Origin of the sequence: Ralstonia sp. GX3-BWBA, from assembly GCF_003290055.1 — a bacterium.
Lineage (GTDB): Bacteria > Pseudomonadota > Gammaproteobacteria > Burkholderiales > Burkholderiaceae > Ralstonia > Ralstonia holmesii.
The window spans coordinates 287,873-345,068 of record NZ_QMKS01000019.1; the positions used below are offsets into that span (position 1 = coordinate 287,873).

General features: G+C 56.6%; 46 protein-coding genes and 1 pseudogene (1 of these 47 only partly in view). 21 read left to right on the forward strand and 26 right to left on the reverse strand.

Annotated elements, in window-relative coordinates; translation table 11 throughout:
• Together DOD19_RS18555 and DOD19_RS27535 are read right to left on the reverse strand one after the other, a co-directional pair.
• On the reverse strand, window positions 1-1,514 hold the 5' portion of the coding sequence (locus DOD19_RS18555) for a DEAD/DEAH box helicase family protein (protein ID WP_112187134.1). It extends 1,762 nt beyond the left edge of the window; 1,514 of the gene's 3,276 nt are visible here — the first part of the coding sequence; the start codon lies at window positions 1,512-1,514; its stop codon lies beyond the left edge, outside the window.
• A 112-nt stretch (window positions 1,515-1,626) separates the two neighbouring features.
• Window positions 1,627-3,099, reverse strand: a complete 1,473-nt coding sequence (locus tag DOD19_RS27535; protein ID WP_162634390.1) for a hypothetical protein — start codon at window positions 3,097-3,099, stop codon at window positions 1,627-1,629.
• Between the two features lie 528 nt (window positions 3,100-3,627).
• Between DOD19_RS27535 and DOD19_RS18560 the strand changes: the two genes are divergently transcribed.
• Window positions 3,628-4,323, forward strand: coding sequence for a hypothetical protein (locus DOD19_RS18560; RefSeq protein ID WP_112187136.1), 696 nt, complete (start codon window positions 3,628-3,630; stop codon window positions 4,321-4,323).
• Window positions 4,324-4,885: 562 nt separating this feature from the next.
• On the opposite strand, the gene DOD19_RS18565 is transcribed toward DOD19_RS18560, so the two are convergent.
• From DOD19_RS18565 to DOD19_RS18610, 10 genes are all read right to left on the reverse strand, one after another.
• Window positions 4,886-5,137: a hypothetical protein gene (locus tag DOD19_RS18565; RefSeq protein WP_112187138.1), complete on the reverse strand. Its 252-nt coding sequence runs from the start codon at window positions 5,135-5,137 to the stop codon at window positions 4,886-4,888.
• Window positions 5,138-5,437: 300 nt separating this feature from the next.
• Window positions 5,438-5,782 carry a hypothetical protein gene (locus DOD19_RS18570; protein ID WP_112187140.1) on the reverse strand — a complete coding sequence of 115 codons (345 nt, stop codon included), beginning with the start codon at window positions 5,780-5,782 and terminating at the stop codon, window positions 5,438-5,440.
• Between the two features lie 26 nt (window positions 5,783-5,808).
• The gene (locus DOD19_RS18575; protein ID WP_162634391.1) at window positions 5,809-8,109 is read right to left on the reverse strand and encodes a hypothetical protein; all 2,301 of its coding nucleotides are present in this window, start codon (window positions 8,107-8,109) and stop codon (window positions 5,809-5,811) included.
• A 13-nt stretch (window positions 8,110-8,122) separates the two neighbouring features.
• Window positions 8,123-8,911: a TnsA endonuclease N-terminal domain-containing protein gene (locus DOD19_RS18580; protein ID WP_112187144.1), complete on the reverse strand. Its 789-nt coding sequence runs from the start codon at window positions 8,909-8,911 to the stop codon at window positions 8,123-8,125.
• On the reverse strand, window positions 8,899-10,020 hold the full coding sequence (locus DOD19_RS27540; protein ID WP_162634392.1) for a hypothetical protein: 1,122 nt from the start codon (window positions 10,018-10,020) through the stop codon (window positions 8,899-8,901). Before DOD19_RS27540 ends, DOD19_RS18580 begins: the two co-directional genes overlap by 13 nt.
• A gap of 1,622 nt (window positions 10,021-11,642) precedes the next feature.
• Window positions 11,643-12,539 carry a hypothetical protein gene (locus DOD19_RS18590; protein WP_112187149.1) on the reverse strand — a complete coding sequence of 299 codons (897 nt, stop codon included), beginning with the start codon at window positions 12,537-12,539 and terminating at the stop codon, window positions 11,643-11,645.
• Between the two features lie 1,480 nt (window positions 12,540-14,019).
• Complete coding sequence (locus tag DOD19_RS18595; protein WP_112187151.1) at window positions 14,020-14,307, reverse strand: H-NS histone family protein; 288 nt, start codon at window positions 14,305-14,307, stop codon at window positions 14,020-14,022.
• 672 nt (window positions 14,308-14,979) lie between these two features.
• On the reverse strand, window positions 14,980-16,368 hold the full coding sequence (locus DOD19_RS18600; RefSeq protein ID WP_112187153.1) for a class II fumarate hydratase: 1,389 nt from the start codon (window positions 16,366-16,368) through the stop codon (window positions 14,980-14,982).
• A gap of 27 nt (window positions 16,369-16,395) precedes the next feature.
• A complete protein-coding gene (locus DOD19_RS18605) occupies window positions 16,396-17,808 on the reverse strand; it encodes a cation:dicarboxylase symporter family transporter (RefSeq protein ID WP_112187155.1) in 1,413 nt (470 codons plus the stop codon).
• Window positions 17,809-17,834: 26 nt separating this feature from the next.
• Window positions 17,835-19,208 carry an adenylosuccinate lyase family protein gene (locus DOD19_RS18610; protein WP_112187157.1) on the reverse strand — a complete coding sequence of 458 codons (1,374 nt, stop codon included), beginning with the start codon at window positions 19,206-19,208 and terminating at the stop codon, window positions 17,835-17,837.
• A 127-nt stretch (window positions 19,209-19,335) separates the two neighbouring features.
• Between DOD19_RS18610 and DOD19_RS18615 the strand changes: the two genes are divergently transcribed.
• Complete coding sequence (locus DOD19_RS18615; protein WP_112187248.1) at window positions 19,336-20,067, forward strand: GntR family transcriptional regulator; 732 nt, start codon at window positions 19,336-19,338, stop codon at window positions 20,065-20,067.
• Between the two features lie 298 nt (window positions 20,068-20,365).
• On the opposite strand, the pseudogene DOD19_RS27975 reads toward DOD19_RS18615, so the two are convergent.
• Window positions 20,366-20,928 (reverse strand): annotated as a pseudogene (locus DOD19_RS27975) (transposase); the annotation flags it as partial.
• Between DOD19_RS27975 and DOD19_RS28175 the strand changes: the two are divergent.
• The 4 genes from DOD19_RS28175 (at window position 20,839) to dsdC (ending at window position 25,489) form a co-directional block, all read left to right on the forward strand.
• A complete protein-coding gene (locus DOD19_RS28175; protein WP_275426889.1) occupies window positions 20,839-21,231 on the forward strand; it encodes a LysR substrate-binding domain-containing protein in 393 nt (130 codons plus the stop codon). The pseudogene DOD19_RS27975 and the gene DOD19_RS28175 overlap by 90 nt on opposite strands.
• A 485-nt stretch (window positions 21,232-21,716) precedes the next feature.
• Window positions 21,717-23,063 carry a gluconate:H+ symporter gene (locus DOD19_RS18640; RefSeq protein ID WP_204360081.1) on the forward strand — a complete coding sequence of 449 codons (1,347 nt, stop codon included), beginning with the start codon at window positions 21,717-21,719 and terminating at the stop codon, window positions 23,061-23,063.
• 34 nt (window positions 23,064-23,097) lie between these two features.
• The gene (gene dsdA, locus DOD19_RS18645; RefSeq protein WP_112187252.1) at window positions 23,098-24,468 is read left to right on the forward strand and encodes a D-serine ammonia-lyase; all 1,371 of its coding nucleotides are present in this window, start codon (window positions 23,098-23,100) and stop codon (window positions 24,466-24,468) included.
• Window positions 24,469-24,547: 79 nt separating this feature from the next.
• Entirely contained in the window at window positions 24,548-25,489 is a 942-nt protein-coding gene (gene dsdC, locus DOD19_RS18650) for a DNA-binding transcriptional regulator DsdC (RefSeq protein ID WP_112187165.1), read from the forward strand.
• 929 nt (window positions 25,490-26,418) lie between these two features.
• Here the strand turns inward: dsdC and DOD19_RS18655 are convergent.
• The 4 genes from DOD19_RS18655 to DOD19_RS18670 are packed head-to-tail and all read right to left on the reverse strand — an operon-like array spanning window position 26,419 to window position 29,880.
• Window positions 26,419-27,162, reverse strand: a complete 744-nt coding sequence (locus DOD19_RS18655) for an amino acid ABC transporter ATP-binding protein (RefSeq protein WP_112187254.1) — start codon at window positions 27,160-27,162, stop codon at window positions 26,419-26,421.
• A 3-nt stretch (window positions 27,163-27,165) separates the two neighbouring features.
• Window positions 27,166-28,272, reverse strand: coding sequence for an amino acid ABC transporter permease (locus DOD19_RS18660; RefSeq protein WP_204360082.1), 1,107 nt, complete (start codon window positions 28,270-28,272; stop codon window positions 27,166-27,168).
• On the reverse strand, window positions 28,269-29,138 hold the full coding sequence (locus tag DOD19_RS18665; protein WP_162634394.1) for an ABC transporter substrate-binding protein: 870 nt from the start codon (window positions 29,136-29,138) through the stop codon (window positions 28,269-28,271). The genes DOD19_RS18660 and DOD19_RS18665 overlap by 4 nt, the downstream gene beginning before the upstream one ends.
• A gap of 19 nt (window positions 29,139-29,157) precedes the next feature.
• Window positions 29,158-29,880 carry a gamma-glutamyl-gamma-aminobutyrate hydrolase family protein gene (locus DOD19_RS18670; RefSeq protein ID WP_162634395.1) on the reverse strand — a complete coding sequence of 241 codons (723 nt, stop codon included), beginning with the start codon at window positions 29,878-29,880 and terminating at the stop codon, window positions 29,158-29,160.
• A 405-nt stretch (window positions 29,881-30,285) separates the two neighbouring features.
• On the opposite strand from DOD19_RS18670, the gene DOD19_RS27985 reads away from it, so the two are divergent.
• A complete protein-coding gene (locus DOD19_RS27985) occupies window positions 30,286-30,750 on the forward strand; it encodes an FCD domain-containing protein (protein WP_239498040.1) in 465 nt (154 codons plus the stop codon).
• Between the two features lie 273 nt (window positions 30,751-31,023).
• Here DOD19_RS27985 and DOD19_RS18680 read toward each other — a convergent pair whose 3' ends face one another.
• The 3 genes from DOD19_RS18680 to DOD19_RS18685 form a co-directional block, all read right to left on the reverse strand.
• Complete coding sequence (locus tag DOD19_RS18680) at window positions 31,024-32,088, reverse strand: porin (RefSeq protein ID WP_112187173.1); 1,065 nt, start codon at window positions 32,086-32,088, stop codon at window positions 31,024-31,026.
• A 683-nt stretch (window positions 32,089-32,771) separates the two neighbouring features.
• Complete coding sequence (locus tag DOD19_RS27545; RefSeq protein WP_162634396.1) at window positions 32,772-32,936, reverse strand: hypothetical protein; 165 nt, start codon at window positions 32,934-32,936, stop codon at window positions 32,772-32,774.
• Window positions 32,937-33,140: 204 nt separating this feature from the next.
• Window positions 33,141-34,496 (reverse strand): FAD-dependent oxidoreductase, encoded by a 1,356-nt coding sequence (locus tag DOD19_RS18685; RefSeq protein ID WP_112187175.1) that lies wholly within the window; start codon window positions 34,494-34,496, stop codon window positions 33,141-33,143.
• 109 nt (window positions 34,497-34,605) lie between these two features.
• Here DOD19_RS18685 and DOD19_RS18690 point away from each other — a divergent pair, with 109 nt between their 5' ends.
• Window positions 34,606-35,556, forward strand: a complete 951-nt coding sequence (locus DOD19_RS18690) for a LysR family transcriptional regulator (protein ID WP_112187177.1) — start codon at window positions 34,606-34,608, stop codon at window positions 35,554-35,556.
• A gap of 73 nt (window positions 35,557-35,629) precedes the next feature.
• On the opposite strand, the gene DOD19_RS27550 is transcribed toward DOD19_RS18690, so the two are convergent.
• The 5 genes from DOD19_RS27550 to DOD19_RS18715 all read right to left on the reverse strand — a co-directional run bounded on the left by DOD19_RS27550 (window position 35,630) and on the right by DOD19_RS18715 (window position 39,523).
• Window positions 35,630-36,157, reverse strand: coding sequence for a hypothetical protein (locus DOD19_RS27550; RefSeq protein WP_162634397.1), 528 nt, complete (start codon window positions 36,155-36,157; stop codon window positions 35,630-35,632).
• A gap of 218 nt (window positions 36,158-36,375) precedes the next feature.
• On the reverse strand, window positions 36,376-36,795 hold the full coding sequence (locus DOD19_RS18700; protein WP_112187181.1) for a nuclear transport factor 2 family protein: 420 nt from the start codon (window positions 36,793-36,795) through the stop codon (window positions 36,376-36,378).
• Between the two features lie 104 nt (window positions 36,796-36,899).
• On the reverse strand, window positions 36,900-37,946 hold the full coding sequence (locus DOD19_RS18705) for a DUF3445 domain-containing protein (protein WP_112187183.1): 1,047 nt from the start codon (window positions 37,944-37,946) through the stop codon (window positions 36,900-36,902).
• Window positions 37,947-37,958: 12 nt separating this feature from the next.
• The gene (locus tag DOD19_RS18710; protein ID WP_112187185.1) at window positions 37,959-38,924 is read right to left on the reverse strand and encodes a PDR/VanB family oxidoreductase; all 966 of its coding nucleotides are present in this window, start codon (window positions 38,922-38,924) and stop codon (window positions 37,959-37,961) included.
• A complete protein-coding gene (locus DOD19_RS18715; protein ID WP_112187187.1) occupies window positions 38,921-39,523 on the reverse strand; it encodes a dimethylamine monooxygenase subunit DmmA family protein in 603 nt (200 codons plus the stop codon). The genes DOD19_RS18710 and DOD19_RS18715 overlap by 4 nt, the downstream gene beginning before the upstream one ends.
• A gap of 269 nt (window positions 39,524-39,792) precedes the next feature.
• Here DOD19_RS18715 and DOD19_RS18720 point away from each other — a divergent pair, with 269 nt between their 5' ends.
• The 11 genes from DOD19_RS18720 to lhgO all read left to right on the forward strand — a co-directional run bounded on the left by DOD19_RS18720 (window position 39,793) and on the right by lhgO (window position 54,069).
• Window positions 39,793-40,962: a PAS domain-containing protein gene (locus DOD19_RS18720; protein WP_112187189.1), complete on the forward strand. Its 1,170-nt coding sequence runs from the start codon at window positions 39,793-39,795 to the stop codon at window positions 40,960-40,962.
• Window positions 40,949-42,406 carry a sigma 54-interacting transcriptional regulator gene (locus DOD19_RS18725; protein ID WP_162634398.1) on the forward strand — a complete coding sequence of 486 codons (1,458 nt, stop codon included), beginning with the start codon at window positions 40,949-40,951 and terminating at the stop codon, window positions 42,404-42,406. The genes DOD19_RS18720 and DOD19_RS18725 overlap by 14 nt, the downstream gene beginning before the upstream one ends.
• A 192-nt stretch (window positions 42,407-42,598) precedes the next feature.
• Window positions 42,599-44,101, forward strand: coding sequence for an aldehyde dehydrogenase (locus tag DOD19_RS18730; protein ID WP_112187193.1), 1,503 nt, complete (start codon window positions 42,599-42,601; stop codon window positions 44,099-44,101).
• A 132-nt stretch (window positions 44,102-44,233) separates the two neighbouring features.
• Window positions 44,234-45,772 (forward strand): APC family permease, encoded by a 1,539-nt coding sequence (locus tag DOD19_RS18735; protein WP_112187195.1) that lies wholly within the window; start codon window positions 44,234-44,236, stop codon window positions 45,770-45,772.
• A gap of 192 nt (window positions 45,773-45,964) precedes the next feature.
• Window positions 45,965-46,504, forward strand: coding sequence for a hypothetical protein (locus DOD19_RS18740; RefSeq protein WP_112187197.1), 540 nt, complete (start codon window positions 45,965-45,967; stop codon window positions 46,502-46,504).
• A 77-nt stretch (window positions 46,505-46,581) separates the two neighbouring features.
• Complete coding sequence (gabT, locus tag DOD19_RS18745) at window positions 46,582-47,898, forward strand: 4-aminobutyrate--2-oxoglutarate transaminase (protein WP_204360083.1); 1,317 nt, start codon at window positions 46,582-46,584, stop codon at window positions 47,896-47,898.
• 99 nt (window positions 47,899-47,997) lie between these two features.
• On the forward strand, window positions 47,998-49,233 hold the full coding sequence (locus DOD19_RS18750) for a CaiB/BaiF CoA-transferase family protein (protein WP_112187199.1): 1,236 nt from the start codon (window positions 47,998-48,000) through the stop codon (window positions 49,231-49,233).
• The gene (locus tag DOD19_RS18755) at window positions 49,230-50,657 is read left to right on the forward strand and encodes an aldehyde dehydrogenase family protein (protein WP_112187201.1); all 1,428 of its coding nucleotides are present in this window, start codon (window positions 49,230-49,232) and stop codon (window positions 50,655-50,657) included. The genes DOD19_RS18750 and DOD19_RS18755 overlap by 4 nt, the downstream gene beginning before the upstream one ends.
• A 324-nt stretch (window positions 50,658-50,981) precedes the next feature.
• Window positions 50,982-51,785, forward strand: coding sequence for an HAD hydrolase-like protein (locus DOD19_RS18760; RefSeq protein ID WP_112187203.1), 804 nt, complete (start codon window positions 50,982-50,984; stop codon window positions 51,783-51,785).
• Between the two features lie 128 nt (window positions 51,786-51,913).
• The gene (gene glaH, locus DOD19_RS18765; RefSeq protein WP_112187205.1) at window positions 51,914-52,852 is read left to right on the forward strand and encodes a glutarate dioxygenase GlaH; all 939 of its coding nucleotides are present in this window, start codon (window positions 51,914-51,916) and stop codon (window positions 52,850-52,852) included.
• A gap of 14 nt (window positions 52,853-52,866) precedes the next feature.
• Complete coding sequence (lhgO, locus tag DOD19_RS18770; protein WP_112187207.1) at window positions 52,867-54,069, forward strand: L-2-hydroxyglutarate oxidase; 1,203 nt, start codon at window positions 52,867-52,869, stop codon at window positions 54,067-54,069.
• 63 nt (window positions 54,070-54,132) lie between these two features.
• Here lhgO and DOD19_RS18775 read toward each other — a convergent pair whose 3' ends face one another.
• On the reverse strand, window positions 54,133-55,032 hold the full coding sequence (locus tag DOD19_RS18775) for a LysR substrate-binding domain-containing protein (RefSeq protein ID WP_112187209.1): 900 nt from the start codon (window positions 55,030-55,032) through the stop codon (window positions 54,133-54,135).
• Window positions 55,033-55,559: 527 nt separating this feature from the next.
• Between DOD19_RS18775 and DOD19_RS18780 the strand changes: the two genes are divergently transcribed.
• Together DOD19_RS18780 and DOD19_RS18785 are read left to right on the forward strand one after the other, a co-directional pair.
• The gene (locus tag DOD19_RS18780) at window positions 55,560-56,630 is read left to right on the forward strand and encodes a DUF1329 domain-containing protein (protein WP_239498041.1); all 1,071 of its coding nucleotides are present in this window, start codon (window positions 55,560-55,562) and stop codon (window positions 56,628-56,630) included.
• 189 nt (window positions 56,631-56,819) lie between these two features.
• On the forward strand, window positions 56,820-57,196 hold a 377-nt coding region (locus DOD19_RS18785), incomplete at its 3' end, for a transposase (protein ID WP_162634354.1).

Consider the following 57,196-nt stretch of genomic DNA (forward strand, 5'->3'; position numbering starts at 1 on the left):
TCTTCCCCGATTGCCCCATCGCTCAACGTTGGAAGGAGCACGTTCCAATCAGGGTCTTGCGAATAGAGCGTCCGCAGCTCTTCCCGTAAATTGACGTCGGCGGTGTTCGCAATGAATACGGGTGCTCCAAGATCAGATCTCGCGCGAGTGAAGCGTCCGGCAAGCTGCAGCGTAACGGCTAGGCTCTTCCGTAAGTCGTGGAAGGCCGCAATCTTCAGCTCGGGCATGTCAAAGCCTTCGCCAAGCATGTCCACACACACGACTATTCGGGAATTCCCGTTCAGCAACTGTTCTCGAGCGAGCTTGAGTTCCTCCTTCTTTAGCCGGCTGTGCAGCATTACAGGGTTGTAACGCCCAAGGCGTTGGTAGATTGCCAGCACCGTTTCAGCGCGTGCCGTCGTTGAGACTCGAGCCATCGCCACGTGTTTCCCTGTCGTGTCCGATGAAAGCTCCTCAATCACCTTTGCGGCAATAGCTGCGTCTGCGCGAGCAGAGTCAAACGCATAGACAGCACTAAACCGGATCTGCTTGAAGTATCCCTCGGCCTGCGCCTGTCTCAAGGGATAGACATAGATGATCTTGCCGTCTAGCGGTTGCCCATCTTCCCGGAACGGCGTAGCTGTAAATTGGAGAACTTTCTTGTTTTTGAAGAATGACTTGAAGTGCTTCCATGTCGGGGCCTCCACGTGGTGCGCCTCATCGATAAAGAGATGCGAGCATGAGTTGGCCATCTCTTCTTGCACCTCGTCTGAGCATCCTCCTGCTAGCGCGCTCGTCGTAACGATAACGTTGCATATGCTGAACAGCTCGCGAACCTCCTCTGGAGACTGAGGCTGCTTGGTGAGCATGCCAACGATAGGTGTTGCCGCATCCTCAGCGAGCACGGTCGCTCGATCGTGCTTAAGGATGCCAAGCGACCGAAACTTCTCTGTTATCTGGATACGAAGCGCATCCGTTGGAACTAAGACCAGGACCCGTTCGCACGCCGCCGAAATCAACGTTGCCAGCATTGTCTCAGTCTTGCCAGTGCCGGTTGGCATGACGACCGTGGCGACGCCGGCTGAAACCGACCAATGAGCGTGAATTGCATGCAGCGCGCCGAGTTGGGGCCGCCGCATTGCAATTACCCCTGCAGTTACCGAATCTTCATCGACATATCGGAACGCACTTTGCCAACTGCGCCGGATGCTTGCAGTGGCATCTGCCCGAGGGGCTACAGTCAGTGGATGTTGCTGCCACAGGCCGCTCGACAAGTCAAGTGTGCTTGGTAGGTCGGTGGGCAATGAGCTGACAAGAACCGCGGCCCCTTGGGGAAGCTGAGAGATGTTTGGCTTCTTCGAGAAAACGTAAAGATCCTCTCGATGCTCAGTCGTAAATTTCACCCCACGCGCCGATTGAATGGTGTAACGAACCGCGTCGCAGGAAACTGTGCGTTCTGGGGCAATAATCTGCTGAACGTGCCCCGCCTTGAACCTTATATCTATGCCCATGACAGGCGGAAGCTTCAAATCCATATCCCCTCGTGCTCACACTTTTTACTTATCGTGGCAACGCTCCAATAATTCGCATGAACGTTGGCAACGCCGAAAAATGCGCCTTGCGTTGTTACATTTCAATAATCTTGGACTAGTGGGCTACTCCTCGCCCTTGTACATCTTTGTCGCTCTGGCTCGAAGAGACAAACGTCAAACTGGAGAATGGTCCAGTGTATCTACGCCGTCCATCAAGAACATAACTCAGTACCTGTGCCTTCGGCACGACAATGCGGATGCATCGCAAGGAATCCGCCTTTGCCCTATCTATCCGAACAAGCCGCGATAGCAGGACGCTGTCACATGACATACTTGCCGCCTTTTCCAACTGTTGTCGCGATATATACAAGGGCTTGTCGTGCTGTTTCACCAGCAGAGCTTTTTGAGCTTTTTCATCGGAAGGCAATGCTACTTGTAGTTCCAGAATGATAGGTGACCCGATCCGGCTCAAGAGATTGACATTTGATAGTCCCAGGGAGTTGTCGTGACCCGCGCTGCAGGTGGCGCCGTATGATTTTAAGGTGGCACAATTCTCGCCTGACAGCGTTATAGAAGACAAGCGTAGGTCACCAAGCCCCATGCTTCGTACTGTGAAGTTCACGAGAAGGAGCGGGCGTCCAGTCATCATTGGAACAAAATAGACAAGAATCAGGAGGACAAATATTACTCCGATGGCGACTTGTTTTAAATTTTCTCCTATGTAGACTAGCCAGTTTGCTACGGAGAATACTAAAATGCATGCTAGAAATATTAATATCTCTTGATCGGCGCTGGCATTCTCGGCGTACGATATTGCGAGAAAAATAGGAAGGAATGAAGAGATGCAAAAAATCGCAGCTGCTCCAATTTTTGTTCTTTCAAATCTTGAGTTTAATACGGGGATTTTGAAAAAGGTTTTGGATAGATTTATCTTCGTTCGACGTCTTTTCCCAATTGCGTCCGGTCTCAGGAGCAAGTAAGAAAGTACAGCGATGAGAAGGCATAGGACAATTACAAGCGTGGAGCTGTGATCACTTGCAAGCTTTAGAGTCTCGTTGGATAAGGGAAAACTGACAGCAGTGGCATCGGAAACGCTGCTCGCAACCGATTTTTTAGTCGCAGGGCCGTCTGCTATTACGATATTCTGTAGCACAACAAGGCCAACGAAAGATCCAAGCCAAACGCTCAACGCGGATCTAGAAAGAGTTGCTCGTTGTCGATGCCCGTGACCCAGCAAGATGACCATGGCTGCTCCCGTTAGGATCAGATAAAAGGCTTGACACAGGCTATCTTGGGGTGCTGGGTCCGAAAATTGAAAGAAAAACCAACCCCAACCCGACGCGGCTAACATGGTCGCTATTAGGATAAATGGTCCGCGGATGAGGGATCGATGTGGTTCTTCACGCAAAACGACGTCGACGTCCTTGACACTTACAACCGCATCGGAAGGTTGCTTTGAATTGACGTAGTGCCTCGTTACCACCGTAGGCATGAGGCATGAAATTATCAACACAAATAGAATAACTGCCCCTTGCGTGAAGGCAGCCGTAAACAAGCCAAACATTTCTGTAAAAGAGAAATCAGGCATAAAACCGATTTCCATCTGATAAGCGAAGAGTAATGCACCCCCTAGTCCCGTGCACAACAAACCTAGCTTGGGAAGTTTGCTGAAGGCGAGGGTAACCCAACTCGACAGCGAGACTATTGCTTGGTGCGGGAGCCTATTCCCCGCCCTTTCGGTAGATGATTCTGTGATTAGGGATTCAATATTGTCTGACATCGGTTAATCTAATTCGGAATCTAAAGAAAATAATCGAAATTGATCGCCGGAGCCGTGATTGCTCACCACCGACCTCTTGCTTCGGTCATACCCGTTCGTGGCGCGTAAACGAACACGGGCAGTTGGGTAGTTCTGATCTGGTTTCCGAAAGGCTGGTTTCAGTGGACTGCCAACCAAGGCAGGATTTCGGTTAGGCTAAGGCTATCATCGAAATTTCATACCCCACCTAGGATGGGTGGCGACAGGCATTTTGGGCGATTTCTTTTGTTGATGCCAAGTCTGGCAAAATTTGGGTCACATATAATCTCCTCACCAAATTTTGCTCTGTGGTGACGCGTGAAAGAGATACTTCAGTACATTCAACTCGAGTGGTCTACCGTCTCGGCGGCTCCTGCTACGTTTGCATTGATTTTTGTCTTGGCTTGCGGCATTGCGTATAGGGCTTCCAAGTGGAAGCACAGTGCGACGATCGACCTACTGCATGCGAGGCTTGCGGCGAAAGATCAAGAGTTGGATGGGTATCGGAAGCAGGCGTCAGGCAACGAAATTGGCAAGGGCGTACTACCAAATATTGCACCACCTAAGATCGAGTTGTGCATCGCGCAAGCTGCGCCGTATCACATGGTCACGGCGCGCAATGGGCACTGGCGAAGCACTGTTGCAATCGGGATTAGGAACTCTGGCGGTCAGACGTTCTCAAATTGCCGGGTTTACATTGAGCAGATAGCACCACCGTTGTGCGCACAAGGGGCTAACACACTTCTTCTCGATGACACAGGTTTTCAGCTGCGCAGTGAAGATCCGGAAAGGCTCGTGGAGGTCGCTCATCGTTGGGGTCATCACAATCAGTCCAAGTTTAGTACCCCGCAACAGGGCGGGTTCTTTGATACTGGGATGTGGATGGACGACGGTACCCGACGAAAATTTGCGATCAGAGTCGCTGCAAAGGAGTGCGAGCGTTCCGCCATGGTCGAGATGTGGACGGATGAGTCAAAGCAGTTGCATCTGCGGCTTTTGAACTACCTCAACTAGAGGGCATTGGGGCGGCGCTATCGCGCGGTGAGATCAATTTCTATTGCTGGTCGACGGCATCGCGGCGCCGAACGATCTAGGCCTGAGCGATGTGGCGCCGGCGGGTGTAACGATCTACTCGGACAGCCGAGGACGTACGCTTCAAGACGGGAAATTGGCAATCCAGTTCAAGGTGGCGCCGCCGAGCAGAATGTATTGGGCGGACCGACCCGCAATGCGCGTCATCCAAGCTTTGCGTTGGCTCAAGGGCTTGCTGCCAACAGAATGCCATCGAGTCCGGATGCAACTCGCTAGGTTGCTCGCCGACCCGACCCAGGCATGTCGATTCGTCGGGGTCTCTGCGAAGGACTTGGGATGCTCCCGATCTGGATGCAAGCCTCTCTGTGCACGGTACCGACTTTTGAGTTGGCTGGGGATGCGTTACGAGCTGCAAACGCGAATCACTCGTCGCGCATTCGGGGTGTGCGCGTTGCAGAGAGAGCCTGTCTCGCCGTAACGTTACCTGTGCAGCCTACGCCGGGTCACTACACAGCGGACTTACAGCAAGAGCGAATGCGCAAAATTATTTCTCACTGTCGCAAGCCCGCTCCCATCGCTCGGGGGACGTAACCATATGCAACCCAAGTTGTTTTGCGGTTTCGATCGGCAGGCGCAAAACCACATCGGCGCCATCTTGCTCGCGTGTACTTAATACCGTGCTAACCCCGCAAAGCTCCAAGTACACGACACCTGATTCGAGTACTTCCTCATAGAAATGCCACGCCGGTTCATCACCCTCGGAAGGGTGATAGGCGAGGGTCGCTTTGGTGCTCATGGAGTGCCTCTCATGCTATCTGGATAAGACCTGATGGAGCAGGCCCGCTAAATGGTGTGGTACGCGCTGATCAGCAGGTCTGTCCTTGGTATGAGGCCACATGACACTCTTCTGCGCCTGTGTTAGGTCTCTTACCTTGTAAAGGTGTACGCCGCCGAGTCGACGATGAAGTGGCACGCCGGCACGCCAACAGAAGAGGAGTTCACGACTCTTTAGCGAAATAGGGTAGTTTTGCTGTACAGCAAAACTACCCTATTTCGCTAAAGCAAAAACACGATAGGTGTAGCCCAACGCACTCATCTACCAGCCAAGAATCTGCCGAGCCCGTTTCATTACCCAATCTTGTTCAGCTTCTGAGAAGTCCCACTCACCTCGCCGGACCTTCAGCGCGAACCCTTTGCGCGCGCGCTCCAGGCAGAGTTCTTGGGTCAAGGCTGGATTCCCATCAACCTTACGCGTGCAGTAAGCAGCGAACTGTTTTGCCAGGTCCTCGCAACCTTCGTATCGCTCCAGCCATTCGTCGTCGGTGAGCCCGTTGACGTACTGGCCATTAACCAGCCGTACGGCGAGTTTCGATTGCGCACCGGACAAGGAGGCTTGAGGCATATCCCGCGGAAAATCAGTTGGAATCGTACGATTCGACATAGCATTCTCCTCACGGTCCATTGGGGTCAAGCCGACTGACGTGTCTCTCGGTATGTGTCTTCCGCTTGCCTGGCTGCTGCGGCAAGTTGGTCTTCGCTAGAGTCTTCTGCTGGCACGTTGTCAGCGTCGGGTTGGTTCTGTGACGACGATGGAGGCAATTCGTAGGCGGCGCGTTGTCGCTCATCTAACTCAGTCTCGCGCAAAGCCTTCGCATTCTGTTTGGCGTTGGTCACGCTGTTGCCGATGGCTCCGGCATAGGGGTTTCCTCGCCCTTGCTCGATAGCGTTGATGTTCTCCTGCTTGGTGGTCGTCAGCTTGCCGGAGGATTTTGTGCGTTTCTTCTTGAGAACCTCTTCGCTAACCGATTCGTCGAAGCGTACAAACTCATGTGCCTTCCATGAAATCTGTCCGAAGCGACGCTTGTCCGCGTCCACCATTTCAATGTCGAACACGTTTTCATCGCTGTCTTTGCACGACAGCGAATCCGAGAAGGGTCGGGTTCGTTTGATGCCGACCATCAACGGTGGATTTTTTCCCGGCAACTTCGAGTATTCATCCCAAAGAGCGGTTAACCTGTCGGCACTGTATTCGGCATCTTTGTGTTTGATGAGGCCCTTCCGGCAGGGTACGTATTTCCATTCAATGAGTGCATCAAACAGTTCTCTCTCTGACCAAACTCGGGCAGCTTGCCCACGCCGCAAAGATTGGCAGTACTGATGTATCGAGTTCGGCGTGATGCCCGTCCTTGCCGTTCGCATGGCGGCGGAGCGAAGCTTGCGCTTGCTATACGTTGTATTAATATGGTTGATCGCTTTCAAGAGAAGGCGTTCGAAGTCGTCGAGTGCCATCGGTTTAACGTTCCGTCGAAGCTTCCGCTTTATTTTCTCCAGTAAGCTTTTGTCCCGGGTGTACCCTCCCTGGGTCTCCTGAGCCATTAGGTGAATCATGGTTCTGTTCAGTCGTTCTCCCATACCTTTCAGATCGCCTCGCGCACCAGGCGGATTGAACATGATTCCCCCAAGTCGCTCTACTGCCGCACGGACGACTTTCGATTTGCCGGGGCCATTGTCTACGAAGACGCCGTCTATGTTTCCCGTCAAGATCCCGGGCAGTGGCTTCAAGCCAAGCGACGCGGCGCGGTCATTCGCTATCGGAAGAATGGAAGCGATGATGCATCTCAGATACGCCTCCTTTACTTCACCCTTCAGGGATATCTCATAGCTTCGTACGCCCCCAGACAACCTCGAAACTCCGAAGATGATCCAGATATCCATCGGCTCCATTTTTCCGTTGACTAAGGCTCCGACGGGAATCTTAGGTCGAAACCCATCGAAGTCCAGTATCTCTAGCGCACCCTGAGTGAGGTCGCTGGAACTGCCTGTCCTCGAGTCAAAGTACTGCGCTGTTGCGACGTGTCCGAAGCGCTTTTCCAAGAGATCGTGCTCTTGCACGATCCTCTTATAGTGATATTGAAACTGACCGTAACTTAGTGCTTGCTTTGCGCTAACCGTACTGTTCATTCGCTTAACAGTAGTGGCCAGCGAAACCTTGTCTTCGGCCCATTCCGTCAACAGCGCCTTTTTCATTCGTTTGATGTCTCTTGGGTCGACACGTTTTCCACGCTTGAATTCGACACCCTTCACACGCGCCCTCGCACGGTTCAACTCTTCCTTAGTCGACAAGGCACCAGGCTTCATTGCGGGCGCAAGCCGAATCTTTCCGGGGCCTCCTTGCAACGGCGTCAACGAAAGCATGGAGTGTTCGCCGCCGCCATACCACATATATCTGGTGAACAGCTTCAGTAGGTGTGGACGGAAGCTCGCGTTTTCTCCTAGCTTTTCGACCATCTGTCTGATTCGCTCAGCGCGAATCTGCGAGTCCCAGAATATGTAGTCGTTGACAATGTAGTCCGCCTCTTGCCCAAGCCCAGTCGTATCCACCATCAGAAGGGCGTTGACTAGCGCCACGCGTTCACTGGTGCCAACGAGCATGCTATCTTGGACCTCGCTAAGTGGTGGTTGCATACATCGAGGCCTGATGGGTTGCGAAACGGGCACGATCCGCGCAAGCCAATCCTCCGTTGCCGTGAACGAGGTTGGCATTCGGCATTTTGGTGGTCTCTTGTCGAGGGTGATGGCTTGAGCGTGCAGTGTCCTTGAGTTTGGTTGCCACGCCACCGCTACATATGCCTTGCCTGGCGTGTCGCCCGCCAGTGCGAATGCAGAGAACCGCTCCAAGTTTGCCGGCCATGTTTCTCTGTGGAGTTCGCGCAGATGCGCAATCAAATGCTCATCGCCGACGGGAGGCAATATTCGAGCGACAGTCATTGATTGCTCCTCGCTACTCGTGTAGCAAATAGACGGGCAGATCGACCCGCAGTGGGTGATTCGGATCCAGGCGTAGGAATCCAAAGCAGTTGGCGACGGCAAACAGCTCGAATACGCGATCGGCCGGCATTCCAAGATATCGGGCATGCCGCGTCAGAACTGAATCGAGCGTTCTACTCTGCGAGCAGGTCATGAGACGTGCTGCGAAGGTGCGCGCTTCGTCGTATCTGGTCCATACGTCAATGTTGGTGATCCATGTTCGCATCAGCGCGTGGTTTCCCCACATCAGTTTGCTGAACTGGTCTCCTCGTAAGAGCTCCCATGTCCACCCGCGTTCGGCAAATTTGGCAAGCTCCCGCTCCTGTCTCTTCCAGTCTTGGTCAGAAAGCTGATGTCCAGCGTCCTTTATTGAGACACCGTGGTAGTGCAGACGATTGTCAGGAGGGAGCACCAAAGTCAGGACAATGTCGTAGGTCATGACTGCGGAGACTGGCATACGCGAGCCGCGTAACCTTGCGCGGTTGTAGGCCTCTTGATCGTAGACGGGATACTGATCGCGAATGTCCACCACATAGGGATTGAACCCGAACGCGAACAGGGGCCGCATCTCATTGAGAGACAGGGCCTGGTGGGAACGTCGGAATTTCACCGCACTGAAGCTGGCCCGCGTTGCCCAACTTATATCGGCCGCGCTATGTAGTGGGACATAGGCGTGGCCGTGCGGTACTCCAAAGGCATCGCGATTGGGCAACGCGACGTTTCGAGGCGTCACAAACGGCACGTTCAGGTTCAGGATTTGCATGACCGACGAAGAAACAACGTGTGGCGTTGCCAGAGAGCGTGCACCTCTTCATCCGTGAGCTGGTCAATTTCGTCGGCTCTTTGAGGTTGCCAACCAGGGACGAGTCCCGCCCGAATTTTTTCGGGCAGCTGGCGCCTATAGAACATCACCCACGTCTCGAGGTGTGTTTCAAGCGCCGCCGCTGTTTTGGGGGAGTGGTTACGCACGCCGGCATGCTGCCAGGAATTGCGAAGAGGGTGATCTGTCATCAAGCGCTGCCTCGAGAGGCGATAGGGCGCACCAGCCTCTATCAATTGTTGCGCTTGCCTTTCGATGTGAGTGGCTGCAGACGCGTCTAATGCGTGCGAAATATCTCTCTCGTCAAATCGCACGCCATGCGCACGAAGTCGTTCCTGCGTCGCAGCCAGCGCATTCATGGATGGCAACTGTGCGCGGAGGCTCGAATGAGAAAGATATGGGTGTTTGTTACGCAAAGATTCGTAGAGCAGGCACGTCTGAGGAAGGCGCTGGATTGACTGGGCCAACCAACGAGCCCTTGCTTCGGCACTGTTTCTATGCTTTGTTGGCTTGCCCGCTGCTAGAGAGAGGTCTGGAGCAGTAGTGGTCGAGCCGAGCGCAGACTCGATCTCCTCCCAGTTTCCAAACATCGCAAGTAGTACGAATAGCGCGTGAAACGGATTGCGAAGAGTAGTTTGACCAAGAAGGAAACCATTGACCCTCCTGCTTTTGAAAGGAAACCGAAGGCTGTCACCCAACTTACCAAAGACTGGGTTCAAGAACGTCTGGATATATCGTTCCCACTTTACTTGCCGTCCTTTCACAATCCCCAGTTCGCGCGCTTTCTGGCATGCCACGGCTGCAATGAGCTGCCCATCAGCATGCGGTGCGAAGGTCGCATCGAGTAAACGGTGCCAGCCGATTGCGAGTGCCAGTTCGAGTCGCTCAAGTGCTTTGCCGCGAAGGTGTTCGCGTCGCCTTAACGGCCCACCACATACGCATCGGCTACGAGGTCCTCCTATGGCCATTGAATTTCCGAAGCCGTGATAGCAGGAGCCGCAAAAATCGTAGACGGCTGTGCTGTGCCTTGGGCACAGATGGACGTGTCGCATGAGTAGGTCTCGACGCCAGATCCGATCTCCCGTTGGGGCAATGTCTTCGTCGAGGCAATCGAAGCAGACGCCGGGGCTCCAGGCAGAGCGGGCTAAGTCTCGATGCCTACTCGACATCAGGCCAAGTGTCGCCGTGATGCCGATAATCTCGGTGCCTGTGTGGTGCCGAAATTGAAGATCCTTGTCTGTTGGCGATAGGAACCGGTTGAAGCCAGGGACAAGTGTGTTGTTGGCTAGGACCGAATCCAGAGAGCCAACGCAATCGCCCCATAGCGGAACGAGCTCTTTCAGCCGTGTGGGTAAGAACCACGGCACGCGTCTATTGTTAGAGCCCAATAGTTGCCGCATCGGTGCTCGTAGCGCTCGGCAGCGTTGCCTTGAAATAAATCCAGCAAAAACCTCATCCTTACAGATCGACGAAGCAGCCAACATGCCGCTCAGAGCATGGCCGTGAGTTTGCATATGGATGTGACTCCAAAGATATTGGGACGCTACGCGCGGGATCGGGGCATGATCGAGTTTTGCTTTCGGTCACTTCTCAAGCGGGGTTGATTGTTGTCAAGCCATTGGCGGTCGTTCCGGTAGAGCCACATCCATAGCGCCGATGCGCTCGTGCGGACCGCCTTGCGAGTTCGTCCGGCCTGATTCGCTTGATGTGCGAGCCACAAACTTCGCATCTCCATGGTCCGCTGAACCCTTTTTTCTGGCGAGGTGACGCGTGAGTTTCGTCTTGTGGTCGCAGTTACCGTTATGGGCGCTACGTATTCGATTCGCGAGAGGGCCGCGCCTAGAAGCGCCGCTCCCGTCGGGTGAAGAAGATTTCTTGGATGTTCAAGGTGCCGCAGCACTTGCGGTAGCAAGTTCCCTGAAGATAGCCAGGTGTTGAGTCTCATATCCTCGAATCCTGCCGAGAAAGTCGCGGTGACATCCTTGGTGAGGGCACTCAGTCTCAGTTTTCCATCTTCTGCGACATAGCCGCGGTCGCGTAACGCGCGGCCTATAGCTTCCAGCGCACCGTAACTCCTTGCACTCTCGAGCAGCTCTGCAGAGGCACTTCCCAGGATCACGCTATTGCTTCGTCGTGCCCTGTTGGACTGTGCGAGGAAAAGCAATTCATTCCTGCTGCAAGATGCGACGACTTGCAATGGACACCGATGAATGGGGCACCTTGTTAAGTACGGAAGGCAGTGCAGCGTCAACGAGCAGCGTCTACCCGTCAGTTCTAGATTGATTCTCGAGCATTCCGGGCAGTCCATCCCATAGCGATTGGCGGCCTGAAGGTGGATGGGTGGTGCGGGGCAACACAGCCGCCCTGGATTTCCATCGCAGGCTTGCATTGTGAGCTTTGCTGCCGCACAGGGGCGCATGCACCCGAGATAGAAGGGAAAAAGCGTTCTCTCGCCCAAGAGCTTGAGCACGTCTCCATAGAAATCATCGGTCAGTGCACAGAACAACCGCAACGAACATGGCAGAGTCTGCAAAAGAGGCGCGCTGCTTCGAAGTGCAGCAACTCGAAGTTGCTGGATCTTTGGGTCGAGCGTGGTCGTCGCGAGCGCTGCCAGAAGGCTGACAGCGGTCTCGAACGGCGCCGGAGCGTACAAGATTTTGAACATCATCTGTTCCTATGGAGCGAGCTCTGGAACAAGATGCGTCGATGACAGCTGGCTCAGGGACAGCCAATCGCTGTGTCGAATCAAACTAGCCTTCGTGTATTTACCCCCTCTGTCGATCTGGCGTACTGCGGAGACTTCGCCTTCGTGCAAGGTAAGTGCCTGAGCGCCGTATGTCTGGAGCATCTCGGCGCTGAACTTACGTACACCTAGGGACAGCAGATGCAGCGCAATGTTGGTGAGGGCGGATGCCAGCAGCCCCGGATATCCCAGTGTCAAGTCATATGCTAAGGGGGGAAACCATAGTGGCATCTCTGTAACTCCCGCTTCGCGCAGCGTTGCGTCGAATTGCGCTTTGCAAATGTCAATCCAGTGTTTCTCTGATGCCTTCCGACAGCGGGTTATCTCGATTAGCCCGTTTGGGGCGAGAGTTCCCGTTGCGCTGGAGAGTTTGGACAACCCGAACACTGCGGCTCCTGGCGTCGCAAGACATAGCACCGGGATGCCAGTGGCACGTGTGAACTGAGCAAGCGCTTGCCACGTCGAGTCCGATGCTCGTGCCATCGAGCGATCGACGCCAATGCCTTCCACAATGAGTAGGCCGAGGTTCGAGGCAACGCCAAGCGCAGCTACGGCAGAGGTGACACGGTTCTCTCGGAAGACTGGATTGCCAAAATGCCTCGCATAGTTGGTGTTGAAGGCTGCATCGAATGCTCCGACGAACGCGTGTGCAAAACCGGATATCTTGCCTTCGACTGGCCACTGAACGCGCAACGATCGGAGTTGGACATACTGGGCAAAGCCGGTACTGGTTCGCACTCGAGTCATCACAGGGCCGCGTCCGACAGCAGACTCGATCGCATCGGCGAGGCAGCGTCGTCCCATGCGCACCGGCGCGGCGACCACCATGCCACTAGGCCGTGCTCGCGGAGCTATCCCAAATCGAGATGGTGGTGTTGCAGTATGTGGAGTTGATCTCGGATGGAGGAAGTCTGCCGCGGCGATGGCGTAGTCGCGGTAAACGGCAGTTGATAGGTCCCTATCAAGATACGAGCTACGTATTTGCGCCACGACAGCGATGAGAACACGTGCGTGTGTTGCTGTGGGGACGTAGACGCTGGCGGCCCGCCGCAAGATCCTTTCCTCGCGCGACGAGACGGAAGCTTCGTCTAATCTCCGCTGATCCATTAGCCGCATAGCTTGAGAAAGACTTGGTAGGGGGGGAGCGTTTGCCAGGAGGGGATTGTCATGAACCACCAAGCCTTCTGAAGTGGTGGTAGTGAGATTCGGGTCCTTGCTGGAGGAATTGCTATCCACGGGCCTTGTAGGAATTGGGATTAATACAACCAGAGGGGCGAGTAAGGCTCGTTCAAACTGACATCAATTCATTTGCAACTGTGCCGCAATGTGTGCCAAAGAACGAGAGGCCGGCAGAGCTGCTGCAATGTAGAGATACGCGCCGCCGGGTTGTTTGAATGAGGAGTGCTTCTTTTATCTAAATTCCAATAGATAAATGGAAAAGATTTGTTCTGATTTCAATCGATGTTCGCTGGGTTGTCGAGGCTTGGGAAAAGTATAGGTCTCTGGTCGAATTGATTGGCGTGAAAATCGAATTTATTTTGTAACAGAATGGCTTTAATTTGAATATTTAATATTTATGAGATGAGCAAAGATATTCGTTAGTGTTCGCGTTCCCAGTGTTGAGAACGTAGGCCTGCATGCAGTGAGGCTTACCGTGCACTAAGTTGGCTCGAACCAACCCCAGCTATGTGCGCCGAAAATTCAGTTTCAACGTTGAAACTATATGGCCCATGGATCACTATTTAGGTGGGGTTATGAATAATCCACTGAGGTGACGCAGAGGCGGACAAAATCGTTGAGTCAGATCTTGTTTGGTAGGAGGGCGGGGGATTGTGGTGGGTGTTTGCTAATGATTAAATTGCGCTAATTTTTAGGCGCGAAATTATAATATCGTTGTGCTAATTAAAATTAAATAATAATTAAGAGCGAATTTGCGGAGCCTGTGAGGCTTCGTTTTATGTCTGGAATCATCAATTTCATTGGGGCGTCCCCAGCTATTCTCGCGAAGCGTGGACGCAGGTAATTGCGCATCCCACTTAATGAGGTTGCTAGGATTCTTGGCGCCCTCCCGTACCGATCGCCGGAACGGCTATTCGGATCTTTGAGAGGCCTCATCCGGCCGTACTCAGATGGACCGGTGCGAGTAAAACGCTCGTTGCATTCAGTGGCCGCTCCTTCGTTTTGTGAGCAAGGGGCGGCTCTCTAGGAGCTTAACTACACAATCCGCCGGCAGGGATCGATAGGCGTTTGTCGAACGAAAATGAAAGCATGGCCCATCTATATTGGGCCATGCTGGGTCGCTGCGATATTAGGCGATCAAGAACTTGTCGCGGTTTTTGCCGATCCATGCCGGAGCACGGCCACGGCCAGACCATGTAGCACCGGTCTTTGGATCCTGGTACTTCGCGGCAACGGGTCTCTTCTTGGCAGTGCGGCCACGCTTGGACGTGAGCCCGATGTCTTCTGCCGTCAGTCCATATTCGTCAACGATCTGGCGCACCTGTTGGATCACCGCTTCAAGTTCCTTGAGTCGAGCGCCTTCAAGCTGTTCCTCCAGCTTGGCTTTTTGAGCCAGCAGTTCCTTGTATGTCGCCATGCCTGTTCCTTATCAGGTTTTTTGGAAATACGATCATAGCGGGACACGAGCAATCAAGCTATCAAGAGGCTTTCGGGTGCTCGCCGGCGGATCTTAAGAGGATGCAAGCGCGAGGAGCTGGGCACCTTCAGGCACTTGGTCGCCGACGCCATACAGGATTTCGCTCACCACGCCGCCTGGTTATCACCCACCATGCGCCATTGAGGCAAACGGTGGCCCCCAATACCGAGATGATCCACTCACGCCGGCATACGCCAGTAGTATGGAGAGCGTTGTTCAGCTAGCGAGCCTATGGATCTATGGCCATATGCATGACAGCTTTGACTATACCGTGGGCGAATGTCGGGTTGTCTGAAACCCACGGGGCTACGTCCCTAAGGGGCGGGGTTCAGAGAACGAGTCCTTCGAACCCAGATTCTTCGTGGCGATTTAGTACTACCTTGCAGATCGCTGAAGTGACTCACCTGTACGCGAGATCCCGATGGCGCAAGTGACGAAGACGTATAAGCGAGCGATGACTGCTTTGCAGCGTCAGCCGTCCGTCTCATGATCGAAGTGGTGCCCGAGCCCTCCCGTCTAACGTCAACGATCAGTGGGTACATCACCCTTAAGGACCATGCGCAGGCACTACTGGATGGTGTCAGCACGGAGGTCGGTCGCATCGGCTCGCCATCATCTGCCCGCCATGCGCCGAAGATCCACTAGCTTGTCGAACGTCTCTCCATCCAGCAATTCAAGCTCGATCGCCGCTTCGCGGGGCGGGATACCCCGATGTGCGGCATGACGCGTGATGGCAGCCGCCTTGTCGTATCCGAGCACCGGGCTCAAAGCCGTCACAGCGAGCAGTGGACTTTGCAAGTCGCGCGCCAGCCGCTCTTCAGCTGGCCGGAGGCCGGGGATGAGACGGACGGCCACCACGTTGGCGCTGTCCGCCAGCAGCCGGATCGACTGCAGGACGTTATAGATCAGCACCGGCTTTGCTACGTTCAGTTCGAAGTTGCCCGATGCGGCCGCCATCGTCGCTGTCACATGGTTGCCCATCACCTGCATAGCAGCTTGGACCATGACCTCGGCGATGGTCGGATTACGCTTGCCGGGCATGATCGACGACGTCAGGCCGTCTTCTGGCAGCAGCAGTTCGCCAACGCCGGAGTTAGGACCGGAGCCCATCCAGCGCACATCATTCGCGATCTTGGTGAACGACGCGGCAATCACGTTGAGCATGCCGGAGAGTTCGAGCAACGCATCGTGCGCGGCCATACCCTCGACCTTGCACATGTTCGGCCGGAACGCCAGGCCGCTTAGGCGGCTCACCTGCTCGCAGAAGGCACGGTCGAAGCCGTGGGGAGCGTTTAGGCCGGTCCCGGCCGCCGTGCCGCCCTGTGGAAGCACGAGGAGCCGGGGCATCGTATCGTGCAAACGCGCCAGCGCGTTGTCGACCTGAGCCGTGAAGCCGTCGAAGGCACGGCCCAGCGTAGTGGGAACCGCATCCATCAGATGCGTCCGGGCGATCTTCAACACGTCGGCGAAGGCCCGGGCGCGTTCGTGCAGGCTGTCGCGCAAGCGGCCGAGCGCCGGCACCAATCTGTCCTCCAGCTCGATGGCCGCCGTGATGTGCATCACCGACGGAAAGCTGTCATTGGACGATTGTGATGCATTCACATGTTCGTTCGGATGAACTGGCGACTTCGTGCCCAGCGGCTGCCCGAGCAGTTCGTTGGCCCGGTTCGCGATCACCTCGTTGGCGTTCATGTTCGTCTGCGTGCCCGACCCCGTCTGCCAGATGGTCAGCGGGAAGTGCGAGTCGAACCGGCCGCAGCGCAGTTCTTCTGCTGCTGCGATGATGGCTTCGCCGAGCCCGGTATCAAGCCCACCGCAGTGCATGTTCGCATGAGCGGCGGCCATCTTGTGCAAGCCAAAGGCGTGGACGAGGCTGTCGGGGAAGTGTTCTTCGCCGACCTCGAACACGGCCAGCGCACGCTGCGTCTGTGCGCCCCAGTAGCGGTCGGCGGGGATGTCCACCGGGCCGAAAGCATCACACTCCGTGCGGTATGTGGCCATAGTCAATTTAGCGAGAGTCGCTTCTAGTCAGGCACTCGTCGTCGTGCGCTGAACTGGAATGCCAGAAGAATGGGGATTGGCCGCGTTCGCGTCGTCACCCAGCAGGGTGCCATCGTCGAGCGCGGCGTCGGCCGCTGCCATGTCGGGATAGCGCTCGGGATACAGGTGACGTTGCGCGGTGTCGGCGTCGAAGGTGCCGGACCACTTCGCCACAACCACCGTCGCTACGCTGTTGCCAATGGTGTTACAGGTCGCAATGGCCATAGACAGGAAGCGGTAGACGCCGAAGATCACAGCCAGACCTTCTACCGGCAGCACGCCGGTCGATGTCACCGTCGCAGCAAACACGACGAAGGAGCCGCCGGACACCGTTGCCGCGCCCTTCGACGTCAGCAGCATCAGCACGAGGATGCCGAGCTGATGATCCAGCGTCAGCGGCACACCGTAGGCGTGGGAGATGAACATCACGCCCATCGCCATGAAGATCGATGTGCCGTCGAGGTTGAAGGCGTAGCCGGTAGGCAGCACCAGCCCAACCGTCTGCTTGGCGCACCCCAGGCGCTGGAGCTTGATCAGCAGGCGCGGCAGCGCACTTTCCGACGAAGCCGTGCCAAGCACGATCAGGATCTCGTCCTTGATGTAGCGCAGGAAGCGCCACAAGCTGAAGCCCGCCACCTTCGCCACGATGCCAAGCACGACAGCGATGAAGAGCACCACCACCGCGTAGAAGCTCAACACGAATTGCGCCAGCGCGACCAGCACGGCAGCGCCGTTACTGCCCACCGAGTAGGCCACCGCGCCAAAGGTGCCGATCGGCGCCAGCTTCATCACGAGATTGATGAAGGAGAACAGCACTTCGGAGAGGGTGTCGAGGCCCTCGTTGATCTTCGCGCGGCGCGTCTCCGGAATGGCCAGGATCCCGATGCCGACCATCACCGCCAGCACCACGACCTGCAGCAGTTCGCCCTTGGCAAATGCGCCGACGAAGTTGTCGGGCACGATGTGCATCATGAACTCGAGGAAGCCTTGCGGGGCTACCGCTTTTGTCGCCGGCGCGGCGGCGCTGGCCGTGACGTGGGCCATCCCCTTGCCGGTCTCCAGCAGGTTGCCCGCGAGCATACCGACCACCAGCGCGATGGTTGAAATCACCTCGAAGTAGAGGATCGACCGCCAGCCCACGCGCCCGGCGCTCTTCACGTCGCCCGCCGATGCGATGCCGTGCACGATGGTCAGAAACACGAGGGGCGCCACACCGGCCTTGATGAGCGACAGGAACATGTCGCCCAGCAGCTTCAGCTTCGCGGCAAACGCCGGAAACGCAAAGCCGACGGCGATGCCGAGGATCAGCGAGACAAGCACCTGCGTGCCGAGCTTGCGGTACCAGGGAAGCCGCGGCGCAGTAGGCGGCACCGCAGGGGTCGGGTTCGATGAGTCTTGCATGATGTCTTCCTCCACCGGGACTTGCTTCAGGCCACCTTGTTCGAGAGTTCAATGGCGCGATCGACCATTTGCGGGGCGAGGCCGAGATAGTTGGCGGGGTCGCACAGGTGCTCAATGGCTGCCCGGTCGAAATGCTTCGTGACAGCGGGCAGCGCGCAGAGCGCGTCGGCCAGCGTGCCGCCGGCTTCGTTGACGGTGCGGCAAGCGTCATACACCACGTCATGAGCCTGCTGGCGGCCGATATGTGGCGCCATGCCCATCATCGTGGCCTCGGCCACGATCAGGCCGTTGGAGATACCGAGGTTGTGCTGCATGCGGGCGGTGTCGACGATCAGCCCACCCAGCGCGAACTTCGCCTGGTGCAGCGCGCCGGAGGTCAGGATGAAGCTTTCCGGAATGGCGATCCACTCGGCGTGCCACGGGCCGGTGGCGCGCTCGAAGTCCTGCACCATCGCATCGACCATCAGCCCGGCGTGCTGGCGCACGGCCTTCGAGGCTGCCAGCATCAGCTCGCTGGAAATCGGGTTGCGCTTTTGCGGCATCGTGCTGCTGGCGCCACGGCCCTTCACGAAGGGCTCGTAGACCTCTGCGAACTCGGTCGACGCCATGATCATGATGTCGAGCGCGATCTTGCCGAGCGAGCCGGTAACCAGTGCGAGCAGGTTGACCGCCTCGGCAAAGCCGTCGCGCGCCACATGCCATGTGGTGGCTGGCACGCCCAGGCCCAGCTCCTCTGCCAGCGCCTGCTGGATCGCAAAGCCCTTCTCGCCAACCGATGCCAGCGTGCCGGCCGCGCCTGCGAATTCCACCACTGCCACGCGCGGGCGCAGTTCGGCAATACGTTGCTGGTGCCGGTCGAACATCGCGAGCCAGATCGCGGTCTTGTAGCCGAAGGTCACCGGCAGCGCCTGTTGCAGGTGCGTGCGGCCGGCCATCGGCGTATTGCGGTGCTTAGCCGACAAATCGGCGAGAATGCGCCGCAGCTCGCGGATGTCGGCGTCGATGCTCTCGAGTGCGTCGCGCACCTGGAGGGCGACGGCGGTGTCCATGATGTCCTGCGTGGTCGCGCCCCAATGCACGTAGCGGCCGGCATCGCCGCACATCTGCACGAGTTGGTGCACCAGCGGCAGGATCGGGTAGCCGACGATGTCGGTCTCCTCGCGCATGTGGTCAAAGTCGATTCGCTCGATGCGCGATTCGCGCGAGATGATCTCGGCGGCCTCGGCCGGGATCACGCCGACGCGCGCCTCGGCCTTCGCCAGCGCGACCTCGACGTCGATGTAGCGCTGCACGAGGGCACCGTCGGCGAAGATCTGGCGCATGTGCTTCGTACCGAACGCGTCGCGGAACAAGGCGGAATCGACGACGGTGCTGGCGGCGGGGATGGCGTTGTAGGGCATGGTGCTACCTTGTGGTGGGGGGACGGGTTCGCTAATATGTTCGAACAAATGACATTAAATATGTTCGAACATGTTTGGCAAATCCGGGTTTACCCAATCCGAACGGAAAGTGATGTTGTCAAACCAGATGAGCAAAACCAACGCGGCGGAGATCGCCACACAACTTCTTGACGGGATCGCCACCGGGCGCTTTCCAGTCGGTACGCTGCTCCCCACGGAATTCGAGTTGTGCGAGCAGTTCAATGCGAGCCGGTACACGATCCGTGCCGTGCTGCAGGAACTACAGGATCAGGGGCTCGTGTCGCGCCGCAAGAACGTGGGCACGCGCGTGGAGGCGTCGCGGCCGCAGGCGAGGTTCCGGCCGACGCTTGCCTCGGTGGACGATCTCGTCCAGTTCGGCGTCGAGCATTCACGCCATGTGCAATCAGTGGGAACAGTCAAGGTGAAAGGCGAGCTGGCTCGCGAGATCGGCTGCGCAGAGGGCACGCCTTTACTGCGAATCTCCAGCATCCGTCTGGAGGAAGGCAGGGCCGATGCGCCGATGGCTTGGACGGACATCTATATCGATCCGGCGTACACGGATGTCGGCGAGATGGTGCGCAAATCGACGGAACTCGTCAGCGCACTGATCGAAGTACACCACGGTCGCAAGATTGCCGAGATCGAGCAGAGCGTGCGCGCCTCCACTCTGTCGGACGAACGCATCGGAAAGGGGCTTGGGCTTGAGCCTGGCGCGGCAGTGTTGAGAATTTCGCGCCGCTACCTAGACGCCGCCGGTGAAGCATTTGAGTTCTCCGTGACCGTGCATCCTGCGGACAGCTTTTCGTTGTCGATGCGGCTGAAGCGATCTGCAGGGTAGAGACTGGCTGGACTGCACTGTGCCGAAGGAGCGCGTTGACAGTCGTATGTGGAGGCGTCTCAGACGCTGACCATGATTCGCCAACTTCGCGCGGCCGTGTCAATGCCCCACTTTGGATGCGAGGACGAATGGATGAAATTGGCTGCGGATTCAAGTTGTGAGGGCCATAACACTGTCTCGCCAAAGCATGTTCTCAACTGGGCCCGTCCGGACCGTTTGGGGCGGCGCCTTCAAGGATTGATTTGCGACAGTGTTGTGGTGCTTGCCGAGAAGCGCCTTTGCAAGATTGTCCAGCAATGCGTTTGCGTCGCCGCTTACGTGCGCTCAGTCCGGCCTTGCTGTACAGCCGCCAGATGCGTTTGTGGTTAGCCAGCCCAGCCTCTCGTTTCAACAGCACGTGAATCCGGCGATAGCCGTAGCGACGCTTCTGTGCGGCGATGGTCATCATCCGACTAGTCAGCTCTTCATCGTCGATTCGGCGCTGCGATTCATAGTGAAACAGCGAACGTGAAATCCCCACCAGCCCGCAGGCCCGGGTGACACTCATAGCGCGTTCGGCCATCAATGTTCGGACCGCTTCGCGCTTGGCCTGCGGGCTTGCTACTTTCGAGACAGCAGGTCCTTCAGCGCGGCGTTGTCCAGCATCGATTCGGACAGCAAGCGCTTGAGCTTGTTGTTCTCCTGCTCAAGCTCCTTCAGGCGCTGCGCCTCAGAGACCGTCATTCCGCCGAACTTCGCCTTCCAGTTGTAGTAGGTCGCTTCTGAGATGCCGTGCTTGCGGCACAGCTCTGCCGGCTTCAGACCTGCCTCGGCTTCCTTCAGCACGCAAATAATCTGCTCTTCGGTGAATCGCCTCTTCATGACCGCTCCTCTTCGGAACGGACTCTACGTCGTCAGCGTACCAATTGCGGGGAGCAAGTCACCGTCGCTCTGACGCATCCGTCGCATGGAACGAGGCAACTGGTTGATGCCGCAATGATGTTGGAGAAGATACGGTTCAATCCAACCATCACGACGAACTCCATCGCCATCCTGAAACTCTTTGCGAAGAGCGACTTTGGTTACAGCTTGCTAACACCGTTCTCGATTGCCACTGAGCTCGCCGCTGGTGAACTGAGAGCAATTCCAATCGACAACATCGCCCTCCGTAGTTCCGAGGCGTAACTGCTGACGCGAGTCGGTCGGGAGCTTTCCGCCGGGGCTAACCGCCTGCTTCAGCAGCTCAGCTCCCAGATGCGAGCCTTTCAAGAAGCGTAGGGCCCTTGTCTCCGAGGTTCCACTAGAGGCCGGTCATAGGCATCAGTCTTTTCCGCGCAATCCCACTTAGCATGTGTTCATCCGGCGCATGTTTGACCTGCCCGCCGAACACAGTGATGGAATCAGCGTTCGCCAGCTTGTAGAGCACACAGGTATGAACATCAAGACCGCGCGCAAGTACCTTCCTCAGATCGTTTAATTGAGTCGGAGCCTCATTCCTGAGACGGGGGCTCACGTCGTCAAGACCAATAGCCATGCGATGGGTGATGTCCCGTCACGTGTTGGCTGACAAATCATCCGTTGTCGGCGCGGCAATTCACTTGTCAAATCCAAGCGTGGTTATTCGGGGTACACCGAATCAAGAAAGCCACCATTTGACAAGAGGAGACGCCGTGGCAGGAAGCGCTGGGTTGTTGGTTGTTCTATTTGCAGCGATCGCGTTGATCGTCGTGCTCATCGTGAAGGTGCGGGTTCACGCATTTCTGGCGTTGCTCGCCGCATGCTTTGTCGTCGGTTTTGGCTCCGGTATGCCCTTATCGAACATCGTGTCTTCGTTTGAGAAGGGAGTTGGCGACACACTGGGCTTTCTCGCGGCGATCATTGGTCTAGGCAGCATTCTTGGCAAAATGCTCGAGGAATCCGGTGGGGCAGAACGCATTGCGCAGACGTTGCTGTCCAGACTCGGCCATCGTCGTGCCTCATGGGTCATGATGCTGGTGGGCTTTATTGCCGGCATTCCTGTCTTCTTCGAGGTCGGTTTTGTTCTCTTGATTCCGCTCGTCTACGTGGTCGCGCGGGAAACCAAGATCAACTTGCTTTATCTGGGCGTTCCGTTGGCAGTGTCTTTGATGGCGGTGCACTGCATGTTGCCGCCGCATCCGGCGGCCATGGCAATCACGGGCTTGCTGGGCGCCGATGTTGGCAAAGTCATCCTCTACGGCCTATTGGTCGGCGCACCCACGGCAGTCGTCGCAGGCCCTGTCTGGGTTCACCTCGTTTGCAAACGCGAGGGGTCAGAAGAGCAGAACGTCTTTCTCGAAGAGCGTGGTGAGCCGCATCGCCACGCCGGCAACCTGCCTGGTTTTGGCATCACGCTGTTCACGATTGCGCTTCCGCTGCTGCTCATGGTGGTGAAGACGATCGCAACTGGCTTGCCGAAGGCGTCGCTCGCGACCAAGGCCATTGCATTTCTTGGAAACCCGCTGATCGCGCTGATAGTTGCCGTTGTATTCGCGTATTGGTCGCTGGGCGTTCGCCGTGGCGCTGCAATGGCCGATCTGCTGCGGAGCACACAACGGAGTTTTCCGCCGCTGGCCAGCATTCTGCTGATCATCGGAGCCGGTGGCGCCTTCAACGGTATGTTGATTGATAGCGGGATTGGCAAGGTACTTGCCAACGAACTGGCGCAGTCCAGCCTTAATCCAGTCGTTCTTGCATGGTCGGTTGCTGGCTTGATGCACTTCGCTGTGGGCTCAGCCACGGTAGCGATGATGAGCGCAGCCGGCATGGTTGCACCGTTGCTGGTCAGCCATCCAGAGCTCAACCGCGAGGTGATGGTCATCGCAGTTGGTGCAGGTGCAATCGGTTGGACACACGTGACCGATTCAGCTTTCTGGGTGGTCAAGGAATACCTGGGTGTCCCGCTTTCTGAGGCCCTCAAGAAGTTCACCGGCGGAACTACGTTGGCGTCCGTCGTCGCGCTGGGTCTAACCCTGGTGCTGTCAATCCTAGTGGGTTGAGCGGTTATCCATATCGAAGCAAGGAATGCGAATCATGATTGCAGGACAATCCATTGAGCAGTGGTCGCAAGATCATCCGTTGATCCAAGAACTCATCGCGTTGACACCAGCGACCTGGTTTAATCCCGCCGTGTGTCCGACTGCCGAAGCACTGCCGGACGTTGGTCTCACGCAGCTAGATGTTGCTGATGCAAGCGCAAGGTTGGCGCGCTTTGCACCTTACATCGCTCGCGTGTTTGCGCAGACGGCCGTTACCGGTGGACTGATCGAGTCGCCAATTCGTGCGGTACCCCATATGCAGGAAGCGCTTGCCAAACGATATGACGTGACCTTGCCGGGTCAACTCTGGCTCAAGCTTGACAGTCACCTTCCGATTTCGGGGTCAATCAAAGCGCGTGGCGGCATCTATGAAGTGCTCAAGCACGCAGAAGACTTGGCACTGGAGCACGGGCTGTTGACCAAGGGCGACGACTATACAAAGCTGGATAGCGAAGAAGTGCGTGCTTTCTTTCGCAACTACCGGATCGCGGTTGGTTCCACCGGTAACTTGGGCCTATCTATCGGGATCATGGGCGCCAAACTTGGATTCCAAGTGACCGTTCACATGTCGGCCGATGCTAGGCAGTGGAAGAAGGACAAGTTGCGCGCGAGCGGAGTGACGGTGGTGGAATATGACTCGGATTACAGCGCAGCCGTTGCTGAGGGCAGAAAGCAGGCCGACCAAGATCTAACGTGCCACTTCATTGACGATGAGAATTCAAAGAACCTGTTTCTGGGATATGCCGTCGCAGCAGAACGACTGAAGCCACAACTGGCGTCTGCAGGCATCGTGGTGGACGCCCAGCACCCTCTGTTTGTCTATCTCCCCTGCGGAGTTGGCGGCGGACCCGGTGGCGTAGCATTTGGTCTCAAGTTGGCGTTCGGTGACGCAGTGCACTGCATCTTCGCGGAGCCTACGCATTCTCCGTGCATGATGCTTGGCGTCTACACTGGGCTGCACGATGCGGTGTCCGTTCAGGATTTCGGTATCGATAACGTGACCGCCGCAGATGGACTCGCCGTAGGGCGTCCGTCGGGTTTTGTTGGTCGAGCCATGCAGCGTCTCGTTGACGGCTATTTCACCGTCGCAGATGAGGAGCTCTATGCCTTGCTCGCCCTGCTGGAGCAAGAGGAAGGGCTCCGCCTGGAGCCGTCGGCCCTAGCGGGGGTACCTGGTATCGCTCGGGTCTTGGCACAGGAACAGCAGGCTTACCGATTTCGTATCCAAATGGATGATGCCGCTCAGAGGAATGCGACACACATTGTCTGGGCAACGGGCGGCGGTATGGTCCCAGACGACGAGATGGCGGCCTACTTGTCGAAAGGCCGTCAGTTGCTGGAAGTTGGGAGAGAAGTCACCTCTTGAATACGGATCACCGCAAGAACAGGGAAGACGCCACGGTGAAATGTTGCACTCGCAGCGACTGACAAAAGGGGCAAACATCATGTACAACCTGCCGCCGCAGATCGGTCATCGGTTAGATGGCACCCAGTTCGCCAATCTGCACACGTTCCTAGTGGCCGCCCGGTACCTGAGCTTTCAGAGGGCGGCGGACGAGTTATGCCTGACTGCGAGTGCCGTGAGCCACCGCATCAGACGCCTTGAGGACGCACTGGACATGCGTCTCTTTCAGCGTCTGACCCGGAAAATCACACTCACGCCCGAGGGCGAACGCATCTTCGGTATTTTGCAGAAGACCATGGGCGAGCTCGCAGAGGCATTTCAGCCCATGACGGAAGAAAATGTTGAGGGGCGAATTACCGTCTATGCGCGGCCGTCCTTGGCGCAGTGTTGGCTGGTCCCACAGCTGGCCGATTTCGCGGCGAAGTACCCGAAGTTGTCCTTGGACCTTCGTGTAGGCAACGACAACATTGATTTCCGAGCCCAGAACATTGACGTTGCGATCGACTATGCCAATGGCGAATTCCCCGGCCTAATCAGCCAAAAGCTCATGGACGAGCACATCGCGCCGGTTTGCAGTCCCGCTTATGCAGAGCAGCATGCTTTGCACGGTCAACCGGAGAATGTCATCGATTGTACGTTGCTGCATGATTCGCTGGCGTGGAACCATGCGGCATATGACGCAGAGTGGACGCTATGGGCAAGCAAGAGCTTTCCAGATGTCAGCCTGCCGGAGCGCAACTTTACGTTCGATCGCTCGGACCTCTGCACTATCGCCGCCTTGAACGGCGCCGGCATCGCGATCGGGCGTCAGAGACTGGTGCAGAAGCGTATTGAACGCGGGGAACTGGTGCTGCCGTTCGGCGCATTCTCTCAATGTAGCCCCTACAGCTATTATCTGGTGCGTCCTCCGTTACAGGATGTTCCGCTCAGAACATCGGTCTTCATTCAGTGGCTGAATGAGAAACAAAGCGACCTGCCGTAAAAGGACGGCGTTGTATGCATTCTCTTCAGCCTCGCAGCGGTTTCTCCCTCGTCGAAGCCTGGTAAGCACGTACCGAACACTATCCACCTGTCACGGCACGTATGTGAGGAGGGTGGCGACGTTTTTACGTCGCTTTTTTTCTCTTTCTGGACGACATAGGCAAGGCCATATCCACAATGTTAGGGCAGTCGTTACATTTGCGATAACTGTGCCGTTCCTGGTCAGTTAGAAAACAAAGCGTGCTTACGCAGGGCAACACGCTTGCCACTGCCAGCGCAAAGGGAACCAACCGTTCAAGCAGCGCACCCAATGTACTTGTCGCAATCTGCTCTGTCGGCGCTATTGGGTCTGCGCGGCCGACACATTTTCGAGATGACGCTTAACTATCCGGTTGTGCTGCCCCGGATGCTTGTCTGCGTCCTTGCATACTTTGTGGCGCGCTCGCATGGCGACGCATCGATGTACTGAGTGACAATCAAGCGTCATAGAGACGCGGCTGCCAGGCTCCTTCTACGGGGGATGAAGGCCGGCTTCTTCCGGTACCTGACCAAGCCGATCCGGCTCTGGGAATACATTGATGCATTGAACGCCGCGCTGGAAAGGCCGCGAACCGACTAGCCATGATCGACACAAAGGACATCCTGGCGGGCAACACATACAAGAACTGAACGGCCGGGTTCGCCGCCATGAAGGCGGCCTTCCGTGGACGCCACTACAGCGCCAAACTCGACCCAGAACAAGAGCGATAGCGTGAGCCTGATATGAGCTGGACCGAGAAGGGCAGTCAATGGCACTTTGGTGCAGAGGTGCTCGTACGTTGTCGCCAACTCGGATTGGCGTCGGCCCAAGCAGCCATGCTGCCGATGTATTGCGCCAATGTCTTGTCACATGCATCAGCAGCAAGCCAGCGCAAGGACGAAACACCCCGTTCAGAGCCGCCCAGCCTCAATGATCTGCTTAAGAAACTCTCGCGTACGAGGCTCCACGGGATCACCGAAGATTTGCTCTGGAGGGCCTTGTTCTAACAAATGGCCCTGCTCCAAAAACACAACCAAATCCGAAACCTCACGAGCAAAATGCATCTCGTGCGTGGCCAGGATCATCGTCATGCCGTCGCGAGCCAAAGCACGCACCATGTTCAGGACCTCCGCGACAAGTTCGGGATCGAGTGCCGAAGTAATTTCATCTAATAAAATCGCCTCCGGTTTCATTGCGATCGCGCGTGCGATTGCGACCCGCTGCTGTTGTCCCCCTGAAAGTTGATCTGGGTAGTAGTTAGCTCGATGCTGGAGGTTCACTCGCTTCAGCAATTCGTGCGCTTCCGCCTGCGCCTCGTTCTTGCTCTTGCCCAAAAGCTTGATAGGGCCTAGGGCAATATTGTCCACAACCGTCATGTGCGGAAAGAGATTGTATGATTGAAAAACCATACCAACCTTTCGGCGCAGCTGATTGACGTTTACACCTGGACCAGAAACCACATCGCCGGCGATTCGAACCTGGCCCCCATCAATTGCCTCTAGGGAATTCAAGCAACGAAGCAGCGTGGATTTTCCACTTCCGGATGCCCCAATTAACGTAACGACCTGATGTTTTTCTATGTTTAGATTGATGCCTTTCAAAACATCATGTTGGCCGTAGCTTTTTTTTACATCAAACAGTTCAATGAACGACATCATTTAACCCTTTGCTCTGACTTTGGTGCTGCGAGCTAGCATCCAGTCGACGAACCTAGTTTGAGGAATAGTAATGGCGACAAACAGCAGCGCTACTACGGTAACCGAGGATAGGTTGAAGTTAGCAGAGGCATAGAATTTGGCTTGGTTAAATGCGTCCATCGTTCCAATGATATTTACGAGCGACGTATCTTTTTGCAGAGCAATGAAAGCTCCAAGCAGTGGAGGAACAACCCGACGAATCGCCTGTGGCAAGATCACGTAACGGAGCGTCTGCCCGTAGGAAAAGCCTAGGGAACGGGTGGCTGACCATTGTGACGGGTGAATGGATTCGATGCCAGAACGATATATTTCAGCCATATATGCGCTATATGTCAGGGTGAGTGCAAGAATGGCGAAAAATTCCGGAGATAGGTCGCTAATAATGGGTACTTTCGCGATTGGCAATCCGAACCCAATAAGGTAGAGGATGATGATGGCTGGCACAGCACGCATCGTATCGATATACGCGATTGCCAATGCGCGCACCGGCTTGCCAGCTTTTCCTGGTACCATACGAGCTATGGCGAGAACAAGGCCCAAAATCAGAACAAAGAATTGGGCGACAATTGCCATCCATATGTTTAGCCAAAACGCTTTAAAGATGTCTAAGGCACTTTCGCGGATGAAATCCCAGCGGAAAAACGTCTTTTGAATGCTGGCGTTATTCATCGCAACGGCCAGCAGCAAAAGAACGCCAATCGACAGCGTGAACATGAGTCCAAATGCAATCAGCGCATCCTGACGCGCGAGTTCCGCGCTTGCACGCGAAGCCAGCACTTGTCCAAGCTTTGCCTCTCGTCCGCTGCGGCGAGAAGAAAACATAGCGCGAACCGCAAAGAAAAGAATCCCCACGCTTGCAGCCACTCCCGCGGTACTCAATGCAATGCCAATTGCATGAGCCGCATCGGTTGTGGCATTTCGAGCGATGTTGCCTCCAATGGCGGCAATAGCGATAAGTAGGCCCAGCGCCGATAGCAGCGATGCAACCGAGATTCCAAGACTTGGCGATGCGGGACTCAGCGTTCCCCTATTGGGAGCTCGGTCCATTGGTGCGGCTGTGGTTGTCATTTCACGCTCCAGAACGGAACGGATGCAGGATCCACACCGAACTTCGGTTGAAGGTATGCAGCGGAAAGCTCTTTGAGTGTTCCGTCCTGCGAAAACTCGCCAACCATCGAATCGATGGTTTTGGAATTGGGTGAGCCGGGTGGTGTAATGGCGCCGTAACCTTGGTCAATCTTGAACTGCGCCACAACCCGTACCATTGCGTTGGATGTCTTAGCTTGGGCTAGCGCTAGCGTTGTATCTGTGATGACGGCATCGATCTGACCAGCGATCAGGGCCGTGAACATATCCGGCTGGCTTTGATACACGGCCACACTTCGAGGTTTCAGAACATGGTTCACCCAATCTGATCCTGCATTCCCTTGGAGAACGCCGATTCGCTTTCCGCGCAGATTGGTTTCCGAAACATCCGAGGAACCCGTTGTTGCTACGCCGAGATTAGATGAGAAATACGGTCGAGAGAAAGTGAAAACTCGCTTTCTAGCGTCCGTGATCGTAATGGTTGCCAATGCAATGTCGTAGTTCGTTGCCGTACCGGAAATGAACTGGTCCCAGGCCATGTTCTTGATTTTCACATGGTGCAGACCTGCACGATAAGCAACGTTCGCAGCAAGGCAGTATTCGAAGCCACTATCGACTGCTGTTGGCGAGATGCCATTCCACCATCCTGGATTAGGAAGGACTGTACCAACTGTCAGAGTGTCCGCCTCTTGCGTTACGAGCGTAACGCTGCCAGGTTTTCCTGTCGGTTTGCAAGAACCGAAAGAGAATCCGTTTGTCGCCGAAGTGGCGGCAAAAGACGCTGAACATGCACTTGCAAGTGCAGCTGCAAGCAAGGCGGAGTTGATGAACGAAGAACGTTTCAGCACGACTATCTCCTAATAGCAATTACGACAAGGACGTAAGTGCTCGACGCTCCGCGAATACGGCGCAATGCCGCGCAAATGCTTCGAACAACTTACCAATTTGGGTCGTGTCAGCAAGCGATTCTTCGGGATGCCATTGGACGCCGACGCCCCACGCATGTCCGTCCAGCTCAATTGCCTCTACCACTCCGTCTGCTGCGAATGCAGAAATGATTAATCCGTTACCCAGTTGGTCCACCGCTTGGTGGTGGCCTGACCGAATCGCCATGTCGCACTCGCCAAAAATTTCCCCCAGCCTCGTATTCCGAAGTACTCGCACGCTGTGTCCAGTCATGAACGCGTTATCGGAAGTGGAGTTGTGCATCGTTTCGGGCCCAAGGTCTTGAATCAACGTGCCGCCAAGGGCAACGTTCAGAATTTGCATTCCGCGGCAGATGCCTACAAGAGGAAGCCCGGCGCTTACGGCAGAGCGAACGAGGGCAATTTCAAAGGTGTCCGCTTTGACGTCGATTCCATATGAGAGGCAACTCGCTGCTTCCTGCCCATACATTTCCGGATGGATGTCACCCCCACCGAGTATCACCAGGCCGTCATACAGACTTGTCAGATCCTCTGCGGCTTCGCACGAGGTTGCGGCATCGACAACGTCGGCATCCAACCCGGCGGCCGCCAGTTGATCGGTCACGCTCTTGGTTAGTGTTCGAAGCGTTGCGTTGAGCTCGGGCGACACCAGCTTTGAGTCCATGGAACCGGAAACCAAGACGCGAGGGTTCCGGGTGGCGCCGCAGTCGATGTTCGATATCATCTATACGTTAAAGTGTTGTACTATTTAAAACTCTAACATATAGATGTTATGGTCAAGAATTTTTCCGCATTAGGGCTTACCCCAGTAAGTGGGCAAAGTGCTCCAGAGGCCATTGTGCGGCGCCTCACAGAGAGGATTACGGCTGGGGAACTCAAGCCGGGGGACAGACTGCCTTCAGAAAGTGAACTCGCGCGTGCGCTTGGTGTTGCGCCAATGACGTTGCGAAACGCACTTGCGTCACTTCGCGAGCTCGGCTTGGTCGAAACGACCCGAGGCCGGCACGGAGGGACCTACGTTTCGATCGACCTGGCGGAGCGCCTAAGGGAGGCCGCCAAGGCGACCACGATGACGGTCGAGGAGCTTCGTAGCCTGACCGACTGGCGTAGAGCCATTTCGGGAGAAGCTGCATATCTTGCGGCTCAGCGAGGGACGGCCGAAGATTTTGCCGCAATCCAAGTTGCGGCAGACGAGTTCAAACGCTGTACGCCAGATGACCCGCAGCGCCGGATTGCGGACGCACGTTTGCATACGTTGATTGCGGAAGCATCGAAATCTGCGGACTTGCTCCAGCAAGAAATTCAAATTCAGAAGCAGCTCACTAAATTGATTTTGGCGCAGACGACTCCGTCACTGGCCAAGACAACGCGTGCAATGCAACATCATCCGCTTGTCGCTGCGATTCTTCGGAGGGATGCGGAGGGCGCTCGGCAGGAGACCATTGAGCACGTTGAATCGACTTATGACTGGGTGTTTAGCCTGATAACCACGTCGGGCGCCCCCGTGAGTCGTCGCAGGCGTTCAACAACTTAACCCGCGACAAGCTATGGCTGCGGTCTGGCACGAAGCGTGAGGCATTCTGTCGACGCACGGTGCTTCCCCGCGTCATCAACGTTCAGATGAACCGCGAGGCTCGTTCTTGATTGGTTGGGGGCGGCAGGCTCGATAGAGCCTATGCCGAGGCGCGGGGAAGGTGGTTCGCTCGCTGTTGCCCAATGCGGGCAAACTTTACAACTGAGTCCAAACGGTGATGCACGAGGTCTTCGAAAAAAGAGGGGGAGTCCCCCTCTTTTTAAAAGTAAGCGGTTAAAACCAATGCCTCAACCCGACTGCAACTTCAGTTTGGCTATTTCCGCCTGGGAGCTGAACATTCGCCGCACCACTTACGTGATTAAAATCCACTTGGGTGTAAACGCTTGTTCTCTTCGAGAAGGAGTACTCGGCTTCTGAGACAACTGACCACCTGACGCCATTGTTCCCTGGGGTTTTCATGGCGTCGCGGATTCTGTCGTAATAATAGGCTTCTCGCAACAAGATGCGAGGTGTCAATTGGTAAGACACCCCCGCAAAAAAGCCAGAATCTTTGCGCGCAACATCAGCCGTTCCACTCGGCGCTCCGATAATATTGAGTTGCGCATCGCCGATGCCAGCTAAGTCGTGGTTGTTTTGGTAGCCCGCGTACAAAGTTGCCGGTCCAATCGCATAGGATGCGCCGGCGCCAAACAGCCGCTGTACACCTGCTCCTGTTGAGCTTTTCGTTTGTTGGTAAGTTGACCCAATTGAGAAGCCATTTTGAGCGTATGAAATGGCTGCGCCAATTTGCGATCCCGTTGCTATGCTGCCTGGAACGCCGCCAACTCCATATTCCAATGCGACGGTTACAGGACCAAAGTCTTTACTATAGTTGATGGAGCTGGATCTGCGGACTTGATCGGTCCCATACCACCACGCCGTATTATAGTAAACGCCGACCGTCAAGGGGTCGTAGACCTGCATGGTATTGTAGAAAATAGTGTTTTGCCGCCCAACGGATAGTTTTCCATAGTCTCCAGAGAGGCCAACAAATGCAGCTCTGTCAAAAATAACTCCGTTTGATGCCATTGTTCCATCTTGGGGGTTGAAACCACTCTCCAATTTGAAGAACGCCTTTGTCCCGCCGCCGAGATCCTCGCCGCCAGTCAGCCCCCAGCGGCTGTGGTTAATTGCCCCATTAGACATCTGTAAAAGACTTTGTCCTTGAGGATTAGCATGATTCTGCCAAACCAAGCTAACATCAGCCACGCCATAAAGCGTAAGGTTTGATTGTGCATAAGAAGCGGAACTCAGTCCCGCAAGAATCGATGCCGCAATGGCACTCAGAGCAATCTTCATAAAAACGTCCCAGTTCTATTATCGATTTTTATTACATAAAAGGGCGTCCACCCCGTGTGAAAACACGGGCGTTGAACGCTATTCCACCTACATTGCCGCCCGCACGGCAAATAACCCCAAACGACGATTTCGGTAAGGCGAGATCACTTGGGCCGGTCGCGATGTAGACGATTGGGGCGCCCCTCCTCCTTCCTTCGTGTCGAGATGATCGCCCAGTAACACTCTAACATATAGAGGTTAACGTTCAATAAGGGAAGGGTACGTACTTACCCCAAGCCGATGACGTAAGTGCGTAGTCCGATGCAAACAGAACGCAGCGGTCAGCCTGTCCTCGTTCCCTCTAACGAGAAACAGAATGGGGTGGCAGGAGCGCTTGGGGGGCAAGCAGCTCAGCGCTGCTTGATGTTTGGTTGAGAGTGTCGAGCTGAGCGACGCCGGCAGTCCGGTGAGGAGCGTGCCAACCGGCCTACCTGCATGGGTTCGCTGGAATGTGGTTGGGCCGATACCAAGGGTTATCCGAGCTGCGCTGCGGTGGCGCTGGGAGCATGCCGTCAGAAGGGGGGCACGAACATTGGGTTGTGGAACAAGACACGGATACGTTCAAGAGGTGCTTACCGCCTTGGCTAAGGTTGCACTCTTCGAGAATCATCTGGAAGAGACGCAGCATGTTGATGCCCACTCGATCAAACATCATCCTCGCATTTCTGCCGGCAACCGACGACGGTAGTGGTTGCCGCCGCAATGAGAATTTCCATGGCTTCGTGCCGCTCTGCAAAGGTAGCGGTCAACAGGAACATCAGACCAAGGACGGGGCCAAGGGGCATCGCCGACTGCAGAAAAACGCTCACGCCGGTCTTGATTCAGGAACAACAGTCGCGCTGGCGAATTACTTAAGATCTGCGGCCTGCCCTCGGGATCATGATTGCTGCGAATTGGTCATCTCATGCGCGCCTCTAAACGATCCACCTACGGACTGCTTCGCATCTCGATCCTGCATCAGGACTCGCGGATTCATTTGATTCCGCTCGGCGCAACACATTCGCGCCCGTCCGTTAATGCAGTTTGATTACGGGCCTACTTCCACGCCCGAGCCACTGCGCGAACGCTTCGAGCACCGCATGCTTGATTCCAGACACGCCAAACAGATGCTTGCGATACAGCAGCCGGTACAAGCCGCTCGCTGCGGCACCGTTCACGATCAGCGCGCGAGACGACACGCCGCCGGTCTGATATGTTGCGCCCGCCTGCGCGAGCGACACGACCGTGCCCGCGTCGCGGAATGCGAAGCATGGCACCGCCTTGCCGGCCAAACGCTGCGCAAAAGCTTTGCTGAGATACAGGGCCTGCTGATGGGCGACCTGCGCGCGGGGCGGCAGGAAGCTACTGCTTGCAGTTGACGGGCACGCCGCGCAGTCGCCGAACGCGAAGATGCGCGGATCGTCAGGCGATTGCAGCTTGTTGGAGACAATCACTTGGTTAGAAGCACTCAGCGTGATGCCGTCGAGCGAGCGCAGAACCGACGGCCCCGCGACGCCAGCGGCCCACACAGTGATGTCGCTGGCCAGCGCGCTGCCAGCGCCAGTCACAAGCGAATCGGTTCGGACCTCGGCCACGTGGGCTCCCGTCACGACGTCGACATTGAGCCGGCGCAGCGCCACGTCAGTGCGAGCCGACACGCGTTCGTCGAGCGCAGGCAGCACGCGTGCGCTGCCCTCGATCAATCGGATACGGACGTCTCGCTTTGGATCTAACGCCTGGAAACGGTAGACCGACAACTGATCGACCGCGTGCGTGAGTGCGGCGGCGAGTTCGACCCCGGTCGCGCCCGCGCCGATCACATTGATGTTGACCGCGGGAGTGCTCTGCGGGCCGGTAGTTTCGAGTTGGTGATTGGCCTTCGTGCATGCGGCGAGGAACTTGCGACGGAGAGCCTCGGCATGCTGGACGTTTTCCAGCGGCAACGCATGTAGCGCTGCACCCGGCACGTTGAAGAAGTTCGTCACGCTCCCAACGCACAGCACGAGGCTGTCATAACGAACACGCCGCTGCGGCAGTATTTCCACACCTTCCTCGTCACGTACGGCCCCGATTGTCGCGAAGCACGCATCACGATCGATACTCTCGAGCGCTCCTTGAACAAAACGGAAGCCGTGGCGCTTTGCCTGCGCAGCGTATTCAATGTGGTGATTGGCTGGATCGCGATGACCGGAGGCTGCTTCATGCAGCAATGGCTTCCAGAAGTGCGTCGGATACCGGTCGACGAGAAAGATCTCTGCGATCCGGCGCTGGCCAAGGGTACCGGCGAGGCGCGTCGCCAGATGCAAGCCACCGGCACCCCCGCCCACGATCACGATGCGATGAAGGTGGGAGCCGTTGTCGGAATCGAGCAGGGGAGGGGCGTAGGTCATGAGGCGCTCCACGGGAAATGTGATGTTCGGTAGCCCGCTGTCGGGCCATGAGTACCCACGATATAGTTTCACCTCATGAGAGACAATTTAATGTTTTTGCCTGATATATATGCTTTCACTTATATCTAGAACAGCAACGTTCCGGCAACTGAAAGCGCTCGACATGGTCGCGCGGCTCGGCAGCGTGTCGCGAGCGGCAGAGGAACTGAACCTGACGCAGCCTGCGGTGTCGCTGCAGATCCGGCTGCTCGAGGAAGCCATTGGCGCGGGCGTGCTGCAACGTGTAGGGCGTGGCGTACAGCTGACCGCTGCAGGGGAAATTCTTGCGCGCTACGCACGGGAGATCCTCCAGTTATGGACTGAAGCAGGCGACGAAGTCGCCGCGCTGAAAGGGGATCTCGGAGGCACGTTGCGCATCGGGGCCATCACGACGGCCGAGTACCTGATTCCACCGATTCTCGTGAAGTTCACGGAAACGCGCCCGCACGTAAAGACCTACTTCAAAGTTGGCAATCGTGAGGACATCATCCGGATGCTCGCGACGCACGAAATTGACCTTGCGGTGATGGGCAGCCCGCCCAAGGAGCTGCGCACGAACGCGGCGGAGTTTGCAAAGCATCCGATGGCGTTCGTTGCCGCACCTGGTCATCCACTGATGCAGCGCAAGCGGCTGTCGTTGAGGGATCTTGAGTCGGTGAATCTGCTGGTCCGCGAGCGCGGTGCAGGCACCCGCTCTACGGTCGAAAGCTTGTTCAAGGCGTCGGGCCTGAAATTTCACATTGGCTCAGAGCTTTCGAGCAACGAGGCAATCAAGCAGATGGCGGAGGCCGGGCTTGGCGTCGCGTTTTTATCGCTGCACGCATGCGCGCTCGAGTTGCGGACTGGACTGCTTGCGCAACTGCCGTTTACCGGCAATCCAGTCGAGCGCGAATGGTATGTAGTGACGCTGGCGGACCGGCGCATCTCTCAGGCTGCCAGCCTGTTCCGCGACTTTGTGGTCGAGCACGGCGCGAGTGTGATAGATGGAGCGAAGACATCGCCGTTTCGGCGGCAGAAGTAAGCGTCGGCGCGATGAGTTAGGAGTAGCTCTGGCGCGACAGACCAGGGCGCGCCAGCCGAAGCTGTCGGGCCGGTTATAGTCGGGCGGCTATTGCTGTCCATGCGGCAAACAATTCGTGGGCGGCTCGATGGCGTTCCAATTGCGTAGTGCACTCCTTGCATCGACAGAAGAGCGTGCCGGATTGCTGCTCAGAGTTCAGCGGGTTGCGGTCGGGCTGCTGAGCGATGTGCGGGTCGACGTTCTTCACGTCCCGACGAGCATTTTGCCAGCGGCGTGCGGTGGTCCAGTAGAGTGCGCGCAGGGCTGGGTCGTCGGTCATATTGATGTCGGCCTCCCCGTGCTGCAGATGCTGCAGACTCAGTGCACCGACTTCGGCTGCGCTGGCAATCCTGATCAGGCGCTGTGATCCCCGACTGAAGCGTATCCAGTGGTCATATAGACGTGCGAGGCAATCGACAAAATCGCCCTTGCCATGCTGGGCATCTTCACGCGCAATTCGGATGGCATGGCGACTCGTCTCGCGGACCTGCCCAAGCAACGCGCTTAGGCGCGGTTGAAGCCGGGCGGTTGTTGGTCGGTGTGGGCGCGATGGAGCAGCCATGGTGGATTTGTTATGTGGGCGCGTTAGCCGACGTCTCCACGTTCGCTCACGAGCAAACGCTTTCAACCACTGGACGGTGCGATTCCTGGTCCGCATAGCCATGGGCAGAGTAACCCTGGGCCGACGCGATCAGAAGAGTCTGAATGCTGGAAGTTGAAGTTTGCCTCGCGCGCGGCGCAACCGCGAGTGAGCGAGGCAAGGTCAGCTACTCGCCGATCTCAGGCAACCGCTCCCTTAAAGCTGCCTTCAACGTACATTTGTCCTTTGCAATTCCAGACACCGTCGATGCGTTCCCAGACGTAGAGGACCTTATAGGGGTGAACTTCCTCTTGGCCATCAGTGGACACGAGCGTCACTTCAGCAAAGTCCCAACCGGCGTTACCCACGCGGTGAGCGGATACGCTCTTTGCTTCGAAGGTGTACGCGCCCACGAAGTCGGCATACAGTCGGTCGATTGCGTCGGCGCCCATGGCAGTCTCTTCGCCCTCGCCAACCGACCACGCATCCGGCGTGAAGAACTCGTTGGCAATCGTGCCGGAATCGTTCTTTGCGAAGCCATCGGTCAAGACAGCATACTTGGAAGCAATGGCCTCATGGAATTCCCGGTCCAGCTGCTGTTCCGATTGAACTTGCGACATCCTGTGTCTCCTTGGTTGATGTGGTAGTGGCACGAAAATCAAGTCGTGCTGAATGCTCGGGCGCTCGTGTTGCCGCGTGCGCCTGAGTGATTCTTTTGAGGGATTTATTCCGGACCGTTACCTGGTGACGTGGGAGCGCCATCGTCGAATTTCGAGAGGTACTCGACCATCAGGTCGTAGTAGAGCGTGAACCCTTTGTAGTCTCGTAGTTCGGGATTGAGATCACGTAGCACACGGTGCATGCGACGTGCCCATTTCGGAATCGTGCAGAGTTCTTCGAGACTTGCGAAGTACGTACGCACAGGAAACACGATAGCGTTGCTGCGCGGCAGACGATGCAGGGGCTGCAACTCCACGCGCATGTTGACTTTCTTGCCGACATTTTCAAGCGTCAGGTTGGCACGGTCAGGCGCCCATACCGGCAACGACTCTGCAGAGGTTTCGAGACGCGGGTTGACGGTAAATGTCCAGTTAAGACGGCGAACTGGGTGGCCAATTCGCATGCGCTTGAGGAACTTCAGACCTCGTTCGAGAATGCCGCTGTCATGCAGCGACGAAATTGTCGGGCCATGCCACTCCTTCCAGCTCATGCCGAGATTGAAGCGCAGGGAATAGTCCGCGCGTTCGGTCGCCATGGCCGCGGACCAGTAAAGGGTGTCATCGCGGTCATCCACGACAATCCATTCCCCCTGAGCCTGACGAGTGATGTACTCCATCGGCTCATATGGCAGTGTTTTTGGATCACCGAAGGTGAATGTATCCTTCAAGCCGAGAAGCTTGTTCTCCCAGGTCCACTTTGCCCCGTCGATGCTCAAAGAGAAATACTCTGGGTAATCCTTGGCATAGGATTCCATGATGAGCTCGAGCAGGTCCCACTGTGCCTGCATCATGTTGGGCAAGGCCTTGTAGTGCTGGCCGGGGCTTTCGGCGAGCGCGATGGCTCGCTCTTTCATCTCCGAGACATAGTGTTCATCGATGTCGAAGTTCGCCTCATACACTCCCCCTGGGATGCGCACGTGCGGCTCAAGGTTCATCGTGTATTCGTACTTGTCTTCAAAGAACGGGAAAGGGAAGCGCTGAATGCTCTCTTTGCTGTTCTTGAAGGTGTAATCGTCGCGGTAGGTTTCAGTCGTTTTGAACGCGATGGACATGATTCGCTCCGGTTAGAGGTCGAGGACAAGCTTCTTGCACTTGGCGCGCGAAACGCATGGCATCATCTTTCGATTAGCCGCTTTGTCCTCATCGCTGAGCCAGATGTCTCGGTGGATGATTTCGCCGTCGAGCTCGACCACTTCGGTTTCGCAGTGACCGCAGGCACCGCCGCGGCATAGGTACGGCATATCCAAACCGGCGCCTTCAATTGCTTCGAGCAAGCTGAGCTCCGGCGGCACCATGATTCGTTTGTTCGCTTTCTTAAGAAACGCCTCGAAGGCCTCACCCGTAGAAGCTTCGACAAACTCTTCCCAGTGAATGTGGCTGTCGGCCCAACCAAGCGCACGAGCCGAAGCGATAACCGCCTCAATCATGGGCGCCGGACCGCAGATGTACACATCCGAGCCCAAGGGCTGATTGCCCAGAATGGTGTCGAAGTCAATCTGCGCATCCGCGCTGTCGAAGTACATCGACGTGGTACCGATCTCGTCGTCCCTGATGAACTGCTTCATTCCTGCGTGGTCCCCGTTGCGTACTGCGTAGTGCAACTCATACGGAACCGAGCCGACCTGAAGGTCGTGAATCTGCGAAATGATGGGCGTAATGCCAACGCCGCCCGCAATGAAAATGTGCTTGAGCGAGCGACGGTTCAGGGGGAAGTTGTTAATGGGGTGGGTGATGTGCAAAGTCATGCCCACGTGCACGTCGTTGTGCATACTGAGCGAGCCGCCCCGGCCATTGTCCTGACGGCGCACGCCGATCTTGTACGACGTGGTATCGAAAGGCGTGCTCATCAGCGAGTACGGGTTGCGATAGATCTTCCCTTCGTCGGGAATCAGCACAACCACATGACTCCCGCCGGAGAAGCCGGGAAGCGGTTTGCCTTCCCGGTCTTCAAGCGTGAACACTTTGATGAGGGGAGTGATGTCTTCGATTGCCGTGACAACAACCGGCAAGGTACCTGCGTGCGAGTTCATGTATCGAGCTCCTCTGCCGCCGGCATGTTGCCGGTCTGTTCCGCGTCTGCTTTGACGCCCATGAATGCGGCCAGGTGGCGCGAATAATGGTCGCGAACGACAAGGTCGAGGCCGCAGCCAGGGCACTTGAAGACTCGGTGCGTGACGTTTTCCGTGTACGTGTCGCAGTGCACGCACCAGACTCGCCGAACGAATGTGCCGCCATGCTCACGCAGCACTTCGTCGTTGTTCAGATTGAACTTGTTGGCAACCTGCATCGCCGTGCCGATGAAGCTTTCCGAGCCAGCGAGGTAAAGGCGCAGCCCGGTCTTTGCCGTCAACAGGTAGGAGTCGAGGTGCGAGACCAGTTGTGCATTGGTCTCGAAGAGCGTGAGATTGTCTGCTGCAGCGGAGCGCAGCTGTGTTGAGTAGTCCTTCCCGGAAAACGATTCGGCGGAGTAGAAGACGGTGATCTGTTCAGACTTGCCGGTTAGTTCGCCAAGCAAACGCAAGAGCGCTTGGCCTCCGCTTCCTTGACCTGCTATGACGTGCATCGCGCCATTGCTCATCGGCGTGAGGACGTCATACACCGGACGGCTTTTGATGCCGGTGATCAACATGGTTTGCCTCCTTGGACGTTCGTTTACTTCGCATCGCCGATGCGGTGTGTGATTCAACCGATCGTGCGAAGCGAATTCGGAGGCCATGTAAGCGAGATGTGTGCCAGCTCCCCGGAAGGCCCATAACTGTGGGCGTATAGGGGAAATCCTTAGAAAGGAAGTGCTTTCGTTTTATGTTTGATTGATGCAAATTCGCAGCAAGAAATAGCAAACACGCATCAGCGCTGCCCCGGCAGCGGTCCTCATGGAGGTTCACCGTGCTGTCAGACATGCCAGTCATTGCACTGGCGATTTCGCGCTCTGGAGTCGTAGTCGACGCGAGTACGTTACTGCTGGATTTGAGTGGCGGCGATGCCGCTTCCGTCATCGGTTTGCCAAGCCCCCACCTGTTCACTGACAAATCTGTTGGGGTCCTGGATAACTACCTCAGTTTGAGCACGCTCGACACGGTCACGGCGAATGAAGAGCTCGAGATGATCCTTGAGGGTAAACCCGTTGCGGTCAGCGCGAGGCTTGTGGGGGTGCGGCACCATGGAGAGCCGGCACTTCAAGTCTTCGCCGTGGAGGCCGTGGGTGAGCGCCAGTTGTACGCCCAGATTGAGAGTGGCGCTGAGCTTCTGCGGGGCTACATTGAGACCACGAGTCAGCCGATGTGGTGTATCGAGTTCACGGAGCCTGTCAATCTGCGTGAGACAGAGCCGGAAATTATTCGCCAAATCTTCTCGAACGAGTGTCACTGGTCGAACTGCAACGAGGCGATGTCTCGCTTCTATTCGCTTCCCGAAGGCGTCGATATCAACGACCAACCGGTGCGTACCTACTTCCCGCGCAGTCCGCAGAACGAGTCATTCGTTCGCAGCCTGATACGGAACAACTTCAACGTTGATCGTAGTCTCACCATCGACCTGAAGTACGACGGCTCAACCATGTACGTTGAGAACAACGTGCGCGGAAAGATACAAGATGGCTTTCTCACTCGAATGTGGGGAACGCTGCAAGATCTGACGGACTTCCGGAATGAGCGGGACAAACTCATTCAGGCGGCAGAAGTTGTGCAACGCATCTTGAGCGCAATTCCCGATGCCGTGCTGGTAGCGAACAGAAGCGGCACTATCACAGCGATGAACCCTGCCTGTGAGCGGCTCTTCAAAACAACCTCATCGCGCATTTTGACTGCACAGGTGACCGACTTCCTGTCGATGTCTGATGCCGAGGTTCAGCGCCGGTGGACCAATGGTGAGACTCACCGTTGGGTTGATGTTGTGAAGTTCGAGAGCGGCGCCGTCATGGACTGTGATGTCCGGGTGGGTCCCGTGGGGGACGACTTGTTCTCTGAGTTTGTGTTCTCCATTCGTCCGGTTGCCCCCGTGGTTCGGAAGCCCACGCAGGTACGTCGGGGCAATGCTGCATCAAAGAGGTCCACCGATGAAGTTCGCTAACATCTCTGAACTCGATGAGGCGGGTTGGTCGCATGAAGAACTGCTTGAGTTCCTCGACGACCCGCGGTGGAGCACCGTGTGCGATCTCCTTCCGGACGGAATGTTGATGGTCGATCGCGGCGGGGTGACGCGATTCGTAAATGCAGCTGGCGAGAGCATGAATGAAATGCCCCGCGCTTCCATCGTTGGCAGGCCGCTTGCCGAGTTCGTGAACGAGTCTTTTATCCAATGTCCGGGAATTCTCGAGGCCTTCACGAAAGGCGAGCGCTTTGTCGAGAACCTGGTTGATGGCATAGGCAGGAGCCTCGTGGTCACAGGGCGGGCGCTGCGTGACAGAAAAGGCGCAATGACCTGTTACATCATCATGCAGCGCAATCTCGATGCGTTCAGTAAAGGGCCACAAGGGGCGCTTGCGAACGGGACGAAAGCCGCAAGCAAATCCCACTTGGAGGCCAACTCTTTGATGGGCGTTACGGAGCTCACCGCCAAGCTCCTGACTGTCGGGCAACGCGCGATCGCCATGGGGAGTCGCGTGCTGCTGTTAGGAGAGTCTGGCGTCGGGAAGACCGAATTCGCCAAACTGCTGCATCGTCGCTCCGGTCGCGAGAGTTCGCCTTTTGTACATGTGAATTGCGCGGGTATTCCCGAATCACTTTTCGAATCCGAAATGTTTGGCTACGAGCGGGGCTCCTTCACCGGTGCGCTGACTCGAGGCAAGCCTGGACTGATTGAGTCGGCAGATGGAGGGACGCTCTTTCTCGACGAAATCGGTGAGACGCCGCTGCAATCACAGGCGAAGCTTCTGATGGTCCTCGAGTCGGGTCTGGTACAGCGAGTCGGGGCTACGCAGCCACGTCGGGTCAAGGTGAATGTCGTTGCTGCGACCAACCAGAATTTGCGCGAACTGGTGGAGCAGGGGCGCTTTCGGCGCGACCTCTACTACCGTCTGTCGGTTGTTGTGCTGTCACTGCCTCCGTTGCGTTTGCAGCGAGACCTTATTGACCCGCTCCTGGAGCGCTTCCTCACGGACGTCAACCAGCGTCGCGAAACCCCTCTGCAGCTCACGAAGGGCTGTCGGGACAAGCTGAGAAGCTACAACTTCCCGGGCAACATTCGCGAGCTTCAAAATCTGGTTGAGTATCTGTCTGTGGCTTGCGAAACCACGGCGACTGAAGACGACCTTCTTCTTGAGGTTCCCGAGGAAGTGGCGCTGGACGGCGGCAACATGCTGGTCACCGGTCGCGGAGCTTCGACTGACGATGTCTCTGACGAAGAGGCGGCGACAGGGTTAGGTCTGAAGGCGCTTGTACGCCGGTACGAAAGCAAGGTCATTGAAGACGCTATTCGCCGCGGCGGTAGCAAACGTAAGGCAGCTGAGCTGTTGCAAACCGACATCGCCACCATCTCGCGCAAGAGTCGGTCATCAAGCGCTTCAGAAACGTGATGCGCATTCGCATCGTTCGATGCTCTGCCGCATCAATGACTATTTTATAGATCCAAACAGATTAGAGAGACTCAATACCTGTAAGGCTTCTACGGCTTAAACACGAGGTTGGCACGGAAGGTGCATTGATTGGCCCCGACTGGCGGTTCGTTCGGAGCACCAGCTAAAACATGTTTGAGGAGCAACAGGAAAATGAGCGAAGAAGTCAAAGCGGTCGATTGGCATGCCCGGGCGAAGAACCTGAAGGTTCAGACCGAACTTTTCATCGACGGCAAGTTCGTCGACGCAGTCGACGGTGGTCGCTTCACGACGGTGAATCCTGCCACAGGCTTGAACCAGCATACGATGGTTCGCGGTAACGAAAAGGACATTGACCTGGCTGTTGCAGCGGCACGCCGTACGTTTAAGGAAGGCGTGTGGTCGAGAATGGCGCCCCGCGATCGCATGGACGTGCTCTTCCGCATGGCTCAACTGATCTCGGACCATACTGAAGAGTTCGCCCTTCTGGACAGTCTCGATATGGGCAAGCCCATCAGCGACTTGCTCAACGGCGACGTACCGTTCTCGGCGCATACCTTCCAGTACTTCGCTGAAGCCATCGATAAGATCGAAGGCGTCGTGACGAACACCGCTTCCAGCGCGTTTCACTTCATCTCCCGTGAGCCCATCGGCGTCGTTGGTGCCGTGACGCCCTGGAACTACCCGCTCATGATGGCAGCGTGGAAGGTGGCGCCGGCCCTTGCTGCCGGCAACTCGGTGGTGCTCAAGCCTGCAGAACAATCACCGACGAGCGCACTCTTGCTTGCTCGCCTTTTCGTCGAAGCGGGTGGTCCCGCCGGGGTGTTCAACGTCGTCAATGGTTTCGGCGAAGACGCAGGCAAGGCATTGGCTCTCCACAAGGACGTGGACAAGATCTCTTTCACCGGCTCCACGGAAGTCGGCAAGCTGATGATGATCTACGCCGGTCAGTCGAACATGAAGCGCGTGACGACCGAGTGTGGTGGCAAGAGCCCGCAAATCGTTTTCGATGACGTCGCAGATCTTGAAACGGCTGTCCGTTATGCGATCACGGGCATCTACGGAAACCAAGGCGAAGTCTGTAGCGCGGGCTCTCGTATCCTCGTTCAACGTGGCATCTACGACCAGTTTGTCGCGAAATTCGTGGAACTTGCTCCGACAATGTTCAAGCCTGGCGACCCGCTCGATCCGAACACGACGATGGGCCCGCTGGTGACCAAGGAGCAGTTCAAGCGCGTCATGTCGTATATCGACATCGGCCATGGCGAAGGCGGTGTGCTGGCGCTTACCGGCCAGATTCCGACGGAACTGGGCGCCGGCAATTTTGTTGCCCCGACACTTTTCACAGACGTGAACCGCAGCATGCGCATCGCAAACGAAGAAATCTTCGGGCCGGTCGCTGCAATCATGCCCTTCGACTCCGAAGAAGAAGCGGTCGACATCGCCAACTCGTCGATCTACGGCCTGGCTGCCGGCATCTGGACTTCGAACGTCACGCGTGCTCACCGCGTCGCTCGCAACGTTGAGTCGGGCATCGTCTGGATTAACTGTTACGACCATGGCGATATGACCCAGCCTTGGGGCGGCTTCAAACAATCGGGCCAAGGCCGCGACAAGTGCTTCGAAACCATCCTGGCCCACACGCAAAGCAAGTCCGTGTGGCTGAACCTGGAATAAGCCCACGGGCACGCCGCCGTGCTTCTCGGTGACGGCGCCGTGCCTGGCCAGTGTCCTATCTCAGATCAAGCTTGCATTACGGCAGCGCAAGACTGTCCCTTAAAAACCCCCATTGAATTCGTGGGAGAGACCATGCCCCTATCCAACCACCATGATGCCGCTGACGATTCGGCGCAACTTGAAGCCCTGGGCTATTCGTCCAACTTTGATCGGTCGATGAGCCTTTGGGAAAATTTCTCCCTTGGCTTCACCTACCTTTCCCCTGTCGTCGGTGTCTACACGGTGTTCCAGTTCGCGCTTACTGCGGGCGGCCCGCCGGTGTTCTGGACCTATCTGCTCGTCGGACTTGGGCAGTTGCTGGTGTGCCTCGTTTTCGGCGAGGTGGTGTCGCAGTTCCCAATCTCGGGCGGTCTGTATCCATGGGCGCGCCGACTGGTTGGCAAGCGCTGGGCCTGGATGGCAGGCTGGATTTATATCTGGGCGTTATGTACGACCATCGCGGCAGTGGCCACAGGCGGAGCACCGTATGTCGCTCAGCTACTTGGGCTGGAGGTCTCGCACTCGATTGAGGTCTGGATTGCGGTTGCGATGATTGTCTTCACGACGTTGCTGAACGTGAGCGGTACCCGCCTGCTTGCACGCGTGGCGATGTTCGGTTTCATCTGCGAATTGATTGGTGCTGTTGTGGTTGGCGGATACCTACTCATCTTCGCGCGTCATTTGGATTTTTCCGCCCTGTTTCAGACGCACGGCGTGAACGTCGATGGCAGCTACCTGAAGGCTTTCGTCGCATCGAGCGTTGCGGCGATGTTTGCTTACTACGGCTTCGAAGCCTGTGGTGACGTTGCTGAAGAGACGCCGAATCCTGGCAAGGCCATTCCGAAGGCAATGCGAATGACGATCTACATCGGCGGCGGCTCAGCGATGTTCGTTCTCCTTGCGCTCATCCTCGCTGTTCCCAATCTGGCAGACGTGCTTGCAGGCAAGGACACCGATCCGGTAGCAACTGTGCTGCGTACTGCGGTCGGAGAGGTGGGCTTCCGAGTGGTTATCGCAGTCGTGCTCGTTTCGTTCTTCTCGTGCTTGCTGAGCCTTCAGGCAGCAGCTAGCCGCCTCCTGTTTGCATACGCACGCGACAAGATGATCTTCGGTAGTGCGCAGCTGTCGAAGCTCTCGCCCAACACACAAGTTCCCGTCGGTGCACTGTTGGTCGCGGGTTTCTTCCCTGCCGGTGTCGCGATTCTCGGTCTCTTTCTCGAAAACGCTGTTCAGACCATCATCATTTTTGGCTCGGTCGGCATTTATCTTGGCTTCCAGATGATTGTCCTTGGTGCCCTGATTGCACGCGCACGTGGCTGGGTACCTTCGGGCAAGTTCCGCCTGGGCCTCTGGGCGTGGCCGGTGAATCTCGCCGCATTTGCCTACGGTGTCGCAGCAATCGTCAATATGGTGTGGCCGCGTACGCCTAATGCTCCTTGGTACTCGAACTACGCCATGTTGGTTTCCGCGGCGGTCGTTGTCGGCGTTGGGCTCTTCTACATGGTTCTCCGTCGCCCGTATGAACGCGGTGATGCCCCCGCTGGCGACGCTCATTTGCTGCAAAAGCGCCAGCGAGTTACGACGCATGAGGCAAGCACATTCCCGGAAGTATCTGCGACCCGTAACAGCTGATATCTGACGCGTGCCCTGCGGAGGGGCTCGCAAACTTTGGGCTCACTCCGCTCCGCAAGATTGTTCGGCAGAGCCTCGTTGGGGTTCTGCCAGAAGGAGAGTGAAATGAAGAAGATCTCTACCCGAGTTTGCAGATTTCTGGCCGAGGCGTTTGTACTGTGCTTTGCCTCCAGGACTGGCATCTAAAACCCTTTGGTTGAATTTCAGGCGTCGAGCGAGTTCGACGGTTTTATTACCTTTCAAAACAGTGCCATGAAGACAAAAGCGATGTTGCTCGGACTGGGCGTCCTGTTTGTGTCCGCAGCCGCGTCTGCGGAGCCCGTTGTGCTGTCAAGCGGCTGGACAGCGGATTTCTCGCCAAGCATGGCTGAGAGTGGGAATCGGTCGACCGCAGTGTTTCAGTTGCGCGGAAGTTATCGGCTCAGTTTGGCCTCGAAGGGCGACGTCTTCTTCGATACAACCTGTGTCGGCATAGAAACCGATACCACCGTCGGTAAAGAGGTGACTGCAAAGGGCAGCGGCCGATGCGAGATGAAAGACAAGGATGGCGACAAGTTGTTCAGCGCCATCGACACAGTCTATGACGGCATCACTTTTAAGTTGGACGGCGGAACCGGTAAATGGAAGACGGCATCTGGTCGGCTGGTTTCGAAAGAGGCTTTCACGAGCCAGTCGGACACCCACTGGACGGGTTTTGGAAGTGGCAAGGGTGAAATCGTTCTGTCCAAGTAGCGGGGCGTCGCGGCACGTATTGAGTCTTTGAATTGTCGTGGTCAGATGGCCACATCGTATCCACCAGGAGTGAAAAGATGTCGAATGCAGAGCAAACGAACAAGGCCTTGATGGCACGACGTGCAAACGCGGTGCCGCAAGGCATTGGGAATGCTCACCCGGTTTTCGCGCAGCGCGCCGAGAACGGAGAAATTTGGGACGTAGAGGGCAATCGCTACATCGATTTTTGCGCTGGCATCGCCGTTCTTAATACGGGACACCGCCATCCAAAAATCTCGGAGGCTGTTGCCAAGCAAGCCGAGAAGTTCTCGCATACCTGCTTCCAGGTCGTTGCGTATGAATCGTATGTGGAACTCGCTGAACGCCTTTCGGCCCTTGCGCCGGGCAACTTTGCGAAGAAGGCGTTTTTCATGACCACGGGCGCTGAAGCTGTCGAGAATGCCGTCAAGGTGGCTCGCCATTACACCAAGCGCTCGGCTGTTATTTCGTTTGACGGCGCCTTTCATGGACGTACGTTCATGGCGATGGCTTTGACGGGCAAGGTCGCTCCGTACAAGGCTGGGTTCGGTCCGATGTCCGCGGAGGTGTACCAGGCACCGTTCCCCTCTGAGTTGCACGGGATTTCGGTAGATGACGCCATTCACGGGGTCGAGCGCCTCTTCAAATACACGGTTGACCCGCAGCGTGTGGCGGCAATCATTGTGGAGCCCGTTCAAGGGGAGGGTGGCTATATTCCCGCTCCGACCGCGTTCCTGAAACAACTGCGCGAAATTTGCGACAAACACGGCATTGTGCTGATTGCCGACGAAATCCAGACCGGCGTGGGCCGTACCGGCCGCATGTTTGCCATGGAGCATTCGGGCGTAGTCCCCGACCTCACAACGATGGCCAAGGGCCTCGGCGGGGGCATGACGATTTCCGCGGTGGTCGGCCGTGCTGATGTCCTCGATTCGATTCCGCCGGGTGGGCTTGGCAGTACGTACGCTGGGCACCCCATGGCGTGCGTTGCATCGTTGGCCGTACTCGACGTGATGCAAGAAGAGTCGCTGTGCGCCCGAAGCGAAGCGATTGGCGAGCGTCTGCGTGGTCGTTTCAACGCGTTGCGCGAGCATGTGCCCGAAATTGCCGATGTGCGAGGGCTTGGCGCGATGACCGGCGTCGAGTTTATGAGAAATGGCCAGCCCGCACCGGACATCGCGAATACGCTGAAAGCCGAGGCGCAGAAGCAGGGGCTCTTGCTGCTCACATGCGGTTCCTACGGCAACGTACTTCGCGTCATGCTGCCGCTTACTGTCTCGAATGCCCTCATCGATGAAGGCCTCGACATTATCGAGAACATTTTGCTGAAGCTTTCTGCTGGAGCCAACGGCGCTGAATTGCGTACCGGAACCTGAGCGGCCGAACGATTCGTATCAACTGCCTATCGTCATCTGGAAGAGGGCGCTGCGTAAGCTCGCGCCCCTTTCGCTCTGCACTGATAACCGAGTAATCCGATGGCTTCTGCATTATCTGACGTTCGCGTCCTCGATCTGTCGAGGGTCCTCGCCGGGCCGTGGGCAACTCAAATCCTCGCGGACCTCGGCGCTGATGTCATCAAGGTTGAGCGACGTGGGTTGGGGGATGACACGCGTGCCTGGGGACCGCCTTACCTGACGAACCAGGAGGGGAGGCCGACGTCCGAGTCGGCATATTTCCTCACGGCCAACCGCAACAAGCGCTCGCTCGCTGTGGATATCGCTACGCCTGCCGGCCAGGAAATCGTCAAGAGTCTTGCGTGCCAGTCCGACGTGCTGGTGGAAAACTTCAAGGCTGGGGGCCTTGCGCAATATGGCTTGGATTACGAAAGCCTTCGCGAGCACAACCCGCGCTTGATTTACTGCTCGATTACCGGGTTCGGACAGACAGGCCCCTACGCTGATCGACCTGGTTATGACTTTGCAATACAGGCCATCGGCGGGCTCATGAGCATTACGGGCGTCCCCGATGGTCAACCCGGCGCCGGACCACAGAAGGTTGGCGTTGCACTTACCGATGTCATGACCGGTATCTACGCCAGTACCGCTATTCTTGCGGCATTGCATCGCAGAGCGACAAGCGGGGTTGGTCAATACATCGACATTTCCCTACTGGATGTTCAGCTCGCAGCTCTCGCAAATCAGGCTTCCAACTTCCTAACGACGGGCGTTTCCCCGGTGCGCTTGGGCAACGCTCACCCCAACATCGTCCCATATCAAGATTTCGAGACATCGGACGGCAGGCTGGTTGTCGCAGTGGGAAATGACACACAGTTCAGCAGTCTGTGCAGAGTGCTTCTGCGAGAGGAACTGGCTGACGATGAACGATTTTCGAGCAATCGTGGGCGCGTCAATACAAGAGCCACGCTGATTCCAATGCTTCAGGAAGACATCCGGCGGTGGCGCACATCGGAACTGCTCGGCGCTCTTGAGGCGAACGGTGTCCCATGCAGCCCGGTCAACAACATTGGTCAAGCTTTCAGCGACCCGCATGTGATCGCGCGCAACACGGTTATCGAGCAACCGCATCCTTTGGGAGGTGTGGTCAGGACAGTTGCCAATCCCATTCGCATGAGCGAGGCGCCTCCCGAGTACAACGCCCCACCACCCCTGCTCGGACAGCACACGAGGGAAGTGCTAAGCGGTGTGCTCGGCATGTCCGACGAGAAGATTGACCTTCTACTGAATCAACAAGTTATCGGGGTACAGGAATGAAATCGAGCTTTATTGGTGGGCAGTGGCGTCAGGGCTCCGAGGTCTATCGCAATATCAACCCGTCCGATACGTCGGATGTCGTTGATGAGTTCTCCCAAGCTGACGAAGCGCTGGCAAACGAGGCAATAGACAGCGCATACCAGGCATTCGTAACGAGGCAAACGCTGGGAGTGCAGGCTCGCTCGGAAGCGTTGGACCGCGTGGGAAGCGAACTGCTTGCGCGCAAGGAAGAGCTGGGCGAGCTGCTCTCTCGCGAAGAGGGAAAGACGCGTGCTGAAGGGGTTGGAGAGGTCACCCGCGCCGGACAGATTTTCAAGTTCTTTGCGGGTGAAGTCCTTCGTCAGCGCGGGGAGCACGTGGAGTCTGTTCGCGCCGGCCTGAGTGTTGACATTACGCGCGAGCCGGTCGGCGTCGTGGGAATCATTGCTCCGTGGAACTTCCCGATCGCAATCCCGGCGTGGAAGATCGCGCCGGCGTTGGCCTACGGAAACTGTGTGGTCTTCAAGCCCGCTGAGCTGGTTCCTTCATCGGCTTGGGCACTCAGCGAAATCATCAGCCGCGCGGGTTTCCAACCGGGTGTGTTCAATCTCGTCATCGGTCGAGGCAGCGTTGTCGGAAAGGCGATGCTTGAAAACCCGAAGGTTCACGCGATCAGCTTTACCGGCTCAACCGGGACAGGTTCTCGCGTAATGGCAACGGCAGGTGCGCGGTTTGCAAAGCTGCAGTTGGAGATGGGTGGCAAGAACCCGCTCATTATCACCGATGATGCCGACCTTGAAACGGCGCTGACCTGTGCGGTTCAGGGTTCCTATTACTCGACGGGGCAACGTTGCACGGCTTCCAGTCGCATCATTGTTACAGAAGGCATCTACGCGCGTTTCCGCGACGCTCTTGTGGACCGCCTTTCGCGCTTGCGTGTTGGCCACGCCTTGTCGCCCGAAACCGATATCGGCCCGGTCGTCGATGCAGGCCAACTCGAAACCGACATGCAATACATCCGTATTGGTTTGGACGAAGGTGCAACCCTGGCATTCGGTGGTGAACGCATCAAGCGGGACACAGATGGTTTCTTCTTGACGCCCACGCTTTTCACCGATGTTGATAGTTCCATGCGCATCGCGCGCGAGGAAATCTTCGGACCGGTCGTGAGTCTGATTGCGGCGCGTGACTTCGACGATGCGTTGCAGAAGGCCAATGACAGTGAGTTCGGCCTGTCGGCAGGCATCTGCACCACCTCGCTCAAGCTCGCAACGCGGTTCAAGCGGGAGGCGCAAGCCGGCATGGTCATGGTTAACGTACCAACGGCGGGCGTGGATTACCACGTGCCGTTTGGAGGGCGCAAGGCGTCGAGTTATGGCAGCCGTGAACAGGGTAGCTACGCTGCGGAATTCTTTACCACAGTTAAGACGGCATATAACGGCTGAATACGCTAAACAGTTTCGTCCGGGCTCCTAGGGACGTTGTGGCATCGATTCGTCGATGCCATTTTTTTCTTTGCGGTGATTCATTTCCGCCATGTCGCGCTACGCGGCCAAGGAAAAATCGCATCAAATAATCGTTTGGTCGCTGTGGAAATAGCCGCCAAGCCTTTATCAGCGTGGATGGCCCGGGTTGGCACGAAACGTGATTGTAATTTGTCCATTGTTCGCGGTCGTGGGTTCTGAATCGGAAAGCAAATCGACCGCTCATCAGCCTGTGAGCAAAGCACCCGTGCGTGCGTCTTGGCCACTATTCATTCGAGGTGACACGTGTCGATAGAAGTCTTGATTTTCACTCTGGATGGAGCTCTGGCGGATACGGATGCGCTCCATCTCCTGGCCTTCAACACTGCCTTTGCTCGCTTGGGGCTGGATCTGCGATGGACGCCCGAGGTGTACCAACGACTGCTTGCGGTCAGTAGCCGATCCCAACTGCCATCGTGCTACCAGGAGCAAGTTGAGGCACTCTGGTCAGAGGATCTGTTGAATAGCATCGAGGTTGAGCGCATCAACGCATTCAACCAACTGCTCAAGGAGCGCGGTCTCGCTTTCAGGCCAGGTGTGTCTCGCGTTCTGAGGCAAGCCGAGCAAGAGGGGTATCGCATTGCTGTTATCACGAGTCAGGCTCCGAGCTCGGTGTCGCTCGCGCTTGAGTCGCTTTTGGGCAGCAACTGGCCAGCCAAGATCTGCGCCGTTGTTGCTGGCGATGGCACGCGCTTCAGCGAGGTCACAAGCGACATGTTCCAACGGCTTTTGCGTGCGCTTGAGCTGCCCACAAATACGGCGGTGGCTTTAGCAGCGACAACCTTGGGCGTTCGAGCCGCGGCTGCCGCCGGCATCTGGACAGTCGCGCTCCCGACCTTCTGGAGCGCAGACCAGGACTTCGACGCGGCGCACATGATCCTGCCGCATATGGGAGATGAGTCACAGCCGCTTCTGAACGTCGTCGGCATCAAGGAACTCAACGCGGGCGTGCTCACTGTTCCAGCCATCACCCGTATTCGTCAACAAGTCTCATCGTCCGGAAACAGGCAGCTCAGCGTGCCCCTGCGCTCCTCTGTTCGCAAGGTTTGAGGCCATCCTCGCAACAAATCAGTTTTTCTGAATTGAATCGTACCTGAATCGAATTGAGAGCGATCTATGTCGTCACTAGAATGGTTTTCATCCGAAACAGATACGCGAAGGAGATTGAGGAGATGAATATGACCAATATTTCAGAGATCAAGGATTCGAGCCTTTTTAACCAGATGCAGCGCTTCACCGTGGGGGACAATCCGCATCACGCGCGAATCCGTCATATCGATATTGATCAACAAGTGCTTGAGCAGTTTTTTGAGCAGACGCGCACGATTAACAGCCAAAACCTTGAGTACGTGCCGTACATGCGCTTCGTACTCGCCGGGAAACTCGCAGCTTTGCTTGGCCCGACGTTCACGCAGACGGTTCGCGCCATCCTTCGAGATCGCGAAAGCGGTGCTCTGACCGTTGGCGTGCAGGGCATGACTAGTGACGCGGATGACTACGTTAAGTTTGGTACCGCGATGGGGCATCTTGTCGGACCTGCGAATCACGACTCGATGTCGGGCACGTACTACGCGCGCTTTCTCGTGAAGGATACCGACAACAGCGACTCTTACCTCCGACAGGCATATCGCCTGTTCACGCTGCATACCGACGGTACGTTTGTCGACGAACCGACCGACTGGCTGCTGATGATGAAGTTCAGCGAGCTCAATGCCGTTGGCGGCGAATCACGCCTGCTGCACCTGGACGACTGGGAGCAACTGGACGAGTTCAGTCAGCATCCACTTGCCAGCTATAAATTCACGTACAAGTCTCCGCCGAGCAAGAATGTTGCGCAGGAAGTTCAGCGACGCACGTTCTTCAAAGTCGACGGCAAGCCTGGGATCTGCTTCATTGACCAGTTCGCGTGCCCTGAATCCATTGAGCACGCAAACTACCTGCAAAGCCTCTCGAATTCGATGGAAGCGTCGAAGGGAACTGCGGCGATTCCGCTGCCCGTCGGCGACCTCGTCATGTTGAACAATTTGTTCTGGTTGCACGGTCGCGCGCCCTTCGAGAAGAACCCTGAACTGCACCGCGAACTCATGCGTATTCGCGGAGAGTTCTCGCAACTGTGAGGCGACCGAGGTCTATGAAGCAGCCATATGATTTTGCGATCGTCGGCGGAGGCATCGTCGGGCTCTCTACGGGAATGGCGCTGACACAGCGCTATCCCGGAAAGAAGATTATCGTCATCGAGAAAGAGAATTCCCTCGCAGAGCACCAGACGGGACACAATAGCGGTGTAATTCACTCGGGCATCTACTACAAACCTGGGAGTTTTAAAGCCAAGTTCGCCCGCGCCGGTAGCGAATCGATGGTCCGCTTCTGCGAGGAGCATGGAATTGAACATGAGATCTGCGGCAAAGTTATTGTCGCCACGAAGCAGGCGGAACTGCCTCTTCTTGAGAATCTGTACCAGCGGGGACTGGAAAACGGCCTAACCATCGAGAGGATCGGTCCAGAGAGGCTTGTGGAAATTGAACCGCACGTGTCAGGCCTGCAAGCTATTCGGGTTCCTGCCGCTGGCATCGTGAACTACAAGCAGGTATGTCAGGCGTTCGGTCGCATCATCTCAATGGGGGGCGGGGAGATTTGCCTGGGCGAGAAAGTCTCGGCGATCCGCAAAATGTCCTCGCACGTCGAAGTCGAGACGCGTAGCGGTGTCATTGAAACGAAGTTTGTCGTGAACTGCGCGGGTCTACATTCGGACCGTGTGGCCCGCATGGACGAAGTCGCCGACGATCTCAAGATCGTCCCCTTTAGAGGTGAGTACTACGAGCTTCGTCCTGAGCGCAGGCATCTCGTAAAGCACCTGATATATCCGGTGCCCAATCCAAACTTCCCCTTCTTGGGTGTGCACTACACACGCATGATCGGAGGGCACGTCGAAGCGGGACCTAACGCGGTGCTTGCCTTCAAACGTGAGGGCTATCGCAAACGCGATTTCAGTCTTCGCGACTTGAGCGAAGTTCTAACTTATCCCGGTTTCTGGAAGCTCTCGTCAAAGTACTGGCGGGAAGGTCTGGAGGAAATGCACCGTTCGATCAGCAAGGCTGCGTTCGTGAGGAGTTTGCAGGAGCTCATTCCCGAGATTGAAGAGAGTGATCTTGTGCCGGCACCCGCAGGCGTTCGTGCCCAGGCATTGAAAGCAGACGGCACGCTTGTCGACGACTTTCATCTCATCCCAAGCGATCGGGCTATTCACGTCTGCAATGCGCCGTCACCTGCAGCAACTGCGTCTATCGAGATTGGTCAGCATATCGCTCGAGCGATAGATGAGCGGGGCCACTGACGGTTGTTAAGCGCCAAACATCACTGGCGCCCGTGGCTCTTGCCCATAAGGCGAGAGCCACACTCAGTCGATACGTTGTCCACCTAGTTCAAGCGCGATATCGCGCAAGCTGGACACAAACGGTGATGAGTCGTTGCGCCTCATCACCAGAAACAGTTCCGAGTCGTCCTCCACGTCTAAAAGTTCCCGGAAGACCAGCCCCGGAAGCTGGATGCTACTGATGCTTTTGGGAATCACCGCGATGCCGTGACCTGATGCGACATGGACAAGGGCGGTAAGAAAGTCTTTCGTCTGAAATTCGATGTTCGGCGTGAATCCTGCCCCCTTTCCGATTGCGATCACGTGGCGGGCAAATCCAATGTCCTTGTGAAACTGCGGAGCGGTGAACACTTCATTGGCCAGGTCCTTCGCGTGCACGGCGGCAGCGGCCGCCAGGCGGTGGGTCTTGGGTAGAGCAACCACAAGCTTTTCGCGGAGCATTCTTATCTGCTCCACTTCATCGCGGTGCCCGGCAGCGGTTCGCACGATGCATGCATCGAGCACGCGTTGCTGAAGCAGTTGAATCTGCGTCGGACTCTCAAGAGAGTGCAGATTTGTGTGCACCTGCGGAAATTTTTCTCCGTGCTTTGCCAGCAACTGCTGAACGACGCCGGCGCAGGCGGCAGAGATCACGTAGCCAACTTCTAGCGCACCTACTTGGCCCCGGCCAGCCATCATCGCCACACGCTTTGCATTCTCGGCGGTAGCAAGCGTTTGCTGAGCTTCTTTGAGAAACAGAACGCCCGCCGTATTGAGACTGACTGAACGCTTCGTACGGGTTAGCAGCTTGACACCCAGCTCTCGTTCAAGGGCTTGGATCTGCATGCTTAGTGCAGAAGGGGCAATGTCAAGCAGTTCGGCAGCGTTCCCAAAGTGCAATTGCTCGGCGACGGTTATGAAGTATCGAAGCTGCTTGAGGTCCATCTGTGGTCGCCTGTAACGCTTTAGACGTCGCTGCTATGAGCAGGACATGTCTCGCTTATGCCTGCTGGCGCAGGGCTTTTAATGATACGGAGCTTGCAGGCTTAAGCAAGGGGTTTTCCGGCAATTCAACGCGGAACGAGTTGAATCGCAGTGGAGCATGGCGGCAGTAGTAAACGCGCATCACTTGCATCAGTCGTCCACGCAGAACTGCATCACCTCGTACTCCCGGGATTTCCCTTGGTTGGATATGCTAAGTGCATGATTTATATTGAGAAAAATCCTTCTTGAGAAGTTGGCATTGTTCCTGCTTTTAAGCGTCCGCGCTGTCTCGAATCCCTGCGGTAATACGCTCAAGTAAGCCGCAGCAAAGCTGATCAGCCGCCGGTTCTCTGCCCTATGGCAGATGCTCAAGCAAGCTTTCCGGTTTCACTCAAAGTCATCGCCGGGAAGCAGTCGGATAACTTAGTTATGCCAATGGAAGATCTCGTCGGCTATCAGGTTGACGTTTAACCAAGATGGAGAGGAAAGTGAAATCAAGCATTCGGGTAATTGTGCTGGCGGTTACAGCATTGCTTTCAGCGCACGCTTCTTTCGCAGAAGAGCTCACGCCCGCGGGAGCAGAGAAAGCTGGCAACAAAGATGGCACCATTCCGGCGTTCAACGGCAAGAGTTCGCCTACTTCGGGCTGGTCGGTTGGAAAGTATCGCGGTGATTATTGGTCGCATAAGGACGAGAAGCCGATTTTTGTCATCGATGCCTCCAACGTCGACAAGTACGCAAGCAAGCTCTCGCCAGGCCAAGTTCAGCTGATCAAAACAAACAAGGGCTACACGATGCCCGTGTATCCGTCGCATCGCGATTGCGGTTTCCCAGATTTCGTGCTCGAAAACACGAAGGCAAATGCTGGCAAGGCGGCAATCGGCTCGGACGGCTGGTCACTTGATAAGGCAGTGCTCCCCTCCATCCCGTTCCCGCAACCGAAGTCGGGCATCGAGGCCATGTGGAACTGGCTTGCTCGCTATCAAGGTGTCGGCCAAGACTGGCCCGCTGGCGTGTCTGTCGTATCGGCATCGCCAGGTGGCTCCAACCGCATCGAGATCTCTTGGACTCAGCTCATCTATTTCCCCTGGGGTAAGAAGGGAGCCAGTTCTCCATCCGATCACGGTGGGATCGAAAACGCGATGTATTACAGCTACAAGGATCCTGCCGCCTTGGCAGGTCAGGGTCTGGTGCAGCGGTACTACTTCTCAAAAGATACCGATGCTTACTACTACTTCACCGGACAGCGTCGCGTGCGCCGTCTGCCGAGCTACGCGTACGACTCTCCGCTGATCGGTTTCGAGAACCAATACCCATCGGATTCGCAGTTCATTTTCTACGGTAACCCCGATCGCTTTGACTGGAAGATTGTCGGCAAGAAGGAAATGTACGTGCCGTACAACAACTTCCAGGCTCAGAACTTCAACGTGAAGGTCTCCGATGCAATCGGTCCGACATTCGTCAACCCAGCACAGCGCCGCTATGAGTTGCATCGCGTGTGGGAAGTCGTCGGCACCGCCCCCCGCGTCAGAATAGTTGTCGCCCCGATAGATTCTTGAGTCTCTGACTTCAAGACTCTTACCTTGGTGGTAGGTGGCTGTGGAGCTTGTGGGCGAAGGCCTGCGCGGTGGGCAACGCACCAGCGTTGTCCACGGCAAGCTGGCCGGTGCGCGAAGCGCATCGTCCACAAATCCACAGCCTCGCCTTCCCACCGATTTTTGAAGCACGGGGGCGTTGAAGAGGACGAATTGGCTCGATACGGACAAGCATTCAAGGATCGCGCGGTGGCCAGGCTGCTGCCGCCCGAAAGCGCCGCGGTGGAAGCCGTGGCAGGGGAGATCGGCGTGAACGCCGACACGCTGGAGCGCTGGCGCTCCGAGGCATTGGCCAAGCCGGCGCGCGAGCGCATCTGGACGGCTGCGGCCCGGCTGGAGGCGGTCATCACGACGGCAGCCATGGACGAGACGGCGCGCAGCGCCTGGTGCCGCAAGAACGGGGTGTACGCGCAGCAGCTTGCGCAGTGGCGAGGCAGCGCCACCCAGGCCCTGGCGCAGCCGCACGAGCAGCCCGCCAGTGCGCAGCAGACCAAGCAGGACCGCCGCCGCATCAAGGAGCTCGAGCGCGA

Excerpts from the sequence above, each read along its gene's own strand:
- DOD19_RS27535 (WP_162634390.1), bottom strand. The coding sequence starts at position 3,099 with ATGCCTGATTTCTCTTTTACAGAAATGTTTGGCTTGTTTACGGCTGCC.
- DOD19_RS18565 (WP_112187138.1), bottom strand. The coding sequence starts at position 5,137 with ATGAGCACCAAAGCGACCCTCGCCTATCACCCTTCCGAGGGTGATGAA.
- DOD19_RS18570 (WP_112187140.1), bottom strand. The coding sequence starts at position 5,782 with ATGTCGAATCGTACGATTCCAACTGATTTTCCGCGGGATATGCCTCAA.
- DOD19_RS18575 (WP_162634391.1), bottom strand. The coding sequence starts at position 8,109 with ATGACTGTCGCTCGAATATTGCCTCCCGTCGGCGATGAGCATTTGATT.
- DOD19_RS18580 (WP_112187144.1), bottom strand. The coding sequence starts at position 8,911 with ATGCAAATCCTGAACCTGAACGTGCCGTTTGTGACGCCTCGAAACGTC.
- DOD19_RS27540 (WP_162634392.1), bottom strand. The coding sequence starts at position 10,020 with ATGCGACACGTCCATCTGTGCCCAAGGCACAGCACAGCCGTCTACGAT.
- DOD19_RS18590 (WP_112187149.1), bottom strand. The coding sequence starts at position 12,539 with ATGGTGGTCGCCGCGCCGGTGCGCATGGGACGACGCTGCCTCGCCGAT.
- DOD19_RS18595 (WP_112187151.1), bottom strand. The coding sequence starts at position 14,307 with ATGGCGACATACAAGGAACTGCTGGCTCAAAAAGCCAAGCTGGAGGAA.
- DOD19_RS18600 (WP_112187153.1), bottom strand. The coding sequence starts at position 16,368 with ATGGCCACATACCGCACGGAGTGTGATGCTTTCGGCCCGGTGGACATC.
- DOD19_RS18605 (WP_112187155.1), bottom strand. The coding sequence starts at position 17,808 with ATGCAAGACTCATCGAACCCGACCCCTGCGGTGCCGCCTACTGCGCCG.
- DOD19_RS18610 (WP_112187157.1), bottom strand. The coding sequence starts at position 19,208 with ATGCCCTACAACGCCATCCCCGCCGCCAGCACCGTCGTCGATTCCGCC.
- DOD19_RS18615 (WP_112187248.1), top strand. The coding sequence starts at position 19,336 with ATGAGCAAAACCAACGCGGCGGAGATCGCCACACAACTTCTTGACGGG.
- dsdA (WP_112187252.1), top strand. The coding sequence starts at position 23,098 with ATGATTGCAGGACAATCCATTGAGCAGTGGTCGCAAGATCATCCGTTG.
- dsdC (WP_112187165.1), top strand. The coding sequence starts at position 24,548 with ATGTACAACCTGCCGCCGCAGATCGGTCATCGGTTAGATGGCACCCAG.
- DOD19_RS18655 (WP_112187254.1), bottom strand. The coding sequence starts at position 27,162 with ATGTCGTTCATTGAACTGTTTGATGTAAAAAAAAGCTACGGCCAACAT.
- DOD19_RS18660 (WP_204360082.1), bottom strand. The coding sequence starts at position 28,272 with ATGACAACCACAGCCGCACCAATGGACCGAGCTCCCAATAGGGGAACG.
- DOD19_RS18670 (WP_162634395.1), bottom strand. The coding sequence starts at position 29,880 with ATGGACTCAAAGCTGGTGTCGCCCGAGCTCAACGCAACGCTTCGAACA.
- DOD19_RS27985 (WP_239498040.1), top strand. The coding sequence starts at position 30,286 with ATGACGGTCGAGGAGCTTCGTAGCCTGACCGACTGGCGTAGAGCCATT.
- DOD19_RS18680 (WP_112187173.1), bottom strand. The coding sequence starts at position 32,088 with ATGAAGATTGCTCTGAGTGCCATTGCGGCATCGATTCTTGCGGGACTG.
- DOD19_RS18685 (WP_112187175.1), bottom strand. The coding sequence starts at position 34,496 with ATGACCTACGCCCCTCCCCTGCTCGATTCCGACAACGGCTCCCACCTT.
- DOD19_RS18690 (WP_112187177.1), top strand. The coding sequence starts at position 34,606 with ATGCTTTCACTTATATCTAGAACAGCAACGTTCCGGCAACTGAAAGCG.
- DOD19_RS27550 (WP_162634397.1), bottom strand. The coding sequence starts at position 36,157 with ATGGCTGCTCCATCGCGCCCACACCGACCAACAACCGCCCGGCTTCAA.
- DOD19_RS18700 (WP_112187181.1), bottom strand. The coding sequence starts at position 36,795 with ATGTCGCAAGTTCAATCGGAACAGCAGCTGGACCGGGAATTCCATGAG.
- DOD19_RS18705 (WP_112187183.1), bottom strand. The coding sequence starts at position 37,946 with ATGTCCATCGCGTTCAAAACGACTGAAACCTACCGCGACGATTACACC.
- DOD19_RS18710 (WP_112187185.1), bottom strand. The coding sequence starts at position 38,924 with ATGAACTCGCACGCAGGTACCTTGCCGGTTGTTGTCACGGCAATCGAA.
- DOD19_RS18715 (WP_112187187.1), bottom strand. The coding sequence starts at position 39,523 with ATGTTGATCACCGGCATCAAAAGCCGTCCGGTGTATGACGTCCTCACG.
- DOD19_RS18720 (WP_112187189.1), top strand. The coding sequence starts at position 39,793 with ATGCCAGTCATTGCACTGGCGATTTCGCGCTCTGGAGTCGTAGTCGAC.
- DOD19_RS18725 (WP_162634398.1), top strand. The coding sequence starts at position 40,949 with ATGAAGTTCGCTAACATCTCTGAACTCGATGAGGCGGGTTGGTCGCAT.
- DOD19_RS18730 (WP_112187193.1), top strand. The coding sequence starts at position 42,599 with ATGAGCGAAGAAGTCAAAGCGGTCGATTGGCATGCCCGGGCGAAGAAC.
- DOD19_RS18735 (WP_112187195.1), top strand. The coding sequence starts at position 44,234 with ATGCCCCTATCCAACCACCATGATGCCGCTGACGATTCGGCGCAACTT.
- gabT (WP_204360083.1), top strand. The coding sequence starts at position 46,582 with ATGTCGAATGCAGAGCAAACGAACAAGGCCTTGATGGCACGACGTGCA.
- DOD19_RS18750 (WP_112187199.1), top strand. The coding sequence starts at position 47,998 with ATGGCTTCTGCATTATCTGACGTTCGCGTCCTCGATCTGTCGAGGGTC.
- DOD19_RS18755 (WP_112187201.1), top strand. The coding sequence starts at position 49,230 with ATGAAATCGAGCTTTATTGGTGGGCAGTGGCGTCAGGGCTCCGAGGTC.
- glaH (WP_112187205.1), top strand. The coding sequence starts at position 51,914 with ATGACCAATATTTCAGAGATCAAGGATTCGAGCCTTTTTAACCAGATG.
- lhgO (WP_112187207.1), top strand. The coding sequence starts at position 52,867 with ATGAAGCAGCCATATGATTTTGCGATCGTCGGCGGAGGCATCGTCGGG.
- DOD19_RS18775 (WP_112187209.1), bottom strand. The coding sequence starts at position 55,032 with ATGGACCTCAAGCAGCTTCGATACTTCATAACCGTCGCCGAGCAATTG.